The organism is Rhodococcus sp. T2V (genome assembly GCF_029269925.1).
Classification (GTDB): domain Bacteria; phylum Actinomycetota; class Actinomycetes; order Mycobacteriales; family Mycobacteriaceae; genus Rhodococcus_F; species Rhodococcus_F koreensis.
Genome location: NZ_JARJBD010000047.1, coordinates 1 through 57,671, shown reverse-complemented (window position 1 = coordinate 57,671; position 57,671 = coordinate 1). Strand labels below are relative to the sequence as shown.

At 62.7% G+C, this 57,671-nt stretch carries 45 protein-coding genes and 3 pseudogenes (1 of these 48 running past the window's edge); 21 read left to right on the top strand and 27 right to left on the bottom strand.

What is annotated here, in order from left to right:
• From P3H15_RS31735 to P3H15_RS31725, 3 genes and pseudogenes are all read right to left on the bottom strand, one after another.
• Positions 1–479: the beginning of a cytochrome P450 gene (locus P3H15_RS31735; RefSeq protein WP_276140839.1), read on the bottom strand. Its footprint begins 769 nt before the window's first position; the window shows 479 of its 1,248 coding nt (coding positions 1–479); its start codon is at positions 477–479; its stop codon lies beyond the left edge, outside the window.
• A gap of 274 nt (positions 480–753) precedes the next feature.
• Positions 754–1,518, bottom strand: a complete 765-nt coding sequence (locus tag P3H15_RS31730) for an SDR family NAD(P)-dependent oxidoreductase (protein ID WP_276140838.1) — start codon at positions 1,516–1,518, stop codon at positions 754–756.
• Positions 1,519–2,252: 734 nt separating this feature from the next.
• Positions 2,253–2,781: pseudogene (locus P3H15_RS31725) on the bottom strand (transposase); the annotation flags it as partial.
• A gap of 223 nt (positions 2,782–3,004) precedes the next feature.
• Between P3H15_RS31725 and P3H15_RS31720 the strand changes: the two are divergent.
• The gene (locus P3H15_RS31720) at positions 3,005–4,447 is read left to right on the top strand and encodes an MFS transporter (RefSeq protein WP_276140837.1); all 1,443 of its coding nucleotides are present in this window, start codon (positions 3,005–3,007) and stop codon (positions 4,445–4,447) included.
• A 946-nt stretch (positions 4,448–5,393) separates the two neighbouring features.
• On the opposite strand, the gene P3H15_RS31715 is transcribed toward P3H15_RS31720, so the two are convergent.
• The 3 genes from P3H15_RS31715 to P3H15_RS31705 form a co-directional block, all read right to left on the bottom strand.
• The gene (locus P3H15_RS31715) at positions 5,394–6,626 is read right to left on the bottom strand and encodes a flavin reductase (RefSeq protein WP_276140836.1); all 1,233 of its coding nucleotides are present in this window, start codon (positions 6,624–6,626) and stop codon (positions 5,394–5,396) included.
• Between the two features lie 232 nt (positions 6,627–6,858).
• Entirely contained in the window at positions 6,859–8,097 is a 1,239-nt protein-coding gene (locus P3H15_RS31710; protein WP_276140835.1) for an LLM class flavin-dependent oxidoreductase, read from the bottom strand.
• 210 nt (positions 8,098–8,307) lie between these two features.
• Positions 8,308–9,141: an N-acyl homoserine lactonase family protein gene (locus P3H15_RS31705; protein WP_276140834.1), complete on the bottom strand. Its 834-nt coding sequence runs from the start codon at positions 9,139–9,141 to the stop codon at positions 8,308–8,310.
• Positions 9,142–9,797: 656 nt separating this feature from the next.
• Here P3H15_RS31705 and P3H15_RS31700 point away from each other — a divergent pair.
• The 3 genes from P3H15_RS31700 to P3H15_RS31690 are packed head-to-tail and all read left to right on the top strand — an operon-like array spanning position 9,798 to position 13,537.
• Positions 9,798–11,891, top strand: a complete 2,094-nt coding sequence (locus tag P3H15_RS31700; RefSeq protein WP_276140833.1) for an acetate--CoA ligase family protein — start codon at positions 9,798–9,800, stop codon at positions 11,889–11,891.
• Between the two features lie 33 nt (positions 11,892–11,924).
• Positions 11,925–13,133 carry a thiolase family protein gene (locus P3H15_RS31695; RefSeq protein ID WP_276140832.1) on the top strand — a complete coding sequence of 403 codons (1,209 nt, stop codon included), beginning with the start codon at positions 11,925–11,927 and terminating at the stop codon, positions 13,131–13,133.
• Complete coding sequence (locus P3H15_RS31690) at positions 13,130–13,537, top strand: Zn-ribbon domain-containing OB-fold protein (protein ID WP_276140831.1); 408 nt, start codon at positions 13,130–13,132, stop codon at positions 13,535–13,537. The genes P3H15_RS31695 and P3H15_RS31690 overlap by 4 nt, the downstream gene beginning before the upstream one ends.
• A 640-nt stretch (positions 13,538–14,177) precedes the next feature.
• Here the strand turns inward: P3H15_RS31690 and P3H15_RS31685 are convergent.
• On the bottom strand, positions 14,178–15,593 hold the full coding sequence (locus tag P3H15_RS31685) for an FAD-dependent oxidoreductase (RefSeq protein WP_276140830.1): 1,416 nt from the start codon (positions 15,591–15,593) through the stop codon (positions 14,178–14,180).
• 383 nt (positions 15,594–15,976) lie between these two features.
• On the opposite strand from P3H15_RS31685, the gene P3H15_RS31680 reads away from it, so the two are divergent.
• The 3 genes from P3H15_RS31680 (at position 15,977) to P3H15_RS31670 (ending at position 19,437) form a co-directional block, all read left to right on the top strand.
• Complete coding sequence (locus P3H15_RS31680; protein ID WP_276140850.1) at positions 15,977–17,251, top strand: phosphotransferase; 1,275 nt, start codon at positions 15,977–15,979, stop codon at positions 17,249–17,251.
• Positions 17,252–17,426: 175 nt separating this feature from the next.
• Complete coding sequence (locus P3H15_RS31675; RefSeq protein ID WP_276140829.1) at positions 17,427–18,353, top strand: hypothetical protein; 927 nt, start codon at positions 17,427–17,429, stop codon at positions 18,351–18,353.
• Positions 18,354–18,417: 64 nt separating this feature from the next.
• Complete coding sequence (locus P3H15_RS31670) at positions 18,418–19,437, top strand: LLM class flavin-dependent oxidoreductase (RefSeq protein ID WP_276140828.1); 1,020 nt, start codon at positions 18,418–18,420, stop codon at positions 19,435–19,437.
• A 357-nt stretch (positions 19,438–19,794) separates the two neighbouring features.
• On the opposite strand, the gene P3H15_RS31665 is transcribed toward P3H15_RS31670, so the two are convergent.
• Positions 19,795–21,267: an aldehyde dehydrogenase gene (locus tag P3H15_RS31665; RefSeq protein ID WP_276140827.1), complete on the bottom strand. Its 1,473-nt coding sequence runs from the start codon at positions 21,265–21,267 to the stop codon at positions 19,795–19,797.
• A 388-nt stretch (positions 21,268–21,655) separates the two neighbouring features.
• On the opposite strand from P3H15_RS31665, the gene P3H15_RS31660 reads away from it, so the two are divergent.
• On the top strand, positions 21,656–22,285 hold the full coding sequence (locus P3H15_RS31660; RefSeq protein WP_124393647.1) for a TetR/AcrR family transcriptional regulator: 630 nt from the start codon (positions 21,656–21,658) through the stop codon (positions 22,283–22,285).
• Positions 22,286–22,378: 93 nt separating this feature from the next.
• On the opposite strand, the gene P3H15_RS31655 is transcribed toward P3H15_RS31660, so the two are convergent.
• The 6 genes from P3H15_RS31655 to P3H15_RS31630 form a co-directional block, all read right to left on the bottom strand.
• On the bottom strand, positions 22,379–23,950 hold the full coding sequence (locus P3H15_RS31655; protein WP_276140826.1) for a class I adenylate-forming enzyme family protein: 1,572 nt from the start codon (positions 23,948–23,950) through the stop codon (positions 22,379–22,381).
• A gap of 429 nt (positions 23,951–24,379) precedes the next feature.
• Complete coding sequence (locus P3H15_RS31650; protein WP_276140825.1) at positions 24,380–24,823, bottom strand: Zn-ribbon domain-containing OB-fold protein; 444 nt, start codon at positions 24,821–24,823, stop codon at positions 24,380–24,382.
• Positions 24,824–25,999, bottom strand: coding sequence for a hypothetical protein (locus P3H15_RS31645; RefSeq protein ID WP_276140824.1), 1,176 nt, complete (start codon positions 25,997–25,999; stop codon positions 24,824–24,826).
• Positions 25,996–26,205: an acetyl-CoA carboxylase biotin carboxyl carrier protein subunit gene (locus P3H15_RS31640; protein ID WP_276140823.1), complete on the bottom strand. Its 210-nt coding sequence runs from the start codon at positions 26,203–26,205 to the stop codon at positions 25,996–25,998. The genes P3H15_RS31645 and P3H15_RS31640 overlap by 4 nt, the downstream gene beginning before the upstream one ends.
• The gene (locus P3H15_RS31635) at positions 26,202–27,587 is read right to left on the bottom strand and encodes an acetyl/propionyl/methylcrotonyl-CoA carboxylase subunit alpha (protein WP_276140822.1); all 1,386 of its coding nucleotides are present in this window, start codon (positions 27,585–27,587) and stop codon (positions 26,202–26,204) included. Before P3H15_RS31635 ends, P3H15_RS31640 begins: the two co-directional genes overlap by 4 nt.
• Positions 27,584–29,008, bottom strand: a complete 1,425-nt coding sequence (locus P3H15_RS31630; RefSeq protein WP_276140849.1) for an acyl-CoA carboxylase subunit beta — start codon at positions 29,006–29,008, stop codon at positions 27,584–27,586. The genes P3H15_RS31635 and P3H15_RS31630 overlap by 4 nt, the downstream gene beginning before the upstream one ends.
• Between P3H15_RS31630 and P3H15_RS31625 the strand changes: the two genes are divergently transcribed.
• A complete protein-coding gene (locus P3H15_RS31625; RefSeq protein ID WP_276140853.1) occupies positions 28,961–29,089 on the top strand; it encodes a hypothetical protein in 129 nt (42 codons plus the stop codon). The genes P3H15_RS31630 and P3H15_RS31625 overlap by 48 nt on opposite strands.
• Before the next feature lie 89 nt (positions 29,090–29,178).
• Here the strand turns inward: P3H15_RS31625 and P3H15_RS31620 are convergent, their stop codons facing one another.
• From P3H15_RS31620 to P3H15_RS31605, 4 genes are all read right to left on the bottom strand, one after another.
• Positions 29,179–29,613, bottom strand: a complete 435-nt coding sequence (locus tag P3H15_RS31620; protein WP_276140821.1) for a MaoC family dehydratase — start codon at positions 29,611–29,613, stop codon at positions 29,179–29,181.
• Positions 29,606–30,085, bottom strand: coding sequence for a hypothetical protein (locus tag P3H15_RS31615; RefSeq protein ID WP_276140820.1), 480 nt, complete (start codon positions 30,083–30,085; stop codon positions 29,606–29,608). The genes P3H15_RS31620 and P3H15_RS31615 overlap by 8 nt, the downstream gene beginning before the upstream one ends.
• A gap of 741 nt (positions 30,086–30,826) precedes the next feature.
• The gene (locus P3H15_RS31610; protein ID WP_276140819.1) at positions 30,827–31,867 is read right to left on the bottom strand and encodes a phosphotransferase family protein; all 1,041 of its coding nucleotides are present in this window, start codon (positions 31,865–31,867) and stop codon (positions 30,827–30,829) included.
• The gene (locus tag P3H15_RS31605) at positions 31,864–32,802 is read right to left on the bottom strand and encodes a hypothetical protein (protein WP_276140818.1); all 939 of its coding nucleotides are present in this window, start codon (positions 32,800–32,802) and stop codon (positions 31,864–31,866) included. Before P3H15_RS31605 ends, P3H15_RS31610 begins: the two co-directional genes overlap by 4 nt.
• A 266-nt stretch (positions 32,803–33,068) precedes the next feature.
• Between P3H15_RS31605 and P3H15_RS31600 the strand changes: the two genes are divergently transcribed.
• Together P3H15_RS31600 and P3H15_RS31595 are read left to right on the top strand one after the other, a co-directional pair.
• Positions 33,069–33,224 (top strand): DUF1059 domain-containing protein, encoded by a 156-nt coding sequence (locus P3H15_RS31600; RefSeq protein ID WP_124393636.1) that lies wholly within the window; start codon positions 33,069–33,071, stop codon positions 33,222–33,224.
• The gene (locus tag P3H15_RS31595) at positions 33,221–34,369 is read left to right on the top strand and encodes an NAD(P)/FAD-dependent oxidoreductase (protein ID WP_276140817.1); all 1,149 of its coding nucleotides are present in this window, start codon (positions 33,221–33,223) and stop codon (positions 34,367–34,369) included. Before P3H15_RS31600 ends, P3H15_RS31595 begins: the two co-directional genes overlap by 4 nt.
• Before the next feature lie 126 nt (positions 34,370–34,495).
• On the opposite strand, the gene P3H15_RS31590 is transcribed toward P3H15_RS31595, so the two are convergent.
• From P3H15_RS31590 to P3H15_RS31575, 4 genes are all read right to left on the bottom strand, one after another.
• Complete coding sequence (locus P3H15_RS31590) at positions 34,496–35,647, bottom strand: acetyl-CoA C-acetyltransferase (protein ID WP_276140816.1); 1,152 nt, start codon at positions 35,645–35,647, stop codon at positions 34,496–34,498.
• 94 nt (positions 35,648–35,741) lie between these two features.
• A complete protein-coding gene (locus tag P3H15_RS31585) occupies positions 35,742–36,980 on the bottom strand; it encodes a cytochrome P450 (protein ID WP_276140815.1) in 1,239 nt (412 codons plus the stop codon).
• A 78-nt stretch (positions 36,981–37,058) separates the two neighbouring features.
• Positions 37,059–37,262 (bottom strand): ferredoxin, encoded by a 204-nt coding sequence (locus P3H15_RS31580; protein ID WP_124393632.1) that lies wholly within the window; start codon positions 37,260–37,262, stop codon positions 37,059–37,061.
• Between the two features lie 138 nt (positions 37,263–37,400).
• Complete coding sequence (locus tag P3H15_RS31575) at positions 37,401–39,209, bottom strand: NAD(P)/FAD-dependent oxidoreductase (protein ID WP_276140814.1); 1,809 nt, start codon at positions 39,207–39,209, stop codon at positions 37,401–37,403.
• Positions 39,210–39,604: 395 nt separating this feature from the next.
• Between P3H15_RS31575 and P3H15_RS31570 the strand changes: the two genes are divergently transcribed.
• Positions 39,605–40,441, top strand: coding sequence for a mycofactocin-coupled SDR family oxidoreductase (locus P3H15_RS31570; RefSeq protein ID WP_124393630.1), 837 nt, complete (start codon positions 39,605–39,607; stop codon positions 40,439–40,441).
• Positions 40,442–40,496: 55 nt separating this feature from the next.
• Here P3H15_RS31570 and P3H15_RS31565 read toward each other — a convergent pair whose 3' ends face one another.
• The 3 genes from P3H15_RS31565 to P3H15_RS31555 all read right to left on the bottom strand — a co-directional run bounded on the left by P3H15_RS31565 (position 40,497) and on the right by P3H15_RS31555 (position 44,030).
• On the bottom strand, positions 40,497–41,327 hold the full coding sequence (locus P3H15_RS31565; protein WP_276140813.1) for an enoyl-CoA hydratase-related protein: 831 nt from the start codon (positions 41,325–41,327) through the stop codon (positions 40,497–40,499).
• The gene (locus tag P3H15_RS31560; protein WP_276140848.1) at positions 41,327–42,823 is read right to left on the bottom strand and encodes a class I adenylate-forming enzyme family protein; all 1,497 of its coding nucleotides are present in this window, start codon (positions 42,821–42,823) and stop codon (positions 41,327–41,329) included. Before P3H15_RS31560 ends, P3H15_RS31565 begins: the two co-directional genes overlap by 1 nt.
• 319 nt (positions 42,824–43,142) lie before the next feature.
• The gene (locus P3H15_RS31555) at positions 43,143–44,030 is read right to left on the bottom strand and encodes a MaoC/PaaZ C-terminal domain-containing protein (RefSeq protein ID WP_276140812.1); all 888 of its coding nucleotides are present in this window, start codon (positions 44,028–44,030) and stop codon (positions 43,143–43,145) included.
• 64 nt (positions 44,031–44,094) lie between these two features.
• On the opposite strand from P3H15_RS31555, the pseudogene P3H15_RS55810 reads away from it, so the two are divergent.
• Positions 44,095–44,715, top strand: a pseudogene (locus P3H15_RS55810) (GAF domain-containing protein); the annotation flags it as partial.
• Positions 44,716–46,029: a helix-turn-helix domain-containing protein gene (locus P3H15_RS31550; protein ID WP_276140811.1), complete on the top strand. Its 1,314-nt coding sequence runs from the start codon at positions 44,716–44,718 to the stop codon at positions 46,027–46,029. It abuts the pseudogene before it with no gap.
• A 601-nt stretch (positions 46,030–46,630) separates the two neighbouring features.
• Here the strand turns inward: P3H15_RS31550 and P3H15_RS31545 are convergent.
• Positions 46,631–47,539, bottom strand: coding sequence for an SDR family NAD(P)-dependent oxidoreductase (locus P3H15_RS31545; protein ID WP_276140810.1), 909 nt, complete (start codon positions 47,537–47,539; stop codon positions 46,631–46,633).
• Positions 47,540–47,894: 355 nt separating this feature from the next.
• Here P3H15_RS31545 and P3H15_RS31540 point away from each other — a divergent pair, with 355 nt between their 5' ends.
• The 4 genes and pseudogenes from P3H15_RS31540 to P3H15_RS31525 form a co-directional block, all read left to right on the top strand.
• Entirely contained in the window at positions 47,895–48,941 is a 1,047-nt protein-coding gene (locus tag P3H15_RS31540) for a substrate-binding domain-containing protein (protein ID WP_276140809.1), read from the top strand.
• A gap of 116 nt (positions 48,942–49,057) precedes the next feature.
• On the top strand, positions 49,058–49,993 hold the full coding sequence (locus P3H15_RS31535; RefSeq protein ID WP_276140808.1) for an ABC transporter permease: 936 nt from the start codon (positions 49,058–49,060) through the stop codon (positions 49,991–49,993).
• Complete coding sequence (locus P3H15_RS31530; RefSeq protein WP_276140807.1) at positions 49,990–51,528, top strand: sugar ABC transporter ATP-binding protein; 1,539 nt, start codon at positions 49,990–49,992, stop codon at positions 51,526–51,528. Before P3H15_RS31535 ends, P3H15_RS31530 begins: the two co-directional genes overlap by 4 nt.
• Before the next feature lie 344 nt (positions 51,529–51,872).
• Positions 51,873–52,040: pseudogene (locus P3H15_RS31525) on the top strand (IS5/IS1182 family transposase); the annotation flags it as partial.
• Between the two features lie 597 nt (positions 52,041–52,637).
• Here the strand turns inward: P3H15_RS31525 and P3H15_RS31520 are convergent.
• Positions 52,638–53,243, bottom strand: a complete 606-nt coding sequence (locus P3H15_RS31520; protein WP_276140806.1) for a TetR/AcrR family transcriptional regulator — start codon at positions 53,241–53,243, stop codon at positions 52,638–52,640.
• A 351-nt stretch (positions 53,244–53,594) separates the two neighbouring features.
• On the opposite strand from P3H15_RS31520, the gene P3H15_RS31515 reads away from it, so the two are divergent.
• The 3 genes from P3H15_RS31515 to P3H15_RS31505 all read left to right on the top strand — a co-directional run bounded on the left by P3H15_RS31515 (position 53,595) and on the right by P3H15_RS31505 (position 57,513).
• Positions 53,595–55,043 carry an aldehyde dehydrogenase gene (locus P3H15_RS31515; RefSeq protein ID WP_276140805.1) on the top strand — a complete coding sequence of 483 codons (1,449 nt, stop codon included), beginning with the start codon at positions 53,595–53,597 and terminating at the stop codon, positions 55,041–55,043.
• Positions 55,044–55,094: 51 nt separating this feature from the next.
• The gene (locus P3H15_RS31510; RefSeq protein WP_276140804.1) at positions 55,095–55,976 is read left to right on the top strand and encodes a MoaF C-terminal domain-containing protein; all 882 of its coding nucleotides are present in this window, start codon (positions 55,095–55,097) and stop codon (positions 55,974–55,976) included.
• 67 nt (positions 55,977–56,043) lie between these two features.
• The gene (locus tag P3H15_RS31505; protein ID WP_276140803.1) at positions 56,044–57,513 is read left to right on the top strand and encodes an APC family permease; all 1,470 of its coding nucleotides are present in this window, start codon (positions 56,044–56,046) and stop codon (positions 57,511–57,513) included.
• The last annotated feature ends 158 nt before the right edge of the window (positions 57,514–57,671 follow it).

Genomic DNA, 57,671 nt, shown 5'->3' with positions numbered 1-57,671 from the left:
CCCGCCCCGAGTTGGTCGGCAATCACGTAAACCGGTAGCCGATTGCAATAGTCGCGCAGAAGATCTGCGGCACCTTTCGATGCAAATCCGTCAATCAGATCGTCTGCCAAATCCCTGAAGTAGGGCTCCAACGTCCGGACGAAACTAGTTGTGAAAACCTTGTCAACAATAGCGCGATACATCGTGTGACTAGGAGGATCGTTGGTAACCAGCGTGTGCATACGCGGAAAACCCTCTGTGCCGTAAAGTTCCTTGATCTCCGGCGTCTCCGCGCCCACCCCGAGAATAATCGAGGTCTGGTTCGAAAACAGGTCGGTACGCTGATTCACGTGAGCGATGTCGGCGAAGCCGACAACGACATAAAATCCGGTGACGGGGTCAAGAAACACCGGCGCGTCTTGATGCATCTTTTCGATCAGCGGGTAGGGACACCGCTGGACATCGGGGTCAGAAAAACTGTCGATCGATTTTACATCCACTGATCTCTCCTTTGGATTGAAACTCGGCGCAATCGTTTCTCGCGTTCGGCTGCGGTGACCATTTGATGAAGTGCGGTAACAGATGGGCATAACGTCCGCGGCAGTCGTCTCAATCTCTGGTGAGGTGAACGCTGCCGATACCTCAAGGGATTCCACTGATTCGAACAGTTCGCCCCTCGCCCCCACTCCGCAAACTTACCTCCAATTCTTGTTCAGTGAAATTTCCGAATGAGGAGGGCATCTGTGGCTAGGCGACGGTCATCCAGCGTCTCGATCACTGAGCAAGGAATCCGCCATCGACGACCAGGGCGTGGCCTGTGATGAAGCTGGCGGCGCCTGAAGCCAACCAGATTGCGGCCTCAGCGACCTCCCGAGGATCAGCAACACGACCGATCGGAGCGTGACCCTCGATCATCTTTCGGGCGGCCTCGTCGCGATCCATCGTCTGTCGTATCATCGCGGTGGCGGTGACGCCGGGGCAGAGCGCGTTTACCCGCACGCTGTCCTTGGCATACTGCAGTGCAACGGCTTTGGTGAGGCCGATCACGGCGTGTTTGCTCGCCGTATAGGCAGGAAGAAACAGCGCGGGGTTCGCTATGAACCCGTGTATAGAAGATGTATTCACAATCGCTCCGCCACCACTTCGGAGCATATGGGGAATCTGTTCTTTCATGCATTGGTTGACGCCGGCGAGGTTGATCGCCAGGGTCCGCTCGAACGCCGCATCGTCCCAGCTGTCGTCACGAGGATCCGTGATACCCGCGTTGTTGAACGCTACATCGATTCGCCCGAATCTATCTACTGCGCCACTGACGAATCGAGCTACTGAATCTTTGGATGCAACGTCTGTGTGAAAGAACGCCGATGTTCCGTGCTCGGCCGTGATCATTTCGCAGGTTTGCTCACCAGCCTCAGAGTTCACGTCCGCAACCGCGACCATCCCCCCTCTTCGAGCGAACAATAGCGCCGCTTCCCTACCGATCCCGTCTGCCCCGCCTGTAACGAGGGCGACCTTCCCTTCAAACCATTGTTCAAGCACATAAGCTCCTGATTTCGTTGACGCCCATGGCCGGAACCGTCGGCCGGCATCGTGCACTGGAAGTGCGAATCCGAGGATCGGCATCACACCGAGCGGGAAAACACCGGCAATGTGAGTCCACCAACACACGTCAGGGCGATGGCGAAGGCATCACGACGCGTCAGCAGTAGTTGCTGGTCCGGGACGCTGATGGTGTAGGTGCTGCCGATTGCTCCCACGCCCGGGGTGCCGAAGAAGCTGACAGTCCGTCGGCAGCGACCAGCACTTCGACGCCCACACCACCCGTCGCACTGCATGTATCCAGACCCCGGGCAGGCACCAACTCAGACTTAGCACTCACGCACGTTTGGTTTCCGAGTTTCACGTCTCCTCCTGTGATCGACGCCACTCTGCCGAACTTAAGCCCACTCGGTGAAAGTGTCAATATCGATCGCTAGGTGAACGCAGAAACGGCAGGTCAAAGTGGATCAATTTGAGTATCGCTCGCTAGGTTCCGCGTTTTGGGCGTGCGGTCGGAGTTGCGCTCCACGGCGACGGTGCGCCCGCAGCGGGTCCGCTGACGCGCCGGCGGCGCCACCACCTCCTGCTGCCTATGCCCTACAGGCTCGTTGCGCCGATACCATCGAGTTCTTGGGAACACGGTGTCCTACAGGTTGAACGGAACATTCGGCCCCACCCTCTACCACCGCACCGACGCGGTCGACACTCCGCTACACGCGCATTCTTGCTGAGTTAACGAGGTCAATCTCGACGAAACCCGGCACGACATCGTCCCATTGCGCCCAAGTGCGAATCGGGATCTGCGACTTGGGCAACGTGCCGGGTTTGGTGTGCGAGCGGCCCCGCAGGACGTGCTTCTTGCGTTCGGGCACCAGCCGTCGGTTGATCGTGGCTGCAGACATGCCGACCAGCAGCGGTGCGGTGGCGTCGTCGATATCGAGTTCACCGAACGTACGCAGAACGGGCACCAGATCGGTTAGCGCCGGCGCCAGCCGCTTCCCGGCCGGCATGCCCAGCACCGCCAAGCAGAAGATCAACGCCGCAACAACGTTCGGCCCGTATATCGGTGGGCGCACTGTCCGAGGCTGCACCACCTTCGGGATCAAAGCTGCCCGCAACGCCTTGCGGGCATGGTCGCGATGCCAGCCGGTCGTGGCACGCAGCTCGTCGAGGATCCTATCCTGTGCCCGGGTTGCCGGCGCGCTTGTAGCGGGTCGCGATCGCCGTGGTGACGGTTCTGCGTTCAGACATGGTCAGTCCCATCCTTCGGCCCCACCCTCGACCACCACACCGACGTGGTCGACTCGACGCTACGCGGGCATTCTCACGTGAGGCAAAGAATCGGTTTACGCGGGCATTTTTGATGAGTCAACGCGGGTGGTTGACAAACAATTGTGATGCAGTCCAGACTGAGTCCGCCAATCGGCGCCGCCCCCTTCGTTTCCGCACTGCTCATCGCGTCGCAAAGTGTGCACCCAGGCGCCTCTTGCTATCCGGCCATCCGCTATCTCAGACCTTCGCGCCGGACGTGTTAGTAGCAAGCGATCACGGCACGGTTCCGCGTGAACATCCGAAAGGGACTGCCATGTCCGAGACCGAGACCGAGACCGAGACCGAACTCGATCAGCAATTGTCGCCACCCACTACACGACCCAAGCGGGTGTGGTTCTCCAGCTTCATCGGCGCCTCGATCGAGTTCTACGACTTCAGCATCTATGCCACCGCCTCTGCGGTGGTGTTTGCGCCGTTGTTCTTCAGCCCGGCCCAGGCCTCCATCGGTATGGTTCTGTCCTTCGCCACACTCGCCGCCGGCTTTGTCGCGCGGCCGCTCGGTGCGGCCATCTTCGGACATTTCGGGGACCGAATCGGACGGAAGACCACCCTGATTACCACGGTGCTGTTGATGGGTATCGCGACCGTCCTGATCGGAGTGCTACCCACCTACGACCAGGTAGGTGTTCTTGCACCGCTGCTGCTGGTTCTGCTCCGCATCGTGCAGGGCCTCTCAGTGGGCGGTGAATGGGGCGGCGCGGTGGTGATGACGACTGAGCATTCCTCGACCAAGCGGCGATCGTTCATGGGGAGCGCCACGACAATGGGATCGTCCTTCGGCGGGCTCCTGGGATTCGGCGCATTCGCCGTCATGATTCCCTTATCCGGCGACGATTTCGCCACTTGGGGATGGCGCATTCCGTTCCTCGCGACCATCGCGCTCTTTGCGCTCGCGGTGTACATGCGCCTGCGCATCACCGAAAGTCCGGTGATGGTGGAAGCTAGCCAGAACCGCGATCGCCGCGCCGCCCTGCCGATCAAGGTCGTGTTCGGCAAGCACAGCAAGGCTGTCGCCCTTGCCGCCGGAGTATTCACCGGCCCGTTCATGGTTCAGTCATGCGTAGCAACATTCTTCATCTCATACGGTGTCAGCGAGCTCGGAATGAGCCGCCAGTTCCTGTTGAACGCGTCGGTGATCGGTGTCCTGACGGTCTTCATTGGCATCCCGATTGGTGGTGTCATCGCCGACAAGTACGGACGTCGCCGCGTCCTTGCAGTCGGGGTCACGCTTGCCACCGCGAACCTGTTCCTGCTGTTGCCGCTGTTCACCAGCGGTAGCCATACAGCCGTCATCGCGGCATTTGTCCTGGTGTATGCGTTCCACTCGTTGTGCATCTCCCCCATCGGGGCGCTCTACTCGGAGCTGTTCCCGACCGAGGTTCGATACACCGGCGTCTCGATGAGCTACCAGATCGCCTCGCTCGTCGCCGGCGGCCTCGGCCCCCTGGCCGCCTCGCTCTTGGTGGCCAACGGCCTCGGACTGGGCGCTGTGATCGCCATGCTGGTGGTCTTCTGCCTGCTGGCTGGATTGTGCATCCTGCGACTTCCCCGCACCGATGACGTCGATCTCCGCGACCCGGACCCCGTCGTGATCTGAACATGCCACTTGGTCGCGGTGACCCACTGTCACTGCGGCCGAGAACGGAATCGGTCTCATAGGAGGATCGATATCCGTCGGCGATTGATTGAGAATTCGTCCAGGAGAAAACGGTACGCGCGTTGGAATGTCGACCCGCTTGCGGTGTTGGCCAAGCCGGCCACTGCCATCAGGCAACGCCCTCGCGCGCGCCACGTCATGGGGTGGATTCCGCGTCCTGTGGATGACCACAAGTTTTCGCCGAAAACAGGTCGCCGATAGCACTTCAGGGGGGTGCCCCGCCAACCAACAGGGAGCGCAGAAGCCCAGGGAAGTTCCGCGGATATCGTGCGGCTGCGGCATCGATCCGGACGCCCTGGTGGCGGTCGAGCCGTCCTGAGTCGAAACTTCCCGAGAAGGCGGCGAATTCTACGCTCGCCCGGTGAGGGTGTCAGGTTCAAATGGTGCTGCCACGCCTGCGACGCGCCGGGCGTGTCCTGACAGGCTTGAATTGGCTACACTTCAAGGTCGTTGCCATGACAATGCAGACGAGGTCTGGAGCGGAGTCGTAGGTGTATTTGTTCGCTCGGATCCGACACGAATCTCGGATCGAGGGGTTGTCGGTTCGAGGCGTTGGCGGAGCGGCATCACGTGCATCGCCCTGTCCAAGCAGTACCTGCCGGGGACATTCGACAGCACGAAGATCGCCTGTGCGATGATCGACCACGCCTTCACCCCTGGCCTCCACAGCACCGGCAATGCGAGCCTCCAATATGACCCCGTTCGCCCTCCGTCGCACTCACCTCAGAATTTCGAGTGCACAGGGTTGATTGCGGTGCTTTGGGCACGGAAGTGCTTGCCCTGGAAGGGATCGATCCCGGGGTTTGCCCGCTCGGGCCAACTCCGTAGGTGGCGCAACACGAGATTGCGAATTGGCGTGCCAGTATCACCCCAGTCACCGCGACGCTCAGAGGCTTTCCTGCTCCTCGATAGCGGGCACTCGGCCGCCCATCTTTTCGGTGAGGCGATCGGCGGCAATCACTAGCTGTCTGGCGATAGCCTCGATCTCGCGGCCGCTGAGATCGTCGTCGAAACCACGCAGACCCAAAGCCAACACAACCTCGCCCTCTGCGCCGAAGACCGGCGAACTCAGCAGCCTCACGTTATAGATCCCATCCACTTCGAGCTCGGGATCGAACAGCTCGGACGGAAGGGCTGCGATCAGTTCCAGCTCCCGAGCCTCTTCGTCAGTCCCGCCTCCGCGGGCCACCTCCCCCAAAACGCGCTCGAGCTGGTCGTAGGCCGAATGCCCGAGCGACACGGACCAGCGCCGCCGGCGCACCCGGGCGAGCTGCTGCACTGCAGAGGAAGACCGAGCCTCATCCGCCGGCATCCACCCAGTCAAATCAGGGTCATCCTCGGCCTCCCATGCCACTAGTCCGGCACCCACCGGAAACGCCAGGGGCGCACGATATCCAAGCCGCGAGTACGAGTACGATCTCGACGGCGCGTCAGAAAGTGCGGCAACCACGTAGTGGCCCTGCACCGCAACAGAGGCGTGTGCTTCCAAATCCAGCGCCTTCGCCAAGGTTTCCAATGTCGACCGCGCCCGACCGGCAAGCCTCAAGGGCTTGGTAAGGGCATCCTGCGGTGCCGCCATCAGTGACTTCGTCGCAAACCCTCCGTACCCGCCACGAAAGAACACCAACGGCGAGCCACTGCGGGACGCGTCCAGACAGGTCACCGACCCAATGGCAATGAGGTGGTCCCCGGCCTCGAGAACGGCCTCGATCCCGCAGTCGATCCACGCCAGCGCGCCCTGAATCAGAGGAAGACCACTGGGGGCAGAATCCCACGCCAACCCCTCGAACTTGTCCCCTCCGGGAATCGCGAACCGGCGACAGATGTGGTCCTGGTTGGCGGACAGCACGCTCGCCACGAACCGCCCCGTCTCCAAGATGCGGGGGAAGGTGGTCGAGGTTCTTGCTGCCATGAAGGACACCAGTGGCGGGTTCAATGACACGGACGCCAGCGAGCCGACCGCCATACCCAACATGACATCGTCAGACCCACGAGAGGCGATGATGGCCACTCCCGTCGGCAATTGGCCTAGGACGTCGCGGAAGTGACGCTCGTCGATACCCCTAGTAGGGCTCTTTACAATCGAGTCAGGCACTTCGACGCTCCCGTCAATCCTCATTGTTCTCGCAGCCTTCCTAGCGATCGCTAACTCGTCAATTACGGGAGCCGCTCGATGCCGATTCTCCGACGCGAGTGCCCGACCGCGCCCGAGCGCGGCCTCACGACCACGCCGCTGGAACCGGCACACGGATACCGAGGGGCCAATCAGCAAATCCCCGTCGTCCTGCGGAACTCCTGGCCACGACGAATCATCCTCCGCGGCAGGGCAACCAACTGCCCTCGCCAAAGCACTACCGGAAGTCGGGAAGAACCTTATCGGCAAACAGCTCCAGCTGACGCTTCTGTTCGTCGACGCCTACGTTGCCCTGGGCGTAGAAGGTCCACGAGAACCAGTCGAGCTCGCCGTCGTTGCCGTGAATTCCGTGCAGGTCCTCCACCTGCCGACGCACGTCGTCGGGAGTCCCGGCGAGAAGATGGCCCGCGTCCAAGAGACGCTGCGCGGTGGCGTATTTGTCCTTGAGCTGCACGAACTGGCCCGGCGGGTCACTCTCCATCCGAAACGGCTCCATGAAGCCGAACTTTCCGAAGTAGTTCCAGAAGTCCCATCCAGCGGTGTTCGCAGCGTGTTCCATAGCTTCCTCGAAGGAGTTGCCGAGCGCGACGAGTCTAACTGCGCCGACCTTGTCGCCAAGGCCAGCCTCGTGACCAGCCTCCTGGATGTACCGCTGGTAATTGCGGCAGAGCTCGGCAAACTTCTCAGGCTTGCTCTCGAGCATGACGGCGGTGAAACCTCGGCGAGCCGCCTCGATCATCGTCGCAGGGCTACCGGAGACCGGGATGAACATCTCCGGATGGGGCTTGGTAAGCGGCGCCGGAATAACGCCTACCTTCTGCACGACGCCATCTTCGTCGACCTCACCCTCAGCACCCCACGCACGAGTGATCTCATGGCCGGCCCAACCTCCGATTCCCTCGAGCGGGTATGGAATTCTAAAGTGCTTGCCTTCGTAGCGGAAGGCATCCTCGGTAAGGGCTTTCATCACGATGTCGAGGTGCTCGTTGAAGATCTCGCGGTTCGCTACATCCGATTCACGATCGGTCACGCTTGATGCAGCCAACTCGGTCTGCATGAGGGTCTGCATCCATCGCTTCTGGTAGCCCCGCGCAAACCCGATCTTGACCCGTCCCGGGTAGAGGTTGTCGAAGATGGCGATGTCCTCGGCGACGTGGATCGGGTTACGCGCGGGGAGGACCATCGAGTGCGGCATAAATGCGATCTGCTTGGTCATCGCCGCCAGCTTGCTGTAGAGCAGCATCGAGTTCGGAGACATCACCAAGCCCTCGTTGTGCAAATGATGCTCAGGCACCGAGAAGCTGTCGTAGCCGAGTTCGTCAGCAAAAACGACCATCTCCTCCAACTCGCGCAGCATCTGCTGATACTTTTCGGTGTTGCGCGCGATGGGGCGCAACCGAACGCGCTCCTCGTTGGTCGCGGGGACCTTCAGCGCGGTATGAATGTTGACCTTCATGATCGCTCTCCTAGTTCTGTTAGTTGAACTCCCCGACGCCGCGGATCGCGTCGCTGTTCACGACGGCTTGAATGCCGTCATTGATGTCGTCCAGTGAATAGGCCTGGAGCAAACGTGATTCCGCACCGAAACCTCTGGAATAGATGCCAGGTGCGAACCGTGAGGAACTACTCAGTAGTGCTCAGATTTCGCGGGCCTGTCGAGGTTAACTTACGCGTAGTAGGCAGGTAGCGGCGAGTGCTCGAGCCATTGGACTGGATCATGGCTGAAAATGACCGTTGCGCCGGTCTTCCGCGCAATGTTGTGGAGCTTCTCCACCGATGCAGCGGCCTCGCGATTCGACACAGTCATCGGCGGCAGCGACTTCTTCTCCCAAACGTCTTTGTCCGAAACAGCATCGCCGGTGACGAGGAATGTCCGTCCCGACTGCGGAAGCGTGATCTCGAACGACTGATGCCCTGGCGTATGTCCGTAGGTCTTCCACACCCGGACCACCCCGTCGCCATACAGGTCGAAGCCATCCTCGTCATCTCCCAGAAATGTCCATGGAATGTCCGGAGAGTTGAAGTCCTCCTCGATGTAGGACGGGCGGTAGAACCAATCGGGGCTACGTGCATAGTCGTACTCTTCTCGCCTCGCGAGCACAGACGCGTTCGGGAAACTCCCGATGTCCGCCATTGCACCGGTGTGGTCGTGGTGAAGATGCGTCTGCAGGATCCACTTCACCGACTCGGGGGCAATTCCTAGGTCTCGCAACTGCAGGGCGCAAGCATCTTCTGCCTTCATCGTCGGCCACACCACGTCGACGATCTGGCCCCACCGCTTCCGCGGGTCACGTGCCACCTCGGGCGCGTTGCCACCATCGATGACGATGTTGCCCAAAGGGTGCGTCAGGACGTACCACTGAACGGGGATCGAGCACTCCTGCGGGCTCTTCGGGTAAATCATGAGCTCACCGCACCGGATGACGTACAAGCGGATATCCGGAAGGACCCGATCGGCGACAGGAGCTACTTCGGACAGTTCACTCTGGTCAACGCTCATCTTCACTGTCTCCGTGGCTGTGTCGTTGTTGAGGGTGATTGGTTCACGGTCGCGCCTCTCGATCGGAAGAGCAGACGGCGAACCCCGCTCCACTCGAGCGATCGCGACTGCCAGCCGGTTGGCGTGCCGACAGGTGGCCGGTGCCCGGGCACCATCGAGCTCCACACGCACAGTCAGGCTTGCGAAACGCCGCCCCGAGACTGAGCGGTGGCGATGTTCTATGTCCCGTCGACTCAGTAGTGAAAGGTGCGCTGTTCATCAATGGACGGAGGGCCCGCGAGCCCTGGACTCCCCAACCCACCGCCATTCCTGACCCATGACCCCCGAGGATCACCGCGAGAAGTAACGCTAATCACACTACCGAAGGCTGTCAATAGCTAGTGATCGCTAAGTGCAGACGTTGTCGATTCTGGCGAGAATGGCTTCTTGCCTGGAAAATCGACCCTTGACGGCACCCACCAAAAGGCAATAGCTTGATTGCCGAGCGTTCGCTCAGTCTCTGGCCGTTCATGCGGGTCCTGCTTTTCGTCAGCCCGAGACGGTGCCCTGCGATGACCGCAGTAGTGCGACTCGCGCAAACAGGTCCGCGAACGGCTCTTCGTATAGTCGATGAGAAAGGCGTGCCGATGTCAGTCGACCCTGGGAGACTTCGGACCATGCTGAGCCCGCAGTCCATTGCGGTGGTCGGTGCCAGCGCAAAATCGCGCTGGTCCCAAATGCTCATGGCCAACTTGAACCGGTACGGCTTCGACGGGCGCTTGAGTCTGGTCAACCCCCGCGGAGGTGAGTCATTTGGCCATGCGGTGGTCACCAGTTGTCGTGAGGTCGAAGGGCCCATCGACGTTGCGCTCCTGCTGGTGCCACCCCACGCCGTCGAAGCGGCGCTTCGTGACGCCGCCGCCGCGAACGCGAAGAGCGCGGTCGTACTGGCATCCGGATACGCAGAAGCAGGCACTGAGGGCCAGGTCGCACAAGCCGATCTACAGCGTCTGAGCACGGAATTGGATCTGCCGTTCCTCGGTCCCAACGGACTTGGCTTCGCCAGCCTCGTCGATCGCAGAGTGGGGTGGCTCGGGCACCTGCCGCCACGCTGCCGACCGGGTTCGGTTGCCATCGTGTCGCAGAGCGGCAACGTCGCCACCAGTCTGTGCGGTGTGGCAGCGCGCCTGGGCATCGGCATCAGCCATGTGATCGCCACCGGCAACGAAGCGGTAGTCAATCTTGTCGACGTGATGGAATACATCGTCGAGCTCGATACCGTTCGCGCGATAGGAGTGTTCGCGGAGGCAATCGCTGACCCCAAACTTTTCCTACAGGTCGCAAACCGGGCAGCGGAGCTCGCGAAACCCATCGTGATAATCAAGGCCGGCCGCAGCGACCTTGGCCGGCGGCTGGCACAGACCCACACAGGCGCAATGGCGGGGAATGAGTCCATCATCGATGCAGCCTTTCGCTCGAGCGGCGTGATCCGAGTCGACTCCCTGGAGCAGTTGATTACAACCGCCGGGCTCATCGCTCGCACCGGACCGCTTCGGGCCGGTGGGCTCGGTATGGTGTCGGTGAGCGGCGGCACCAACGACCTTCTGGCAGACCGCGCCGAGCAGGTCAACGTCCCGTTGACTCCGCTCGGCGAGGAGGCAGCGTCACGCATCGAGCGAGAAAAGCCCGCAGGAGCCGTCGTCCAGAACCCTTACGACATCACCGGTGGCGCCGCCCGAAACCCACAGGCGTGGGCCAGCGCCATCACCGCCATGCTCAACGATCCCGGCTACGGCCTGGTCGCCATCGGGGGCTTCGAACAACTGTCGCTACCTGATGACATCGAGGGAGAGCGGATCGATGAGGAACGTCTCGGATGGATCACCCAGGCCGTCAACAACGAGGGAGCATCTGATCGCGCGGTCGTGCTTTTGAACGCGGTCCAGGACTTCAGCGGGCATCAGGTTGCAGCACTTGCCGACCTGAAGGTGCCGCACATTCTTGCGGGAATCGACCACGGCGTGGCCGCCGTAGCGCATGCCATGACTTGGTCATCGTGGCTGCGGGACCGCTCCAGCGCCACTGTCGAGTCGGATGAGACAACGCCGGTAGAGCCGAGTCAGGGCATCTGGTCTGAGGCTGAGTCCCTGAATCTGCTTAGCTCCTTGGGAGTCCCCACGTTGCCCTTCGAGATCGCCGCCTCCGGCGAAGAAGCAGTGCAGGCCGCAGAGCGGCTCGGCTACCCGGTCGTCGCAAAGATCGCCTCGGCACAGATCAGTCACAAGACCGACATCGGCGGCGTCCAGTTGGATCTGCGAAGCCGAGAAGAGGTCGCCGCAGCCTTCGACAAGCTCATTCAAGCCGGCGAGCGGCACGCCGAGGCCACGGTCGACGGCGTCCTCATCGCGCCGATGCAGCCCGAAGGACTCGACCTCATCGTCGGAGCGCTTCGCGACCCCCAGTGGGGACTACTCATTCTCATCGGACTGGGGGGCGTACACGCCGAGGCCATGAAGGTTCAGGCCACCAGGCTGCTACCGGCCACCAGACAGGACATCGTGACAATGCTCGAGCAGCTCTCCGTCCCTTCCCTGCTGAATGGACTCCGTGCCACCGAGCCACCGACCATGAACCAGGTCGTCGACGCCATCTCTGCCTTCGCCAGGTTCGCCTCGAGAGCCGGGACCCCCCTCGTATCAGCAGAGATCAATCCACTCAGACTGGCGTCGAACAGGGTGGCGGCACTCGACGGACTCATCGAATGGGCCTGACCACCACCAGCCAGCGACAGCAAAGGGGTTCAGTTGACCGGCCTGAAGGGTGACGCAGCTATCGTCGGCCTCGTCGAGTTGGCACCGGTGAGGCGCCCTTCCGCGCCCTCGCCCATGACACTGGAGCAGATCGCGTTGCTCGCATCAAGAGTCATCGAGGATTCCGGAATCGAGCCCACCGCCGTCGATGGAATCATCACCACGCGCATCGCAGAGAGCACCAAGTTCGTGCCCTCAACAATCGTGGAGTACCTCGGCCTACCTGTGAACTACGCAGAATTCGTAGACCTCGGCGGAGCGAACGCCACCGCAGGAGTCTGGCGGGCCGCAGCAGCCATCGAGCTGGGCCTGTGTTCGGCGGTGCTGGTCGTAATCCCGGGCGCGGCAGAGAACCTCCCAACCCCGACCCGACGGCCTGCTGCGCCCACGTCGTACTTCGGCGCCTCCAGCGCCGAATTCGGCTCGCCCCAGGCAGAGTTCGAGATCCCATACGGGCTAATTGGCCAGAATGTCCCATACGCTCAGATTGCTCGCCGGTACGGCGACGCCTATGGATACGACAGCTACGCACTCGCAAAGATCGCCGCCGACCAGCGAACCAATGCTTGTGCGACGCCTGACGCCGTATTCTTCGGCAAGAAGATCACTGTGGAGGACGTTCTCGCAAGTCCGATCATCGCCGACCCCATCCACATGCTGGAGGTCGTAATGCCCTGCCAAGGCGGTGCAGGGGTACTGGTAGTGAACCGCGAACTGGCAGCACAGTCGAAGCATCGGCCTGCTTGGGTGACGGGCTTCGGCGAACGAGTCACCAACAAGAGTCTCGCCTACGCCAAGGACCTTCTCGTGACGCCAATGGAAGCGGCCGCACAGCGTGCCTTCGCGATGGCCAAGATCGGTCCCGGCGAAGTGGACCTCGTCTCACTGTACGACTGCTACACGATCACCGTGCTGATGACCCTTGAAGACGCCGGCTTCTGCCCTCGTGGGGAAGGCGCACGGTTCGTCCGCGAACACGACCTCACATTCCGCGGCGATTTTCCACTCAACACGGCTGGAGGCCAGCTGTCCTTCGGCCAGGCCGGAGCGGCCGGAGGAATGCACCATGTCTGCGATGCCGTACGCCAAATCATGGGAAGAGCCGGCGACGCGCAACTCAAGCAATGCGCGACCGCATTCGTCAGTGGTAACGGAGGAATCATGAGCGAGCAGATCGCCCTCATTCTCCAGGGAGAACGATGAACACCCTACTGCCGGACCCGACCCCTCTCACCATGCCCTTCTGGGATGGATTACGCGGCCACCGAATTCGGATTCAGTACTCGCCGTCGGCCGATCGATACGTGTTCTATCCTCGTGCCGTCACCCCGGGCACTTTGACCAACGACCTTGAGTGGCGAGAGATCTCGGGTGCAGCGACACTCATCACCTATGCCATCGATCAGCGACCCACGGCGCCACCACGGCAAGACTCGACACCACAGATACTGGCGGTCTTGGAGTGGACAGAAGGACCCCGGTTCACGTCATCCATCGTTGATGCCGACCCCCCGGCGCTGTCCGTCGGTATGCAGATGGAGCCCGTCTTCATGGATGACGCGCATACGGACCTCACCCTCCTGTACTACCGACCCGCCAAGGTATAGGGAGTCCGCCCCCTGTTCGATTGATCCCTTGACCTGACCACGATTCGGTGGCGCATTGGCGTATGACGTTTCAGGCGGAACAGTGTCGATTTCGGAGAGCGGTTCGTGCTCGACGGGCCGCGGTGTCGAGGTCGGAGTGCCCCAAATTCCTAACCCCGCCACTGCCGTCGTCGAGAGGGACGACCCTCTTAGGTGCGGGCAGATCCAGGGCCCTGAGTCAAGCGCCGAGCAGGGGCGGAGCCAGTAGAGAGAATGCTCGCTTGGAGAGCACGCGCCACGAGCGCACATCCACCAGCGAGCGATTGATCAGAGGGCGCCGGCTATCACGTGGCGACACTGACAACATGTGCCCGGAAGGTCTCTCGGTCGTTCTCGCTGCCAGTCCAGTCGCGCGTCCGAGCGAAATCGAACATGCCCTCGAACCGAGGCTGCCACCCTGCGCAGGCGGCCGCCAAAACTGACTCCAAGAAGTCGCGATAGAGCCACGCGTAACCATGCACGAGGCGTCCGGCATCGCCTGCAACCAAGGCGCGGTCCAATGCCTGGAGGTCGCGCCCCCCAGCATCTACGTAGAGCTCACGGAAGTTGTCCGGCTCGTTGAGTACTACCGCGTCGGAGGAATCCAAGGAGACGTACATGTCTACGTCAGGTCCGAAGCGGCGGTCTGGCCGGCGCGGCGCCCGAATACCAGAGCGTTGGCGTAGGCGTTTCCACTCCCCACATAGTGCTTCCCCACGACCCCACCGGTCACTTCGCCGGCGGCATACAAACCAGGGATCGCATTCCAATGTCGGTCGAGAACGCGTGCGTCCGCATCGATCTGGGGCCCTACGGCCGTCAACGGCATGTGCCAGAGGCGAAGCTCGGTGGCATAGAACGGCCGAGTCGCCACGGTCTTGAATACCGGCGCCTGCTTATCGAAGAACCTATCTCGACCGCAGTGACAGTCAGCGTTGTAAGTCTCCAAGGTTGCAGTCAGAGCCGGAGCCGGAATTCCCAGCTTGTCTGCAAGCTCGGGAATGGACTGGGCGACATGGACCTTCCCGGTCTCAACCATCTCGTCGATCACGGGTTCGACGAAGTCCTCCCACGGGTGCCCCTCGGGAAAGTTCACCTTGCGGTGCTGCGCCGTGGTGCCCGGCTGCGCCTCGCGCTTTGTCCTATCGTCCCACAGCGCAAATACGGGCCCCGACTGCGCCGATGTCACAGCTTCGGCAACGTTGTATGGAGACATCTCGTCCATATAGCGACGCCCCTGAGAATTGACCACGACCATCCAGCCGGGCAGGTACGCCCCCTCATTCTCGTGCGTGAAGTTCGCACGCAGGCGCAAGACACCGTTGTCATGCCCGGTAATGTCGGCACCGGCATGCGCAGCCATCACCAGGCCATCCCCGCGGCTGCTGGGAGGACCTACGTACCAAAGCCAGTCGTCCGCAGCATGCGCCCGGGGGAAGTGCTCCTTCAGGAGCATGCGATTGGCGCCGAATCCACCGGTGGCCAGAATCGTGGCGCGCGAACGCATCTCCTCGTCTCCGGCCAGGGCGCCGACAACCCGTCCGGCGTCATCACGCAGCAATTCCGTCACCCGGGTCTTGAGGACGACATCGACGTTGCGGCGGCGCTTCACCTCGGCAAACAGTACGTCGACAATGTTGGCGCCCAGGCCCTCGAAGACGTGCGCCCGGGGCACTCGCTCATCGCCGGCGAAGATGATGCCGGTGCACTTCGCCCCCAGCCCGACCAGCCATGAGATCGTCGGCCCCGAGTCGTAGGCCAACCTGTTCGCAATCGCGGGGAGCACCTCCCAGTTGTTCAATACCTGGTACTCGCGCGCCAACTCCTCGGCGGTGTCCGAAATACCCTCTGCAGCTTGAAATTCGGTCCCAGCGGCCATCACGATACCCGTTGACCAGGCGCTCGCGCCCCCGACGTGGTCTTCGCTGTCGACCAGCACCACGCTCAGGTCCGGATCGTCAGACGCTTGCAAGGCTGCGCTCAACCCGGCAGCCCCCGTCCCGATTACAAGCACGTCGATATCGAAGTCGTCTGCCACGTCGTCGGCCCTTCCAGTATCCGGACGCCCACCAATGGGGGTTCCTATTTATCGATCGCTAGTTTCCCTGGACAGTAACTCGGATATTCGTTCGAGGTCAACGAGATACTGGCCTTTAATTTTCCTAGACTTACTTAGCCATCGCTCGGTAGCCTGTCGTGGTGACTGTCTCATCTCCCGCAAACTCGGCGATCGCAAATTCGAACCAGAACTCCTCGGTCCTCTCCGCACTCGCACGTGATCTACGCGCGGCCATTCAGAGAGAGCACAGCTCTTGGACTGTCGGTGCGATCGCCCAAGTAGGCGGCGGACGGTCTGCATTGACCGCGATAGCCGAGCTTTCGGAAGCATCGGGTCACAAACGCGTCGCCGTTCGGGCCGAAATGCCCGGCGCCGGAGGGCTGAGCATCGGATCACTACGCGACCAGTACCTGATCCTCGAGCAGCTCCGGTCTCACGATGTTCCGGCCCCCGAGCCAATCCTCATTAGCGAGGGCAGACACGAGGACACCTTCGACCTGCTCGTCACGGAGTTCATCGAAGGCGATGTACCCCATCCATGGCGTAGCACCGGACGGGAGGCCATCAAGGCCCTGGGAAGCGACCGTCGATTCCGCGACGACTTCCTGGGAAAGCTGGCGGCGATCCACGCGATCGCACCTACGAAACTCCCGGCGAACCTGGCGCATGACGGCCTCGAGTCCGCCCACACCCATCCTGGACGGTCGCGTGAGCGTAGCCGATCGTGGATCGGCAGCAGCCGCATGTTCAGCGACGATCCGGTACTGACATTCACGATGCTGTGGCTAGAACAGCACCAGGTCGCGCAGACCTACTCGCCCGGACTCATTCATGGTGACTACCGCCTGGGTAACCTAGTGGTGGGAAACAATTCGGTGCGCGGAGTCTTGGACTGGGAACTGGCCGAGGCTGGTGAGATCCTCTCGGACGTCGCCTGGCTTTGCGGTCCACAGGGACACACCGACGGCCGACCAGCCGGGTTGTTCGCATCCGAGGAAGACATCGTTTCCGGATACGAGACATGGACGGGACGCCGAGTACCGGCTGAACTGTTCGCCTACCTAAAAGTGGAAGGAACGTTGCGGACCGCCGCCGTGTGGGCTCAGCTGAGCGCGGACGAACATGCTCGCGGGAGTCACGCAATGGCACGTCGCTGTCAGGACAGCGTCGTCAACTTGATTGGACAGTGCGCTCAGGTACTCGGCCTTCCGCAGGGCGAGGATGGACGGGCCGACAGATCCGGCGCGCTTGCGCGGGGGCTCGCCTCCATGAGCAAAGACATCCTCAAGGACGTCTCGTCGGAGCCCACCGCCAAGAGCCAGGGGCCTGCGACGCGAGGCTCCCAACTGCTCCTCCGTCGAATCGTCGACATGAGCCGAAGCGGCCCCTATGCCGAGTACGAGGAAGCATGCAAGCGGCTGGTAGGCGAATCAGGCTTCGAGGACCATGTGCAGCGAGTCAGCACTGCACAGCAACTCTGTGCCGCCCTGGCTTGGATGTCCACGGAGGATCCGACGGCACTGGAATCGCATGAGGTCCGGCGGGTCGTTGGCTGGTCGGCCGAGCCAGGCATCGCGTTCGCCAACCAGATGATCGCGACAGCGAACACCCCCGAACCAGTCGACCAAACTCAATAGAAGGATTGCGACGCTGATGAGTTCCCCTTCAGCCAATCTGCCCTCGGCACCGCTCTACTCGAGCGACGACTACCCACTTCATCAGACCGCGGACACCCACGTACGCGTCGCCTCAGACAATCCCCGTTGGACCGAGCGCTGGTACTTCAATCTTCAGCGTGAAGACGGCGCCCTGGTGGGCATCGTCGGTGGTGGCTTCTACCCCCATGGAGGCGTCCTCGAGGTCTACGCGTGCATCCTCCACGACGGGAGGCAGCTCAACCTCCGCCAACGCGTCATCGAGTTCGATCGATCCCGGATCGACAGCGCTGCGGCCGTCACCTTTGCCATCGCCGAGCCCATGGCACGGTGGAGCATGCGAGCGCAGGGCAGCAGCTTCGATCTGGATCTCACGTATAGGTCCGCGCAGCCGGCGTACTTGTTCCCACCGTTCGTCGTAGCAGCGGACCTCCCCCATGCTGCTTCCCAGCTGCAAGTGGATACGGTGCAGCATTTCGTCCAGCCTGGGCAGATCGAGGGCCAGCTCAGAATCGGCGGCGAGGACATCCCATTGGCGCTGAGCAGTTTCCGAGATCGGACCTGGGGGGTTCGCTCGTCTCGGCCTCGCCTGCACCAGTGGTACGTGATGCATCTGAACGACGGGAGTCAGCTCAACCTGATCCATCAGGAACGGGCGGACGGTGCCGTCATGGTCACCCACGTTGCCCGCATGTGGAACGACGGATCCGTCGAGACCGGGGTGCTCGACAGCCACGACCTGGAGTTCGATCCGACATCTCGAACATTGAAGCGGGCAACGTTCGAAGGACACCTCGCCGGGGGCGGCGCCATCGCCATCTCCGTCACAAACATCGGAGACGGGGTACGGCTACTCGGCGCAGGATACAGCGAGAAGCAGGGCGAGGCGACTGGCCTGGGCGTGCCACAAGAGGAGGTGTGGGATTTGACGGACAGCAATCTGGTCGCGAGCCTCGGCAGGGGGACCATCGACAGTCCTGCTACTGCGCATTGCTCTTGGGGGTCAGACACTTTGACCGGCTTTGGCATCACGGAGACCGCCATAGCCCGAAACCACTGGCGATACGGCGCGCAGCTTCACTGACTCTGCACTCCTGAACGGAATCGGCGGCGATGAACACATTTCGAGGACGTACGAAGGGAACAGGATGAAGTTCGGAACGGTGTCCCTCTGGCGTGACTCTCTAGATGACTACGTGCAACAGATCGAACTTGCGGACTCACTCGGTGCCGACATCGTAGGAGTGGGTGACTCTCAGGCGGGCTTTCGTGAACTCTACGTCTCACTAGCCGTAGCGGCGTGCCACACGAAGCGGGCGTCGCTGGGACCGATGGTCACCAATCCCCTGACACGTCACCCGGCCGTGACCGCCAGCGCCATCGGGACCCTGGATCGCTTGACGGACGGCCGAGCTGTAGTTGGCTTTGGCACGGGCGGAAGTGCGCTGTGGACCATCGGACGACCACCCGCGCGGGTCGCCCAGATGCGCGAGTACATCACAACAGTTCAACATCTGATGCGAAGTGGAACGGCCACCTTCGAAGGCGACGCCGTTTCCGTCCAGGACATACCCAGGGCGGTGCCCGTCTTCATCAGCGCGGAGGGCCCACGCACACTCGCGCTCGCCGGCGCCATCGCCGACGCCGTTGTCCTTCACACCGGGACCACGCCTGCCGCCATCCGGTGGTGCAAGGAACGACTTCACGCCGGCGCACAAGAAGCCGGCCGCGACCCGGGCGAGATCGAGATCTGGATGATGCTCAAGGCCAGCGTCGCCGACGATCGCGCGACTGCTCTGGAGCATGTGCGGGCCGGTCTGGCAGGAAGTGCCTCGCACGCCCTTCGTCAGGGCGCCGAGGAGAAGGGCGTTCCAGCGGAGCTACTTGAACCACTAAGCGAATTGATCAGCCGCTATGATGCCGCCCAGCATGCTGTCGCCGGGAGCGCCAACGCAAAATTGGTTGACTCTCTGGGCCTCACCGACTTCCTTGCCGGCTACTTCGGCTTGGTGGGGACCCCCAAGGACTGCGTGCGGACGCTTGAGTCGCTCGCATCCCAAGGCGTTCAGGGCGTGATCTGTCCTACCAGCTCACCGCACCCACTCAACCTGATCGAACGGCTGGGACGCGGGGTCTTCCCGAACGTGCCCACTCCGGCAGCGGTTTGAGGACGTCTGGGAACCACTTCGCCCCTGGTCGTGACCTGTTCAGACTTTTGTGCCGGAGACCGCTCCTCTCGAGAAGCGGCGAACTCGTGTGCGCTGCCGCCAGCGACGTCGTCATCACCAGTAGCGATCGCTAGGTAGATTTCAGGCTCGCTGACCACTGATCGACGCGAGTTCGCCGATTCTTCCGCAGGGTCAGCTGCACACAACGGGCAGCCGGCTGCCGGGACGGATCAGGGCATGGGCGCGACGGCGCCCCGCCACCAAGGCCATGGTGACGGGGCAGGATAGTCGAACGTGAATCGGCCTTCAGAAGGTTTAGAGGGTCGCGGCCGCCTCACCGCGGGGTCAACTGATGGTTCAGATATCCCACAGTGACTCGCTCGCTGCGTCGAATCGCACCGTGATACGACGTAGGCGCGTCTGACCTTCGACTGCGCCCTCACCGAACGCGTTCCCAACCCCGCTGTTTTTGAAGCCCCCGAACGGTAGAGCTGGGTCCATGACCCGGGTGGCGTTGCACCAGATCGTACCGGCCTCGACGCTTTCGGCCACGCGCAGCGCCGTCCCCACTTCCTTGGTCCAGATGTTGGCCGACAGGCCAAGGTCGACGCCGTTGGCGAGGTCGACGGCCTCTTCCTCCGAGTCGAAGGGGATGACGGTGAGAACGGGGCCGAACACCTCTTCCCTGGCGACGGCGGAGTCCGCCTGATCATCACGGTAGATCGTGGGGGCCAGATAGTAGCCCGGAGAGCCTTCGTAGCCCTTCGGTCGTCCACCGCCGGTCAACAACTGGGCCTGAGTGTTGCCGAGTTCGAGGTAGCGACTCACCGACTCGTACTGCTGGGCGGAGATCAGCGGGCCCATCTTCGTCGCCTCGTCGGACGGCGCACCCACCCGAATGCGCTGCGTCGCCGCGACCAGACGCTCGGTGAAGCCATCGGCAATCGACTTGTGCAGAAGCAGCCGACTGGTAGCTACGCACACCTGGCCCGCGTTTCCGAAGATTCCGTACAAGGTGGACTGAAGTGCAGCATCGAGGTCTGCATCGGCAAAGACGATGCTGGGGGCCTTTCCCCCGAGCTCCAGGGTGACCTTCTTGAACGACTCTGCGGCCGCTAGATTCACACGTCGGCCCCCTGTCACTCCGCCGGTGAAGGTGACCCCACCAATCCCCGGGTGGGAGGCGAGGAGTCCCCCGACCTCGCCTGCGCCCGTCACCACTGACAGCAGACCCGCCGGAACACCCGCCTCGCTCGCCAAGTCTGCGATCCTCAACGCTGACAAAGACGAGAATTCAGAGGGCTTCAGGACAACCCCGTTGCCAGTCGCCAGCGCAGCGGCTCCCCGACCTACGCAGCTGGCGACGGGCCCGTTCCACGGCATGATGCCTGCCACGACACCGAGCGGCTCACGAATGGTATAGCTCAGGTGACCGGGGGTCACCGGGAGTTGGGCGCCGTTGATCTTGTCCGTCATGCCGGCCCAGTACCGGGCCACCCGAGGGGCCGACATAGCCTCGCCCCGGGCATCTGTGATCGGCTTGCCGGTCTCGGCGGTGATCAACTGCGCCAGTTCCTCTGAATGCTGGGCAACCAGTTCGCCCCACTTCCAGATGATTGCACCCCTCGCGTCGGGAGTCAGCTTGACCCAGCGCCTCTGCGCCTGGGCTGCGGCCTCGACGGCCTGGTCAACCAGTGACTCCGAAGTCACCTGTAGCTGCGCGATCTGGGACTCGGTGGCCGGATTGATGACTGCAATTGTCTGATCCGCGCCAGATGTCACCCGCTCACCGGCAATGAACGGTTGCTGCAATTCCGCGATGTGCTCCACTGAAAGCCTTCCGATGAACGTGCCAGAGTTGTACGCCCGTATTCGCCGAGGCTCGGGCGCCTGGCGCCGCAGTGCACGGCGGCACTATCTGCAACCTCGAACGGTCAGTCGGTCGCGCGGGCAGGAAATGCCGGGCGCCAATGGGACTATTCCCTGCCGGTTCGAGGACTGTCAAGAGCGATCGATAGGTAAGCTGCGAGGGTGACTTGCCTAGCTGTTGTAGTAATTCAGTACTTTCCACCCGCTAAGTTGGCGATTCTGGGAGGGCCGGACGTAGACTCCGAAGCAGAATTGAACTAACCATCGATCGATACAGTCGTAGCGTCGTGCAGGTACTGCTGGTGCCGGTCTTACTGATCGTCTAGATCAAGGATCCAGGAGCTTCACTATGGTTCAGCCGTCCGAGGCTTTGGCCGAGGAAGTCAAGTGGGACGAATACCCCCCTGAGACAGGCCTCTCGCCGGTTCTGCGTCACGCACGCGATGCCTTCGTCACGAACGGCTACCACGGGACCTCGGTGCGCGATCTTGCCAAGCGCTTGGGCCAAACAGTGCCCGCAATCTACTACCACTACGAGAACAAGCAAGCAGTGCTGGTAGCCCTGTTGACCCTCAGCATCGAGGATCTCCTGGATCGGTGCACGCGGGCATTAGCAGAGGCATCTGACGACCCAGCAGACCGGCTCTCCACGCTTGTGGAGTGCATCGTCCTGTATGTGGCGAACAGGCGAGACATGGCTTTCCTCGACTCTGAGATCCGCAGCCTGGAATCAGAGAACCGCAAGGCGTACGTTCGCAAGCGCGACCGCATGCAGGCGCTCGTCACAAATGTGATCACGGACGGGATGGAGCGTAAGGTCTTTCTTCCTGGCGACCCTCACGCACACTCCCGAGCGATCATCATGATGCTCCGAGGCATCGCCACCTGGTATCGCATCGGTGGTCCACTCACACCACAGGACCTGTGCAAACAGTACGTCGCCTATGCGTTACGCCTTGTGGGGCACGAGAAGGTCTGACCCGCTTGGCGGGCGAACTCGGTGGGCTTGCAGCTGGGTGTGCGCCCGGCCCGCGTAGGACCTTTTCCTGGGTGCGCCGTGGGCACCTGGCGTCTACGGCTCGCGAGAGGATTGCAGCGGATGCGCGCCACCGGTTTCGATCATCGAACGAATCTCGCCCTTCGCCAGCTTGCCGCCCGGGTTGAGGGGAAGATGATCGACCGTTAGGTATGTCTTGGGTCGCTTGAAGCCGGCTAGCGTCTCCTTCGCATGGGTGCGCAGTTCGCCCTCGCTCACTTCAACATTCGAGGCGAACTCGACCACGGCCACGACCGCCTCGCCCCAGTACTCGTCAGGCACGCCGATAACAGCCACGCGCGAGACACTCCGGTGCTCGGCGAGCGCGGCCTCCACGTCGGCCGCAAACACGTTCAAACCCCCGGTCTTGATCATGTCCTTCACACGACCGCCGAAGTGGACTGCCCCATTCGCGTCCTGATACCCGAGATCTCCTGTGGCGAACCACCCCCCACGAACGTCGCCGGCGTCTATTGCGCCGGGGGCACGCAAGTAGCCCTGCATCACCGATGGCCCACTCACCTCAATTTCGCCCAGCCCGGCGGCTTCGGCAGGCGCACGATACTCGTCGAGACCGCTCGCGTACCCGACGTTGGTCGGGTCGCCGAGGAACGCATCGCCCGAAGCACGCGCCATCGATCCCTCGGTGCAGCCATAGGAGTAGTGGATTTGCGCAGATGGGAACATGGCCGAGATTCTCTGCCGCTGCGCTGGCGTGATTTCGTATGCGGTTTCCAGCACCGCCACGGACGGGTAGCTGGCGCCGGGGACTGCCGCATCAACAGCCATCAGCATCGTCGGCGCGAGGAACGCAACGCGTATGTCTCCTTCAGCCAGGAGGTGCGCCGTCCGATTCGGGTCGAAGCGGGGTTCGAGGACACAGGTCCCGCCGACCATGAGGTCGGTCAGCAGGAAGTTGCCGAACCCGACGCCGCTGAGCGGGAGCACGAACAGCTCCCGATCGCCCTCATGGCGGGGCTGGGACACCTGGCGATTGATGGCGTGCCAGGTGAGGTTCCGGTACGACTTGGCTACCGCCTTCGGGGTGCCCATCGAGCCGGAGGTAAAGAGCAAAATCGCCGTCTCGGAGTCAGCCATGGTCGGCTCGGGCGGCTCATCCGTACAGAACCCGGCTATCGACAGCGTTTCGGGCTCCAAGGCCTGGCCGGCGTTCGCGCTGTCGGGCAGGATGCGGACTACCTCCACTGAACCATCGCGCTCAGCCAAGGAGAGCGCGTCGCGAACTCGAGCCAGGTACTGGGGTGCGGCGGCCACCAGGCGAGGAGAGGTTGCGTGAAGTACGTGGGCGAGGTCTTCGCCCAGCAGTCCGGTGTTCGTCGGCACGGCGATCGCACCGAGTTTGGCCAGAGCAAACATCACGCGCACGTAGTCAGGTCCGTTGGGCGCGCACAGGATCACTCTGTCGCCTGAGGTGACCCCTCGCGCGGCGAGGGCATTCGCCATCGCGTTGACCTGTTCATTGAGCAGGACGTACGAGGTCGCCTCACCTTCGAACTCCAGCGCCGGATGGTCGTGATACCGCATTGCGCTCAAGCGGAGAACACGGCCGTAGTTGAGGAACGCGTCCGGCTGGGCAATCTCTTCCATGTCATCGCTCACTTCCGGTGGCGCGGCCTACCCGGGACCGGTCGGCTCGACTTCGAGCCTGTCCGAAGGGCATACACCGCCACCTAGGCCATTTCGGGTTCAGATCAGCAGCATCACATCCGGAGAACAAGGGGGTCTCTCGACGGCGAACCGCCCTCATACGACAACCTCAGGACGATTTGGGTCAAGAGGTGCTCGACTTTGCAGGCGGGCGGGGTCGAGATCGTCAATCGCGTAGCCAGAATCCCCGTGTAGAACCGTGGATACGCCCAAGCTGAAGAGAATATCTGCGCCAGCGGCACGTCTTGGTCATGCTGCGCGCACAGAATGGGCGCGCACATCGTTGGAAAGCCGACGTAGGCGCGGACCTTGCCCTCAGCGATGGCACGGGACGCGCTTCAGCAGCGGAACGTATCTGGAAGTCGCAACTCAAGCCGAACTGAGATGCACCTGCAGCGTCCGCGGGTCGGACAGGTCGAAATCGACACGCGCACCAACAGCAAGTCTGTCTTGCTGCGACCCCTCCATCAGCGCGGGTATCCGAATGCTCGGCACGGAGTCGGGCACGACGTAAACCGAGGAATAAGGTGTCCGGTCGCGTAGCCACTTGGGAATGCCCATGCTGGGTGTCACAGTTCGGGCGTGGACCGTGACGAACGTGCCCACTACGCCAGAGGTCCCGCACTCAATCCATGACAGCTTGTTGGATTGGCACTTTGAGCAGCCGAGCAGCGGGGGAAAGAAGTGTGCCTCACATTGATCGCACCCCTGAGCGAGGACGGTTCTGTGCTCGGCTACAACCTGCCGGTAGTTGTCGGCGAGCGCCTGCGCACCCAGTTCGACCGGGGCCCGACTGACCACGAGATTCGACATTTAGTTACTCCTTCGCCTGAGGATCGCGCCTGAAGTGGGGCCGATCTGGGGTGCCGTCACCAGCGCGTGCTCGGCGTTGTCGACCTGGTTGGTCGCCTCGCCTCGAAGCTGGCGCACCGCCTCCAGCACATGGCGGAAGCCGGCGCTATAGCCGCACGTGAGGTCGCCGCCATGAGGATTGACCGGTCGGCGTCCGTCAGATAGGAATGCCTTGTCGGCCACGAGATCAGCGACCTCACCGCGCTCGCACAGTCCGAAGGTTTCGACCAGATCCAGGTACGTGAAGCTCGTGCAGTCGTAGACAGCCGCGACGTCGATTTGATCCGGCCCGATTCCAGCTTCGGCGTACAACTGGTTGGCCACGAAGCTAGAGGGACTCTCGGGCCACGAGTTCGAAGTCGGTCGCAGATCGAACCAGGTTCTGGGATCCGGGCCGTGGGATTGGGCGCTCGCGGCGATCTCGACCTCGCGGTCCGGGTTGCTGCTGACGCCTGCCGCGGTGACCACTACGGCGCAGGACAGATCCGACGATGCGTATTCGTCGAAGCTGGTAAAGGGGCCAACCGTGCGGACGTCGGGGTCGAAGTACTCGTCCCGGCCGACCGGATTCTTGAAGATGGACTCTGGGTTGAGCGCGGCGTTGGCCCGCATCAGGTTTAGGGATTGGAACAGGGTCTCTCGCGACATGGGATAGCGCGCGGCATACTCCTCGTAGATCGACGCGAACATATGGAGGTATCCAGTCCAACCGGAGGCACGCATGTAGTTGACCCCGTCGAGATAATAGGGTCGCAGCGGATCCCCCATCGACATCTGCTTGAGCCACTCCTGACCGGTCAAGGTCCGAAAGCAGATCACCGCACGTGCCCGGCCGGACTCGACAAAGGCCCGGGCGACGTCGACAAGTGCGACCGAAGAACCGCCGCCCGATGGCACCTCGATAGCGCAGGCAAGCTCTGCTGTACCGAGTGTCGCGGCCAACGTCATCGCCGACATCGAACCGTCATAGGTGTACTTGACGACTCCATCGATGTCTCTGGGGTCAATTCCCGCATCGTTACAGGCCGCCAGCGCCGCCCCGTACGTCATGTAGTCGGGAGAACGACCGGAGCCGTCAGCAGTCAACGGGACTTCGCCGATGCCCGCGATCACAGCCTGCTTCAGCGCGCTACTCATATAAGCTCCGCGATGACGGCGCCCTCGGCGATCTCGGATCCCTCGGTGACCTTGAATCGTACCGCGCCTGCGGCGGTCACCTCCACAGGAATCTCCATCTTCATCGACTCCAGGATCGCGATGGTGTCCCCTACAGCGACCTCCGTACCGTCCGGAACAGTGAACTTCCACACGGTCGCAGACATTTCTGCTGTCACGATATTCATGTGAGGCTTCCTTCCTTGGCCTTGTCTTTCTTCGAGCTCATGACGCTAATCAGCGACGTGTCGTATTTCCCCGCGACAAACTGCGGGTCCACCAGCAGGCGCGCGAGAAACGGAAGGTTCGTCTGCACACCCTCGATCTTGAATTCTGCGACTGCTCGGATTGCGAGTGCGATGGCCGCCGACCGGTCGGGGCCATGAGCAACGATCTTCGCCAGTAGCGGGTCATACTTGCGCGACACGGTATTCCCCGCGACATAACCGGCGTCGATGCGCACGCCCTCGATCGCCGGTTCGTGCCAGACGGTGATCTGTCCCGGGGACGGGAAGAATCGAATCGGGTCCTCGGCATAGACACGCAGCTCGATCGCATGGCCGGTCAGCTCGGCGTTGCCGGAGCCGAATACAGTCGGCCGGTCCAGGGCCAGGCGGAGCTGTTCGGCAACCAGGTCGACGCCGGTCACACATTCGGTGACCGGATGCTCGACCTGCAGGCGGGTGTTCATTTCCAAGAAGAAGAACTCACCAGTGGTCGCGTCGACCACGAACTCGACCGTGCCCGCACCGCGGTAAGCGATCGCCGCACCGGCACGGACGGCAGCGTCGCTCAGCCGCCGGCGTAAGTCGTCGTCGACAAATGGAGACGGAGCCTCCTCGACGACCTTCTGGTGGCGGCGTTGTACAGAGCAGTCCCGCTCCCCGAGGGCGATGATCGTGCCGTCAGCCAGCCCAAAGATCTGTATCTCGATGTGGCGAGCGTGCTCGACGTACCGCTCCAGCAGCATCGTGGGGTCGCCGAACAGCCGTCCGGCGCGCGTCTGGGCCTGCTCGAATTGCGCGCGCAATTCCTCCTCGTCGCGGGCAATCACCATTCCCATGCCACCGCCACCGGCCGACGACTTCACCATGACCGGGTACCCGGTCTCGGAGGCGGCGGAAACTGCGCCCTCGACGTCCGGTACGGGCGCAACGGAACCAGGAACCACGGGCACGCCGCTCTTCGCCATCAGTTGCTTTGACCGAACCTTGTCACCCATAGCCGTGATGGCCGCGGCGTCGGGACCGACCCAGGCAATCCCGGCCTGAACAACAGCATCCGCGAAACCCGGCTTTTCAGACAAGAAGCCGTAGCCTGGGTGCACCGCCGCCACTCCTGCCGTCCGAGCGACGTCTACCAGCTGATCGACGTCCATGTATGGCACGCCTTTTTCATCCGATAGTGCGACAGAGATATCGGCCCGACCGACGAATGGGAGGTCCTGATCGACGGCGTCGTATACAGCCAGGGCCCGTAGGCCCAACGCCTGGACACCTCGCACCAGCCTCAGCGCGATCTCGCCGCGGTTGGCGACCATGACCAGAGGTACATCAGGCGGGGCGCTCATCGACGTCGCTCCTTCGGCACCGATGAGTCGCCGACGAAGATGCCGTCGATGATTGCCTTGCGGGTCTCGGCCGGGTCGATCACGGCGTGCAGTGCTGCCCGGCCCGCCGGGCGCCAGACTGAGCTTCCCTCTGTCATCTCGGCGGCCACCTCGGCCGCGAGCGCGCGGTACGCGGTCTCACCACCGGTAACGCGTGCCTCTTCGAGGCGCTTCTTGTTCACGATCATCGCGCCATTGGCAGGTGCCATGAAGTTGACCTGCGCATCGGGCCACGCCACGACGTAGTCGGCGCCCGACGGATAACCCCCGAAGAGGACCCATCCGAAGCCGTACGCCTTCCTCAGCACGACTGTCACACGTGGAACGGTTGCGTTGGTCACCGCGTCCAAGAGCTCGATCGCATGACGCAGGATGCCTTCGCGCTCGGAGTCTGGTCCGATCATCACACCCGGTAGGTCCTCGATGAACACGATTGGTAGGTCGTAGGTCTCGGCCAACTGCACCGCTCGCCGTGCCTTGTCCATGGCTCGTGCGTCGGCCACACCGGCACGGAACTTCGGCTGGTTGGCCACGACGACGACCGGGCGTCCCTCGACGCGAGCAAGTCCGGTCACCACCGCCCGTGCGTGCTCGCCCGCCACCTCGAAGAAGCTGTCCCGATCGACCACTCCCTCGATCACTGTGCGCATGTCGTAAGCGCGACGGAAGTCCTCCGGAACGAGGCCCGCCAGGTCGGCCGGGTCCAGCGAGGGTTCCTCCCATTGGGTGGCCCGGGGCGCCGGCAACGTATCGTTTGCCGGAAGGTAGCTGAGGAACGTGCGCAATGCTTCGATGGCCGCAGGATCGTCGGGGACGACGACGTGCGCGATGCCGGATTCCTTCGCTGAAACCTGGGGCCCGCCCAGTTCCTCATCGGTGAGCTGTAAGCCCATGGCCCCGGCGACAACGGGGGGACCACTGAGTCCGATGGATGCGTTGGCAGTCATAGACACGAAGTCCGACGCACCTGCGTAGAAGGCCGGGTCACCGTAGGCCGTGCCCATGATCGCGGTAACGCGTGGAATTCGGACCCGCCGGTGTCGCAGGCCGAAGATCGTTTCACCCTCATACATGCCGTTGACCTCGGCAAAGGTCTCGTCGAGCATGTCGGGGATACGTCCGCCACTCATGTCGCCCAGGACGACCAACGGAACGCCCTTGGTCTCGGCGAGGTAGTTCATGTGGCCCTGCTTGCGCAGACCGATCCGTCCGTTGCTGCCACCCAGCACAGTGGCGTCCATCGCAACGACTACGGCCTTCCGCCCATCGATCATCCCTGCCCCTGTCACCACAGCATCCGCTGGTGCAGCCTCCCCGACCTCAGGGCGGTCGGAGTGGGCGAACATCCCTATTTCGACGAAAGTTCCTGGGTCGAAGAGCAGGTCGATGCGCTCGCGCGCGGTCAGATGCCCGCGGGCGTGGTGGCGGGCGACTTTGGCGGCGCCCCCCTGTTCGAGGGCTAGATCGCGCCGACGATGGAGCTCGGCCCTCGCCTGTTCGCGAGGACCTGCGTCTACAACCTCGGGTTCGATTTCACGTGCCGATACAGTCATCAATTCACCTTCTTGGAACCGGAGCCGAGAACTTCGGTCCCGATTAGGACAACGGTGTCGTCCTGTTTGTTCATTTGAACGCTGAAGTGCACTTCTTCGGCTGCAACCGCGGTGACGGTGCGGCGACAGGTCAAGGTGTCTCCGACGAAGACTGGTGCCAGGAAACGGACATCCGACCAGCGTCGAGCCATGTCGGCCCCGTCTGGCGCGTACCACGCCGCGTGGTCCGGGAACATTAGTCCAATCGTCCAATTCAGCGCGATATACCCGTGGGCGATCGGGCGCTCGAACGGAGAGCCGGCCATGTGCGCCTTGTCGAAGTGCAGACGCGTGTAGTCGTGCACCAGCCCGGCCCATGTGCCGAGATCGGACTCGGAGACTGTGCGCCCGGTCGACTCTCGGAAGTCACCGACACTGAGGCGTTGATCAAACATCTGCTGTCCTCCGCCGCACGAGAATCCGTTGCTCAGAGCTCGTCAGAAGCTGGCCAGTCACCGTCGACGTCTCGTGCCTGTACGCCACGAGGCCGGTCGACTTGCGCGCGACGAGATCGGTGACCGTCGCACTGCTACGGATCATCGTTCCTCCGATTGCTGTGCTGTGAAACGTAATTGAGTCGAATCCATAGAAGGCTACAAAATGTTCCGGGATGTAACCGGCGTCGCCGTGCAGAAGCAGGGCCACGCCGAGGCTGAAAAGGTACATCTGCGGCACGGGCAGCGGCTCATCGGCCTTTCGATCGAAGATCGGCCGCACGTCGTTCGAGAAACGCGTGTAGGCCCGGACATCGTCGTCGCAGACCACACGACTGGGGCTGCGGAACCTCATGTCGAGCGTGAAGTCATCAAAATAGGCCGGTTCGGGTCGGGCTACCCGCCTGCTATCGGCCGGTTCTACTGCCGCCATCGCAACCCTCATCCTTCTGTCGAAATCCATATAATCGAGTTTTCTCTTACTTATCTATCGATAGGTAGGACACTAGCTCGCAGGAAACGTGGGGGCAATAGTTTGGAGAAAACACCGAATACCTCGTGCTCTGACAGCTTTCGCCCTGTACCTGCTCCGTGGTAGTCCCTAACTTGACACCGCGTAACATATCGATCGCTAGATCACGATCGCAACGAGTGGGTCCCGAAAACAATCCGCGAACCATGAGAGACGATCGAGACGACCACAGGGACAGAACCCAGCGGTGACGCTCCGTCTGCTGGCCTCAGCGCTGTGACGTCAAATAGCGCGTCGGTCGCATGAGTGCAATTTCGGTTGCGCTCATCTCACTCAACTCCCGCCGGCACAGCGCAAGCCATGTTTGTGATGCCGGGAGCTCGAGAAGGTCCGCATGCCCGCGAAGGCGGCGAAAGGCGCTGCTCAGCAACGCCGACGGATCGGTTGCCACACGCGTTCCGATGCCGAGTGGCGCGGCCAGTTCGTCGGGCAGGGCAGAGAGCATGCGTTGGTCAGCCGTCACCGGGTACGTTGCGGACTCCGCACGCTCCGCTACGCGCGGCCCCAAGTTATCGAGAAGACCTACTGTGAGCAGGAGAGTCGAGCGTGCTTCCCTGTCGGCGACCGATGGAAGGACCTGGGTCTCGAGGACGCGGACAAGCACACCGATCAAACGGTCGGGCTCGTTTCCGCGCAGGCCACTCACAGGGCCTCGAACTGCTCGATGAGCCGCAGGAGCTCAGCGTCTGTCCGGTGTGAGCCGAACTGCCAGGACAGGTCCCGCACATCGATGAGGGCCGGGTCCTCACTCTGCAGCGCAAGGTCGAGTAGTCGCAGTTCGGTGCACCCTCTGACCCAGCCCGCCGCGATCTGCCACAACAGCACGTCGCGTTCGTCCATTCGGCGGCCTGATGCCGCGTTATACAGTTCGACGAACTGGTCACGGCTGACGAGTCCCATGATCGGATCATCTCCGGATCGCGCAGACATGCACATCCACCCGACATCGAAAAGCGGGTTCCCGAATCGGGCCGTCTCCCAATCCAAGATGCCTGCGACGCGATCTTCCTGCCAGACCAGGTTGGCCAGCCGAAAATCGCCGTGCACCAGCGTGACCTCCTCGCGGGTATCTCCGAGATGACTGTGCAACCACAGCCTCACAAAATCGAGCACCCTCGAACTCACGACGGCAAGCTGATCGAGCGTCTTGTCGAATTGGAGGAGAAAGGTAGCAGGGTCCCCGTGCGCCGTGCCTTGTGCGCCTGGTGCAGAGACCTGGTCCAGTGATAGCGCGTGAAGTCGACTGAGCACCTCTGCCATCTCCCGGGCCATGACGATCCTCCGAGATTCGTCGAAGTCGCTGGTCTGCCGCGGGTTGTGAACCTCCCCCTCAATCCAATCGAGCACGAGGAACGGCGTGCCGAAGACACTCGCGTCGCCGGCAGCGATCACCTCCGGTACCGGCATCCCACTGGCCGCGAGCTGCCTCATGAGCAATGCCTCGTTGGCGCCGTCGTAGTGAAGAAAAGGTCCCTGGTCGGGATCCAACCGCACCAGCAGCTTCCGATCCTCGCCGGTCATGGAGAAGATGAACCCGTCGTGGGAGTTCCCGGGGGCTCGACCGACGTACTCGACTGGCCGCGATAGCTGCGACTCGAGGTAGTGAGCAAGACGCGCCTGTACCGGAACTTCAGAAATACTGACCTCACTGGAGGTCTGGAGGATGCCGCCAGTCGTGCTCATCGGTAGCTCCGTCCTCGGAAAGCACGCCAGATACTCGGCGACCAGATTTCCTGGTCCTCGCCAACAACAATTCGACCGTCGACATCCCAGTCGACCAGGCTCATCCAGGACAGCATGCTCGTGTTCGCGGCCAGCGCGATGCTGTTGCGCACCCGGCCACGGACCTCGCGGGTTCCTCCGCCTTCTTCTTCAAATGCGACGGTCAATTCCATCGGGTGACCCGTCACCGGATCGCGCTTCGTCACCTTGCGCACACCGGATGAGAACGGACGCTGTCCCGTCGCGGACGTCTCGTGTCCGCCCACAAGTGGAAGGTCATCGCGGAGCATGTCGAGATCGCGAGGAGCGGCGTAGAGAGCAAGGAAGCCGTCGTCCGATCCGCCCAGCGCGTAGGAGTATGCAGACCGGAAGAGCGTGAAATCGCTGCGCCGATACCAGGAGCGATCCCGCATCGCGAAGCAATCGACGTCGCGCCGCGTACCGTCGACCGTCACCCAACCGGTCATGTGCATCGGCTGATCCAGGTGCTTGCCACCGAAATAGGTGGGGGCCTGCAACGCCTTCGCGCTGAGATCAAAGGCGAAGCGGTCGCCATAGCCTCGCTCATCCTCAGAGGTGAGGCGATACTCCCGAAACGGGTCGACGACCGTGTGGGATAGCCCCGGGATCTCGAGGTCGAGCAACGAAGTCGGCATCCCCAGGCGCACGTCCTTCCAGTACGCGGTGTCCCACGGGGACGAGACCCCGGGACCCCAGACATAAGTGAAGGCGTCCATCACCCCGAGGTTCGGTCGGAATCGCAGATAGACGTGGCCGGCGAGCACATGGTCCGTGGTCCAGAACGAGTACCACGCCGTCTCTGTCAACCAGGGACTGGAGTCAGTGGGCGGTAGGTGTAGTTCGTCCACACTCTCGACCGCGACTTCGGTTGCCAATGGGAACTCCTTGGTGGGTATGCACTCTGACGTTTCCCGCACACCTTAGATAGCGCTGGCTACCTTGTCGCCTGTGCCCGCCCGGCTCGGTTCGATCCTTTGGAGTTCCGCACATTGGCCGGGCAAGCTCGGTCTGCATATTCAGCGCCCCACCGAGCGCCGACGATCCATACTGGATCGCACCTGCCTCTCAGCGTTGTGGTGTCCTACAAGACGACGGCCTCGGTTGGTCGCGAACGTCGTACGGGGTACCTACGGTCCGGACCATGGAACTCTTGTTGGACTGCCCTTGTGGAGTAAGACTGATCGGCGCAGGGGAAGACGCGCTCGTGCTCGAGGCGCAGCAGCACCTTGCCACCGCCCACGCCGAACTCGAATACACGCGCGCCGAGATCTTGTTCATGGCTCGGCCGACGCGATGAGCGAAACGCCGCGAGTGGTCATCGTCGGCGCCGGGCACACCGGAGCGCAAGCCGCAATCGCTTTGCGCGCCGAAGGCTTCGAAGGCCACATCGTTCTCACAGGTGACGAGGAAGCACCGCCGTACAACCGGCCGCCCCTATCGAAGTCGTTTCTCAAATCGACCAGTGATGCAGTGTCTGTCGCAGTCCGCCCAGAAGGATTCTGGGCGGAGCAGGACATCACGCTGCAACTCGGCCGACGTTCCGTAGCGATCGATAGAACCGCTCGCAAGATCGCCCTCGACGACGGGTCGGAGCTGGATTTCGATCGGCTCGTGCTGGCTATGGGTTCACGGCCGCGGACCATCCCGACCGCACCGGGTATCGCGACCTTGCGTACCATCAAGGACGCGCTCCGGGTGCGGAACGTTCTTCGGCCCGGCGCCCGCGTGATTCTGGTGGGGGCAGGCTACATCGGACTCGAGGTAGCAGCTGCGGCCTGTGAGGCCGGCGCTGAAGTCAGCGTGATCGAGGCAGCACCGGACATATTGCGCCGCACCCTATCCGGTGCGACTGCCCGCTACTTACAGACCGCCCACGAGCGAGCCGGCGCTCGATTCCTACTTGGTTCGGCACCTCGCACCATCAGGCCCACAGGTGTTGAGATGGGCTTGAGCGAGAACGTCGAAGGCGATGTGGTCATACTCGGTATCGGCGTACAACCGAACGTGGAGCTCGCCGAAGATGCGGGCCTCGCTGTGCTCGACGGCGTCGTCGTTGACGAGCACCTGCGGACCTCCGATCCGAATATCTTCGCAATCGGTGACTGCGCAAGATTCCCCTGCGCCGTGACCGGTCGGCCAGTGCGCCTCGAGTCAGTCCAGAACGGCACCGATCAAGCTCGCCACGTCGCACGCACCCTCGCGGGCGAGGACACCGCGCCATACCGTTCCGTCCCGTACTTCTGGACCGAGCAGCACGGACACAAGGTGATGATCGCGGGTGTGTCGGCACCCGACGACGACGTCCAAGTGCGCGGAAATCTCGAGGACGATTCGTTCTCGGTTTTCCGGCACGACGCCGAGGGTCGGCTCACCGCCGTCGAGTCGGTCAACGCGCCTCACGATCACGTTGCTGCACGTCGCACGCTCGGCGGCCGGACATGACATCAGGGGGACCACGCCGGCGGTCCGTCCCTTTCGGACATCGACCGTGACGGAGGTAAATGAGAAAAGCTGCGGCGGCACCGGGATTGTGTGCCGACCGCAGCTTTTCGCCTGTCTGCGGCGAATTCAGAGGCGTTCGATGATTGTGACGTTTGCCTGCCCGCCGCCCTCGCACATGGTCTGTAGCCCGTAGCGGCCGCCGGTGCGCTCGAGCTCGTGCAACAGCGAAGTCATCAGCCTCGCGCCGGTGGCCCCAATCGGGTGACCGAGCGATATCGCACCACCGTTCGGATTCACCTTGGAGTGGTCAGCACCCAATTCCTTGAGCCAGGCCAGAACGACCGGCGCGAACGCCTCATTGATCTCCACGACGTCGATATCGCCGATCGACAACCCGACCTTCGCGAGCGCCTTTTGGGTCGCCGGAATAGGGGCCGACAGCATCATGACCGGGTCTGCACCGAGGACCGACATGTGATGGATGCGCGCACGTGGCTTGAGCCCGAGTCTGTCAACCGCGCTCTGGGAGGCGACGAGTAAGGCTGCGGCGCCGTCCGAGATCTGGCTGGACGTGGCAGCGGTGACCGTACCACCCTCTAGCAGGACGGGTAGCTTTGCCATCTTTTCCGACGATGTGTCCGGCCGCGGGCCTTCATCGACGCTGTGTCCTCGGAATTCCGCAATCTCACTGACAAACCGTCCTGCGTTGATGGCCTCGACTGCGCGGCGGTGGCTCTCGAGCGCGAACGCCTCGTTGTTTTCGCGAGTGATGCCCCAGTGGGCAGCGATGAGCTCGGCTCCCCGATACTGCGACATCTCCTCGTCACCGTAACGATGCTTCCAACCTTCGCAGCCGGTCCACGGGTCGGTCGGTCCATATTCGGCACCGGCCGCGAATCCACTCATGATCGGGTACTGGCTCATGTTCTGGACCCCTCCCGCGATTAGCAGGTCGGCGGTTCCACTCATCACCGCCTGCGCAGCGAAGTGCACAGCCTGCTGACCCGAGCCGCATTGACGGTCGATCGTGACGCCCGGCACGGATTCGGGCAGCCCAGCGGCCAAGACCGACGTTCGCGCCAAATCGCCTGACTGAGAGCCGATCTGGTCGATACAGCCCAGGATGACGTCGTCGATCTCGGCAGGGTCGAAATCGTGACGGTCGACAAGGGTGCGAAGAACGTGGGCTGCCAAATCGGCCGGATGGGCACCCGCGAGGGAGCCGTTCCGGCGACCGACCGCCGTTCGTGTGGCGTCGACGATGTAGGCGTCGTTCATGGTGTTCCTTTCCCTGGCATGAGGGTCTTAGTAAAGGTTCGTGAGTGTTGCACCGAACCCAAGTTGCGCGGACTCGGTCGAGCACAATCTGCAGTCACGAAGCCGCCGGCGTGAAAGAAACCCGGAATGCCCGCGGCACCAGGAAGAACATTGCTCCACTGAAATCTGCTTCGACGACCTCGACTGACTCCCAGCGCTCCAATGTCGCCCGGAGCACCTCTTCTTGCTCGAGAAGACTGAACATGCGGCCGAGGCAGCCGTGGATGCCGGCACCGAAGTTCAGCGGCTGTTTGGCGTGTGGACGGGTTACGTCAAGGGTCCGCGGGTCCGGGAAGACCGCCGGGTCGTTGTTGGCGGCGAAGATGAGTGGGAAGACGGTGACATCGGGGGTCAGTTCGGCCCCTCGGTAGGTAAGTGTCTCCTTCGCGGATCGCGTGATGGACCACGCGCCCGGGTTGTAGCGCATCAGCTCCATGACGGCGTGAGGAATGCGTTCGGGCTCGCGCCGAAGTAGTTGCCATTGCTCCGGATTCTGGGCGAGCGCCTCTAGGTTGCAGCACATCTGGGCAGCGGTGGTATCGGTGCTCCCCACAAGCGCATTGAAGGAGACCGCGAGGATATCGCTCTCGTCGATTTCCCCTCGCGCCTCGGCAGCAACAAGGAAGGAGAGCAGATCTTCACCGGGATTCTGACGTCGCTGCTCGGTGAGCTCGAGCAGATAAGCCTTGGTCTTCGACGCCGCTTCCTCCAACCGCTCCCTGTGCCCTGGGAGCGGTGGTGCAGAGAGGAGCATGCACTCTTCGGACAGGTGCTGGATGAGGGGAGCGTCGGTGAGGGGAGCTCCGATGATCAGACAGTAGAGAGTGGCCGGTAGCTTGTTGGCAATCTTCCACAGGAAGTCGAAGTCACCGGCCTCGCCGACCGCGTCATCCAGCCACTCCCCCACCCAAGCGCGGACATCTGCGCGCATGCGGTCGGCGCTACTGGATGCGAACCAGGGAGCGCAGGCACGTCGAGCGCGCAGGTGATGTGCTCCGTCGCGGCTGAATAAGAAGTTGAGGAATGACTCGCGGGTCGCCTCGCCGTCGATCCCGATCGAGTCCATCCGAGCCTTCATACCGAGGCTGAAATCATTATTGCGAACAATCGCTGCCGCTGCGTCATATCCCACGACCTCGATACCGCGCTGGCTCCGAACGATACCGGGTCCGCCCTGGTAGTTCGCGACTGCGGCGACCGCGCGCTCGATGCCGGAATGAAACTCCGGCGACTCCCAGTCGACGGTCGGGATGTTGGTCGATCCCCAATCCGCGGTGACCGTTTCAGTGGTCATGACTTCTCCTCAATACTGCATGTCGGGGTGTTGGGCTGCTGTTCGGGGCTGTCGAGAGTCGGGGCGTAGCCCTGGGATTCAAGCGTCCCTCTGGAGGCTGATGGCTTCGGCGGGGCACATGGTGACCGCGTCGTTCACTTCGCGCATGTCGCCGTCCGCGACGTCTCCTCCATGTGGGAGCTCGACCTTGCCGTCGTCACCGAGTTCGAAGTAGGACGGCGCCAGGGTGCACAGACCGGCACCCAGGCACTTGTCTCGGTCGACGATGATTTTTGTGTTCACGAGGATGTCCTCCAGATCTACTCAGCGGCTGATCCCGCTTGAGCAGTCAGTGTTCAATCAAGAGCGACTGAGCGCGAGACCCAGTTTTTCGGTGTTGTGGAGATCACCAATTTCGTGAAGCGGCTCCGACATCGCCGATCAGCCTTCCGAGGCGTCTCCCTGTAGTCCGCGCGGGGTCAACAAGCCCTTCTCTACTCCGAGTATCTGCAGCGCAACGTGTTTCGACAGTCCTCGGACCACGCCGGTGGAGCCGACGATGAACCACAGATGCGCCGCGCCGGACTGCCGGAACGTACCCTGCAGTTCCCCATCCTCGCCGACCCCCCAGATGGGGCTGGCCTGGTCGGTGATCTCATCGCCACAGATGGGGCGCGCCATTTCGCGAGTGTTCTCCCACCCGGTGCAGAAGACCACGATGTCGGCGTCCTCCGTTGTACCGTCGGCGTAGACGACACCGTTCTCGGTGAATCTGACGATCTCGCCGCGTTGGAGCTTCACCTCACCGTCGATGATCAACTGCGAACAGCCTTTGTCGATGTAGTAGCCGCCAGTCCCGTTCAGGGCAGCACCGAGCATGCCCTGGTGGCCTACGCCGAAATCAGTCGAGAAGCCAGCCTTTTCGAGCCCTTCGAGCAGCTCCGCATCCATCTCCGCGATCATCTGAGTCGCCCCAGGCACGAGTTCCTCCAGCTGGAATTCCCAGGGGAACGATGTGCTCAGAAGGTCGGCGTCATCCAGTTGAGGCCCGTTTTCTGTCCAGAACTGACCATGGAAGACCGGGATTCCGTTTTTCCCGGACATGACGTAGGACGCACCCCGCTGGACTAGCGTGACCGACTCCGCGCCGCCCTCGTAGAAGCTCTGGACGACGTCGTGGCCGCTGGCTCCGGCGCCGACGACGACTGCCCGCTTGCCGGGGTAGTCCCGTCCGCCGGAGAAGCTGCTGGAGTGAACGATCTCCCCCGAAAAGGCGTCGGAGTTTTCGACTGTGGGCAACTTCGGCTTGCCGGCCATGCCGGTCGCAAAAACGACGTGAGCCGGGCGTAGTCGTCGTTCGCGACCCTCGCGGACAACAGTGACGTCCCAGCGCCGCTCCGCTTCGTTGAACCGCGCATTGGTGACCTCGGACTTCACCCAGGCATTGAGCTGCAGCAGGTTGATATAGGACTCGATCCAATCCCCCATGAGCTCGGCCGGCGTGTAGAGAGGCCAGTTGTCCGGGTACTCGAGGTAGGGAAAACGCGCGAACCAGCACGTGTCGTGAAGCGAAAGGCCGGCGTACCGCTGGCGCCAGTTGTCGCCAAGGCGATCTTCCTTGTCGACCATGAGGTGCGGCACGCCGAGATGCTGTAGACGTGCTGCCAGCATGACGCCGGCGTGACCGGCTCCGATGATGAGCACGGTCGGTTCGGAGTCGCGGAACTCCCGCTCGCGCTCGCGCTTCTCGTACCACGTTTCGCGGCCGCGCACAGCGGTGTTGTAGATATCGACGGCAGTGTCCTTGATCGAGGTGCGCTTCTCCTCATGCCCAATCAGGTCCTGCATGCTCGTCAGCACCGTCCAGGCCCGCCATCGGCCACCTTCGTCGATGAGGCGGAGGACCCCTCGGCCGACTGCGATGTCGGTGGTGAAGGTGAATAGCGCCTCAACGGTGTGTCTACCGAGTAAGTCGACGAACTCCGCTCGGCCGGCCTCCAACTTCAGGTCCCTGGGTGTGCACTCGGGAACCAGCTTCTCCAGCATCACGGTCACGTCGTCACGGCCCCGGAAGGTTTTGATGTCCCAGGTCAGGGTGAGTAGATCTCGCCACCAGCAGCCGTCAGCGGTCAACGACTCGCCGACCGCGGCGAAGTCCTGACCTGCGATCGAGGTCTCGAGTTCGGAGAGCCATGCAGTGGCAATCCGCTCGGCGTTGTCGGTCTTTTCAAGCGTTGGGAGTCCAGTCATCAGATCTTCCTTACTTCTCGCACCGGGGTCGCGCCTGCGACCTGGTTGAGTAACTAATCGACGTGCCGGATCGGTCGACGAGCACACTGTCGCTGCCTGTTCATCGCGGCCCACGTCACGGGCCCCACCATGTCGAAGTGGCCGGAATCGGAAATTAACACCAGTTGCACGCCTGCCCCACGCCCTCTGGATCGCAGTTGTAGGGACCGACAATTGAGCAAATCCAACACCACGCGGTCGCTGTTAGCGTTCCCCGCACCCGGCATGAAGTCGGGGGCCAGGGCTCATCGGTGCCCGCCGACACGGACGCCGCGCAGCGCATGTGCGGATTCGGGCGAAGTGTTGCGGAACGGCGCGTGAGCCGAGGTCATCTACACAGGAGTGGAGGACACATCATGACGCGTCGCGTCGAAAATCAGGTCGCTCTCATCACCGGAGCCGGGCGTGGGCAGGGGCGTAGTCACGCGATCCGACTGGCCGAGGAAGGCGCTGACATCATCGCCGTCGACGCCTGCAAACCCATCGATGGCGTTCCCTACGACATGTCCACCGCCGAAGATCTCAAAGAGACCGCGCGGGCCGTCGAAGCGCTCGGCCGCCGGATCATCATCGCCGAGGCGGACGTGCGCGACCTCGACACCCTGTCCTCGGTTGTCACCGAGGCAGTCGGTGAGCTCGGCCGCCTGGACATCGTGTCGGGCAACGCCGGCATTGCGGGTCCGTTCGCGGCCGCCGACGAGTTGGATCCCCAGGCTTGGCAGACCACGGTCGACATCAACCTGACCGGGGTCTACAACGCCGCCCGTGCCGCAATACCGCACATCAAGGCCGGAGGTCGAGGCGGTTCGATCGTCCTCACGAGCTCGATGGCAGGACTCAAGCCTTACCTCAACGCGGCGAACTACGTGGCTGCCAAGCATGGCGTTACGGGTCTGATGAAGGCCCTAGCCCTCGAGCTCGCTCCGTTCTCGATTCGGGTGAACAGTATTCATCCGACGCAGGTCGACACCCCGATGATTCAGAATCCGGCGATGTACGGGCTGTTCTGCCCGGACATCGAAAACCCCACTAAAGCCGATTTCGAGGCGGCCTCGCGTACGACCAATGCCATGCCCGTTCCGTGGGTCGAGGCGATCGACATTTCGAATGCCCTGCTGTTCCTCGCCTCGGAGGAGGCCAGATTCATCACAGGCGCCGCACTCCCGGTCGACGCGGGTTGCAACTTGCTTTGAGCCGCGTGCAATACAACGACTAGGCCCGGAGCAACACCGCTCCGGGCCTAGTTCTTCATGCCTTCGTCGCAGCGGGCGGGTCAGGCCGCGGCAGCGAGCCGAACTCTGGTGGCCGCTTCTCGACGAAACTCGACACGCCCTCCATCACGTCGTCACTATCTGTGAGGAAGCGCTCCGCCAACTGGTCCGCCGACCCTGCCGACAGCTCGAATGAGACTGTCTCCTGACCGGCCCAGAGCTGCTCCTTGATGGTCTGCATTGCCTTGGGCGAGCAGGACCGCGCCAGGTCGTGGGCGTACCGCAGTGCCTCGGCCAGGACCTCGTCACCTTCGATCACCTGGGCTATCAGACCCAGTCGCATGGCCTCCGCCGCGCCGATCACCCTCGCCGACAACAGAAGGTCGGCTGCGGCCGACATGCCTATCACCCGCGGGAGCAGCCAGGCGACCCCGGACTCGGCAGGCAGACCCCGCCGGGCGTACGTCGTGGTGAAACGCGCGTCCATCGCGGCAAAACGCACGTCGCAGGCCAAGGCATGGGCGAAACCGATACCGGCACACGCGCCCTGGATAGCCGCAACAACGGGCTTTCTGACCCTTGTCGTCTCCCATGGCGCTGATCGACGGACGTTTTTCCGAGCGAATGTGCGTTCGGCCGCAAAGCTTTTCAGATCCTCCATGTCTCCGCCCACGCAGAATGTCGACCCAGCCGCGGCCACCACTATCACTCGAACAGCCGGATCGCTATCGGCGTCGGCGAGCGCCGCGGCGTACGCGACACTCAGCTCGTCCGACCAGGCATTGCGCTTTTCCGGCCGGTTGAACGTGATGAGACGCACTCGGTCGACCTGCTCGGTCAGCAGGACCGTCGTATCGTCACCCGTCATCAGACAGTCACTCCGTCAGGCCGTGACGACTCCCTGAGAACTCTGCGCTCGATCTTTCCAGTTGGGTTGCGAGGCAATGCATCTACGAAAACCACCTGCCGGGGACGCCGATAGCCGGTCAGCTTGCTGTGGCTCCAGGCGAGCAGCTCGTCCGCGACGAGCTGACTGCCGTCAGCGGCCACCACGAAAGCGACGACAAGTTCGCCCCACCGCTCATCGGGCACACCAACCACGGCCACGTCCGACACCTGGTCGTGTTGCGCGAGCACCGCTTCGACCTCAGCCGGGTAGATGTTCTCGCCGCCGGTGACAATCATGTCCTTCACTCGGCCGGTCAGGTAGAGGTAATCGTCGGCGTCGAGAAAGCCCAGGTCGCCGGTGCGGATGTACCCGTCGGACGCGTTCAAACCCCGCGTTTCCTCGGGACGCCGCCAGTACCCCTGGGTGCACTGCTCGCTGCGGACACAGATCTCGCCCGCCCGTCCTGTTGGGAGAAGTTCGCCGGTGCCGACTTCCCGGATCTGAATCTCGACGCCGGGGAACGGTCTCCCGACCGATTTCAGGCGATCCTTGGTGTGCTCGTCCGGGCCGAGCGCGGTGATCGTGATGCACTCGGTCGAGGCGTACTCCTGGAGCAGCGAAACGCCCAGGACCCGCTGAGCGCGCTCCACGGTCGACGCAGTGACTGGAGCCGCTCCGTAGACGACGAGCTGCATGCTCGAGACATCACGGGCGCGTTTTTCCTGCTCTTCGATCACCATGTTGATCATGGTCGGGACCAGGTTTATGTGCGTGATCCGGAACTTCTCGATGGTGTCGAGCACCGACGCCGGAGTGAATCGATCGACGATGACGACGTGCCCGCCGGCCACGACCGCGAGCAGCGGAAAGACGCACCCGCCTATGTGGTAGTTCGGCAGCGACAGCAGGTGCGTCGAGCTCGCCTCGTAATGAAGCTCTGCGCTCGCATGGACGAAAGCGCTCACGTTGTCATTGGTGAGCATCACACCCTTCGGTATCCCGGTCGTTCCCGAGGTGTACGGCTGAACTACGACGTCCGTGCCTTGGCCCTCATCCAATCCCGACCACGCCCCGCCCGCCTCGCGCCATGCGATATATGCGGGACCAGTCTCGAGTGCGCCGTCGAGTCGCGGGGCGAATTTTGGATCCACCACTGCCTTTGCCGCACCCATATCCTGCAGCAGTGTTGCGATCTCATCGCGGTTGAGATTCCAGTTCAGTGGTGCGAAGGTCGCGCCGATTCGCACCGTCGCGAAATACAGTTCAAAAAGCTCGATGCAATTGTGACCCAAGAAGACGACTCGGTCACCGCGCTGAACTCCATCCGCGATGAGCGAGCCAGCTACCTTGTCGACATTCGCGTCCAGCTGCGACCACGATACGCTGCGCCCGGTGCCCGCCTCGGCGATCGCCGTCATGTCGGCTCGATTGCGCGCGTGGTCCCGGATAACCCCGGAAAGGGAAAGGGTAGTCATGCGTCTCCTCAGCTCTATCTGCACCGGTATCATTTCGAGCCAACGGATCCGGCCAAATGCGTGGTCCAGCGGCACCCGCGCTTGCAGGGTCCCGTAGGTCGTCCAGTCGAAGTAGAGCGGGCCGTTGGTTCTTGAGCACGATGACGTCCACCGACTATGAGATCAACCCGCCGACAAAGCCCTTTGTCGATATCTCCACACACGAGGTTGAACCCGCGCGGGAGGTCATAGGCCGATGCTGGCACGCAAGGCGAATGACCAGATGGGCGGCTGCGCAGTGGAGGAAGGATCTAGTGTCGGCGGTCGACCACGGCCGACGTCACCGCCCGGAGCCGGAAGTCTCGATGAGACCGTTGGCCAGCGCGGGACGCGTCGGCCCGCCCGCCGCGTCGATGATGCCGGCCTGCACAACGGCGCACCGTCCCTCTTCCCACATCTCCACGACCAGGGTCTCGGTCGGAAGAACCACGCCGGCAAAACGCGCATAGAACGAGCGAACAACTTCGGTATCGCCACCAAAGAGGGCGTCGACCGCTTCTCGTAGGACGATGCCGTAGGTGCACAGACCGTGCAGGATGGGCTTGTCGAACCCCGCCTTCGCCGCAAATGCCGGGTCGACGTGCAATGGATTTCGGTCCCCGCACAACCGGTACAGCATGGCTTGTTGGGGCAACACTCGGAACGACCGCGTGACGTCGGCCGGACGATCGGGGATCGCACCGCCGAGTCGTGGCCGAGACTGCCCTGCCGCGGCGTCTTCGCCTCGTACGTAAATGGTGTCGCGCACCGTCCAGAGCAGTCGTCCATCGTCAGCGAATGCCTGACCCTCTCGAACGATGAGCGATGCGTCGCGTGCGTCAAACACGTCACACACTCGCGACCGCAGGACCGCCTCACCTGATCGCGAGATCGGGCCCTCGACCTCCACCTGCTGGTCATAATGGAGAACCGAACCGAGGTCAATGTCGCATCCGGGAATCTCCAGGCTCGGCACCGCGGCCTCATGGAACGTCGGCGCCACGATCGCGAAGGACGGCAGCACCTGAAACCCGGCGTTCTCGTACAAGTAGCGCAACGCCGCACCGCCACCCTCGTCGAGTGCACCGGCACCCACGCCGAGGTGGTAGAGGATCACATCGGACTCATCCCATCGGAAGCGGCGCTCCGGCAACTCGGCTCCCCGCGCTGCGGCAACATCGATCGGCACTGACGACTCCCTCTCCCAGAGCACTTATCTAACGATAGGTATTGACACTAGCATCACACACACTATGATATTGTGGCCGCGGTCACAGCACCTGTGCGCAGCTACAACGCAATGGCTGGCTCCACTGCGGGAAGGGAGACGGTTCCACGTGGCACCAACTAATTTGCGCGAGGCGCCAACAACTTTCCGATCGAGCACCGGCTCTGCAGTACGGACTGCGCCCCGATCGACGGACTTCGATCGGCTGTCAGGGATCAACCATGCGGACGACAAACTTGATGACGTCACCACCGCGGTAGCCCATACGTTCGCGGAGTTGGTCGGAGTGAATCGATGCGCAGTCTTCATGCGGGACAACGCCGACGAGTCCTTCAGGGTGCGGACGTGGCTCGCCGAGACCGACTACACCGGGCACCTCCGCGGCATGGTCAACGGAGAAGACCCGTTCACGTCGGAGATCTTGAACCGTCGAGAACCAGTCGTGATCGCCGACAGTCTGTCCGATCCACGCGTCGCACAACATTACGAGATCTCCCGACGTTGCGGGGTCCACTCAATGCTCGGCCTTCCGCTGACCTACGGCGACGAGGTCATCGGCCTCGCCTTCCTCGACGACGTAGGGAAGTCGACGCAATTCTCCGGTGAGCAACTCAACAGGGCCGTCCAGTTCGCGACAGTGTGTGGCGTGGCGCTCGAGCAATCCCGTGCACTAGAAGACAGTCTGGGTGAGATGCTGAACTGGCGGCGCGACGCGATGCAGCATCGCCAACTCCTCACGGCTGCCGAGCATCTGGATGAGCTAATCCGGAACCGCTCGGTCACTACTAGGGATTTTGCGCTCGCAGGCACTGCCGTCCTGGGCCGCCCAGTCGAGATCGTCGATGCCACGTGGCACGTCGTGGCGCATGCCCAACCACGTTGCTCTGAAAGCCGAAGAATCGGCCAGCTGAGTGATGAACGGGTCCGGTCACACGCAAAGGTGCAGCCCCTGCTCAACCGCGCCATCCGGGATGGTCAGCCGTGTGTGATCCCTCCACTGCCGGCCCTCGGCGTCGACCTCCGGTGTCTGGTGGCCCCGATCACGAGGGATCAAAACACCCTGGGCCATATCATTGTGCATGAAAGTGGCCGACCCTTTAGTGCATTCGACCACCGGACGGTCAGCTCCATCGCCCGCCGCGCGGGCACGGCACCGTGCGGGTCGAGCGGTAGCGGCACTCGGGCTCAACTCGATCGCAATGCGTGCCTTGCCGCGGCCCTCCAGGACGTGCCGACGGCCGACGGAACGACGCTCTCTGACGCCGGCCTCCCCCCGGGCCCCTACGTGCTCTGCGTGTTCGGGGGTATTGGGATCAGGTCCGTGCCACAGCCCGCCCGCGAGCTCGTCGAGGCAATGACTTTCGAGGTGACCGGAAACGGGACGGCTTGCTTCACCGAGCACGACAACCGACTTGTCGCACTACTCCCGGTGCAGTCAGACGTGACGTCCGTGATCGACGGCATCCGGCCCCTGGTCGAGCGCGCCGCTGCGGAGTCCTATTCGCTTCAACGTCTCACACTTGCCGTTTCGCGGCCGTTCGACAGCCTCTCGTCCTGCCTCCGAGCGCACGACGAGGCGCAGCAGGTGCTTCGAGCCGTGCGCTGCTTCGAGAACCCGGAGATTCCGCGGGTGATCTCGGCGGACGATCTCGGCGCGAGCCTGGCCTTCCTGTCGTCGGCCGACGTTGCGGAGGCTCGCCGATTCGCGCTGGCGTACGCAGGACCGGTACTCCAGCAGGCCAACCACCACGAACTCCTGACCACGCTGCGCGCCTTCCTGGGGTTCCGCAACGTTGTCCGCTGCGCACGCACACTCGGCGTGCACGAAAACACGGTGCGGTACCGACTGTCGAAGATCGAGTCACTGACCGGTCAGGACCTGCTCAACGACACCGACACACAGGTTCGGGCCTCACTAGCCGTGCAGGTCCTCCGCATGACAGGCGACTGCCCTTGGTGAACGCATCTCCCCTGATCAAGCCATCAGTGCGAGAAGAACTCTATGCAGTGGCCCACAACAAGTCGCCCGTAAACATCACCAAGGATCGTCCCGACGACCACCGAGATCAACGATCCACGGATTCGGGCTGACGACCAGGCCGGACTGAACCCGTATCAGGCGCGCACCTACCGGTCCTGATACGGGCACACGACCCTGTCGATGCTCGCCTTCTCCTAGCCTGTCGAAGCGAAAACTGAAGCGACAAAAGGGTAATCGGTGTCACCGATCAGGGCATGATCGGATGCACAATACCCGAGATCCGGCGCCTGATTGTGCACCTCATACTCCGACAATCCCACCCCGACGAGCACGTCTGGTCCTGGTCACACTGGCGACGCCGACCGCACCAAGCCCGCAGGTGCCATTGCCAAACCCGCGGACGCCCATCATAAGTTTCTTACACTAATAATGGCCCTTCCGGCCAGCACAATTCGACCCGCTCGGCTGGATAGCCGCGCACAGCGGCCTGCCGGCGCAGAGCCGGTGCATTCTGGATGGGTCGACTCGCGCGCGGACAGCGTCTACCGACGTGGCGTTCGACCAGAGCTGGCTCACAACCTCAGTCGAGCGATAGCCGCTCGAGGAGCCGCGGCATGAGGTCGTCGGATCCAGAAGCCTCGAAATAGGCACTGATATCCGATAACTCGTCGAACCGGCCGTGGATCTCTTCTACGCTTGGCACTTCGTCGAAGACGACGCCGTTTCCTTGCACGATGGCGACACGCGAGTAATATCCACCGCCGATCTCAAAGATCTGCCCCGACACTCCGCAGGCCTCAGTGGCCAGGTAGGCAACCATCGCGGAGGCATACTCGGGGCGGAACCGGTCGAGCATCTCTTGACTCATGATGCCTTCTGTCATGCGCGAGGCGGCCATCGGCGCCACAACGTTGGCGGAGATGTTTCGTCCCCGGCCTTCGATCGCGAGAGTGCGAGTAAGCCCTACGATGCCCATCTTGGCCGCCGAATAGGCACTCTGTCCGAAATTGCCATACAAACCGGCGCCAGCCGCCGTGTTGATGATCCGGCCGTAGCCGGCCTCGCGCAGGTGCGGCCATGCCGCTCGAGTGACACTTGCCGTTCCCGTGAGGTGGACGCGCAGAACATCTGCGAAGCTCTCGGGTGAAAGTTTGCCGAACGACGCATCCCGCAGGATCCCAGCATTGTTCACCACGACGTCGAGGCGACCGAATCGGCCAATTGCCTCCGCCACTATGGACTGCGCGCCCTCGTCGCTGTCCACCGACGCGTGCTGAGCAACCGCGGTGCCACCCTTGCTGTTGATCTCCTCAGCCACGCGCTCAGCGGCGCTGGCGTCGACCTCACCACGACCTTCTGTGTCGATCCCGATGTCGTTGACGACGACCATTGCGCCGGCTTCCGCAAGAGCCACCGCATGGCTCCGCCCGAGGCCTCCGCCCGCACCAGTTACCAGGGCAACACGCCCGTCCAACCTCGTCAATGCCATGCCGCACTCCTTCGTCTCACCACTGCGCTGGCAATCAGCCCAACTCGGCCAATCTTGAAGTTACCTATCGATCGCTACTCTAACAACGGGCAGCTCGACCACCGCCGCACACCGCCCCCGGCCATCACGTGAATCGCGTCCGAATCCAACGAAAGTCACGCAGTTCACGCTCTGAGCTCGCACATCCTGGCACGGCATCCAGCCGCCCGTTCAACCATCGTTGTTCATTCCCCCAAAGCTGGAATTGCCATTGCTTGCAGAACTACCTATCGACCGCTACGGTTCGGCGACGGTGATCTCCCTCACATATCCGCTCGAACGTTTGCCGGGTCACAACCCGCACGAAGGACGTCTCATGAAACGACTCACGACATTGGTCGGCTTCCTACTGATCGCAGCGCTTGCGTTGAGTGGCTGCGGCAGTACCAGCGCAACCGCCGAAAAGGCCGAAGGATTCACCGGGACAACCGAATTACCCTCGGGCACAGTCGGTATTCTGAACAACTTGGGATCGTCCGAAACCCTGACACACTGGCAGAACACAGCCACAGACGCTCTCGGGAAGGTCGGCTGGACGGCAGTGGTAGCGGACGGCAAAGGCGATCCTGCTGTCTACGCCCAGAGTCTATCGTCGTTCGTCCAGCAAAAGGTCGATGGCATCATCATCTTGGGCGGGTTTCAGACCGGACCCATCGCAGAACCACTGCGGGCGGCCCACGATGCAGGGATTCCGGTTCTCGCGCTGGGCATCAATTCACCCGACCCAGACAAACTCATCACGGCACAATATGCGCCCGATGACGCGGAGTTCGGCGTCGTCCTAGGAAACTACCTCAAAGAAAAGCTGCCAGCGGGATCCGAGTGGGTGGCCCTGACGCTCACCGCGCAGGAAGGTGCCAACGCGCCCAACGTCGCCGCAGTCGAGGTCCTTGAACCCGCCGGCTTCCCGCGCGTAGGAACTGTTGACCTCAACATCTCCGGAGACATCCCCAGCCAGGTTTCGAAGGGTGCCACCGACCTCCTTCGTGCGCACCCTGACGCAGCCGCACTGATGACTTGCTGCGATTTCACCGCGACCCTGTCTGCGCCGGCCTTGGCCGAAGCGGGATATCCCGACGTCATTAACGCGGTTCGCTACGACAATCTCAGCATCCTCGACTTGATCCGAGCCGGTAAGCCAGTCGTGACGGCCGGAGCCAACACTGATACGTCGATCTTGATCGGGATCGACCAGTTGTTGGCTTACAAGGCATCTGGCACTGCGTTCGATGTCAATGCGCAGGAGGGCGTCGCAAAGTTCGTTGTCATCGACAAGGACAACGTGCCGGCCGAGGGCTTCTACTTCGACCCTCAAGAACAGATCGAGACGTTCCTCACCAAGTGGAAAGCCGAATACAAATGAGCGAACTACTAGCGAACCACATCGGAACTGACCCCACGGATACCGAGAACGGGGACGACTCCGGGTCCAAATCCGAGAGTCTCGTGCAGCCACGGCGAAGTGGTACGCGAACCGCCATGGCACTCGTCGCAAACTCGGCGGTCGGCGTTGGATTCATAGTTATGGTCACTGTTTTCGGGATCATGAGACCGGAGACATTTTTGACGTCGAGCACGTTGCAGGATCTGCTCAATCAGGCGGCGATTCCGGTCATCCTAGCGTGCGGAATCACCTTCACCATGGGCGTCGGCGAGTTCGATCTATCGTTCACCGCCGTTCTGGGCGTGGCAGCAGCCGTGGTCATTGTATTGATGGCGAACCGCGGCTATCCAATCCTCGTGAGCTGCCTGGCTGCGCTGGCTTTGGCACTTGCCGTCGGGTTGGTCATCGGTTTGCTCGTCACATTCGGCAAAGCGTCATCCTTCATCGTCACCCTTGCCCTCGGATCGGTGCTCACCGGTCTCGAGATCATGCTCACCGACAACCAGAGCATTTACCGCAACATCCCGCCTACCTTCAGTGACTTCGCCAGTAACTCGGCAATAGGCCTCAAAGCACCGGTTTGGGTGACCATCGCAACCGTGGCTCTCGCCTTCGTCCTGCTACACGCCACCAAATTCGGTAGGCATGTTTACGCGATCGGCGGAAACTCCAAGGCAGCTTTCCTCGCTGGGGTACGGGTCCGCAGGGTTCGGGTCTACTGCTTCATTCTTCTGGCGGGTCTCGCAGGAATCGCTGCCATCATCGCCACCTCCAAAACAGCGTCCTACTATCCGAACATTTCGGGCGGCCTTCTCCTCAGCACGTATGCTGCCGTGTTTCTCGGCGCTGCAATGAGTACCAGTAATCGCTTCACTGTGGTCGGCTCAGCGCTGGGTGTCGTGTGGCTGTTGACGCTCCAGACCGGACTGACCCAGCTCAATCAGCCCGCATGGGTCTCCACCCTGATTCAGGGGTTGGTTCTGGTCACCGCGGTGTTGATCGCAGCCCGGAACCGAGGGCGGTCCCAATGACGTCCTCGACCCACGAAGCTGAAGTGAGACCGCCGGGGTCCGATGGGCCGTGGCTCGAGGTGCGCGGCATTGCGAAACACTACGGCGGCGTGAAGGCACTGAGAAGCGCGAGCATGGACCTCCTTGCCGGGGAGGTGCACGGCATCATCGGGCCGAACGGAGCAGGTAAGTCAACACTGGTCAAACTCCTCGGGGGCGTCGAATCAGCGGATACCGGCACGATTCTCGTCGACGGCAGCGAGGTAGAAATGAGTAGCCCCTCTGTCGCGCAACATCATCGGATCATTCTGATGCCGCAAGAGCTCTCACTGGTGCCCGAGAGCTCCATCGTCGACAACATCGTGCTGGGTTCCGAACCGACCGTGTTCGGAGCGCTGTCGGCGAAGCAAGCACGACGTCGATCGGCTTCTGCACTCGACGCCATTGGCCTGGACCTGCCATTGAGCGCTCAGGTCAGTGAGCTCAGCACCGTCCATAAACGTCTGCTGATGCTGGCCCGCGCGCTTGACCGAGCCCCCCGGTTGCTCATTCTCGACGAGCCGACAGCTGGCCTCGCCGCCCATGAAGCCAGCCTCGTGATGGACACCGTCTCGAGAGTGGTGGCCAAGGGTGTCACAGTCATCTACATCTCGCACCACCTGACCGAAGTGGCCAAGTTGTGCAATCGCGTAACCACCGTCCGCGAAGGACACATGGTCGACACCATCTGTGGCGATGACATTACCAAAGCTGCCCTGGTCGAAAGGATTGTGGGATCTGACAACGCGACTCACCCGTCCGGATCGGTCGCATTCGATCCAACTACGGTCACCAGTCCACCCGATCGATCATCGGGACTGCAGGTTGAGGGACTAGCGGGCGAAAGAATTGCCGACATATCCTTCTTGGCTCCGCGTGGAAGTGTCACAGGAATAACCGGACTCTTGGGATCTGGGGTGGCCGAACTGGTGTCCACGATCGCCGGTGCAAGCCGTCCGTTGCGTGGCACGATTCGACTGGATGGGATCGAGGAGAACTTCTCCTCCCCCGCTGACGCCCTCCGACGAGGTGTCGGCTATCTCGCAGGTGACCGAACCACGGCTGTCGTCCCAGAGATGTCGGTTCGCGAGAACGTGTCGATCCCTGCGTTGAGCCGTTGGACGAATGCACTTGGAATCGTCAAAAGGCGACGAGAGTTGAATGCGACGAAATCAATACTCCATTCGCTCGCCGTGGACGTTGACGTGGAGCTGCCGATCACTGCGCTATCGGGCGGCAATCAGCAGCGAGCACTCGTCGGACGTTTGGTCGCGTCCGAGGTCGAGTTCATCATCCTCGATGAACCCACCGTGGGCGTCGATGTGGCTGCACGACAGGCACTCTGGGATGTGATACGCGAACTGGCCCAGACTCGGACCGTAATCGTCGCCAGTAGCGAGCCCGATGAGTTGGTTGCGTTGTGCGACCAGGTCATCTGCCTGAAGCATGGATCAGTCGCCCAAGTCCTTACGGCACAGGAAATCAACCAGAATGCGATCACCCATGCTGTGACATGAGCCGGGTGTAGCCGAGTTCACCGGGACGATGTTCTTTCTGGTTCCACGCAAGTTCCGAGTGAAGTTCACACCGACAGCACCCTGAAGCGTTTGCGGGCATCGCCCCGCCTCACAGCCGCCATGGGCTTGCCACGGAGTCGCCCGCAGTTAATCGGGCGACTCTGTGCGTTTTGGCTCGGTTTGTGGTCTCTCCTCCGTCGGGGAATCGTTTGTCCTCATCCAAGTAGCCGCACAGCGTCCGCGTCGTACCCGACGGTGACGTTGTCAAGACGACCGTGTTCCGGCTGACGACCGCCCATCTCGGCCGGTTGGCAAGGCGAGGTCCACGCCCAGGTCGGCCGACCCACGGTCTGTCCGAGTCGAACGGTTTTCCGCTGGTTGTCGACGAGCCCGCGGCGAACACCCACGACAGCACGCTGCTGCAACCGATGGTCAAAGCGATACCGGCGGTGAAGTCCCGTCGCGGTCAGCGCCGCCACAAACCCGGAAAACTTTCTGCAGACAAGGGCTACTGGGCTCGGGCGGCGCCCTCGGCCCTGTGGCCTCACTCGCTTGATGTGCTAACCCGCCGCAGCTCTTCTCAATCACCCGGCCAGAACCCCGTTGCCCCGAGAATCCGCACCGGTCGCATCGTCGCCCACCACGCCGTTGAATCAACTGGTCGATCGGGCCGCGCAGCCGTGAGGCCGAGCTCCCGGCGTGGCATCGAGCGAAATAGTCTCGGTAGTCATTTCGCGCGATGTCCAGAAAATGCGACCAATATTGGTACAACGAGCGCCCCTCAACCCGCAATGGCGGGGTGACGACGCTCGGCGAAATTCAGCGAGCGCCATCAGGGCGACAGCCCGCTGCTGGACGACCATCGTGTGCACTGTGGCGAGGTCAAACGATCAGCATGCCAACAGAAGCCGCGGCGACCTGGAGAAGGTTCTACTGTCGCATTCGGCGTCGGGCGCACAAGGCAGGAGCCGCGCAAGGGTGAAACGACGAGATGCACAATCAAAACCATTGCGCGTAGCGTAGACGCGGTGAGCCGACGAGTCCGCAGCCAGCCGGGCGCAATCGACCACATATGCCAAGCCTGACACTCGTTTCCTGGCCGATCCCTTTCATTCCTGGTGGACAAAGCAGGGATCAGATCTGCACTGCCGAAGCAGCTTTCGCAAATTCGCGAGGGATCTCTCCGTCAGTTCAGGACTGCCGATCGTGATCTGGTGGAATACCAGACCTTCGGCAGCAGCGTAGATCAAGTGACTCAAGGACGGGTCAGGATCGATGTCGGCGTATCCGAGCTCGGCCTGCAGGGAGTCGACGTACGCGTGGTAGATCGACTCGACGTAAGGGCGTAGCTCGCGCCTGCGGCGAGATTCGAGAATCAATTCGAATTGGAAGGCTTGATCGTCCGGGTTGTTCTGGACCATCTTCACCAGCCCGTCGAAGACCGCGTCGAGGTCACCGCTTCCGGGGCGGGTACTGATGGAAGTGACGCTGTTTTCCAGGGAGTACTGGAGTGCTGCCTCGAGTAGTGCGTCGCGGGTTCCGAAATGGTGTGCCACGAGGCCGTGGGCTACCCCAGCTTCGCGCGCCACTGCCCGGTACGTCAGGTTTCGCAGTCCTTGGTCGGCGACCACGTGGACGGCGGCCGCCAGAAGAGCCGCACGTCCTTCGCCATACCGGGGTGACGGACGAACCGTCGCCGTGCTGGAAGTGGTCATCGGTGTGGGACTCCCTCTGTTCAGCCTTCTCCGCCGCGCCCGGGGTCTCGGGTCGAGACGCTCGACGATGGTCGCCCCTTCCGAGCGACACGCTCGGCACTCGGGGGATCGCCTCTGAAGATTGTCGCTGACCACTTGACCAGTTTCCTCATTTGATGCATTCTATGTGCTGTCAGTCACAACTATCCACACGGATAGTTGTCACCGATCGACACGAGCGGCGACGCGACGGTCGATCCAAGTCACAGGACAGGGACATCCGCCTGGGTCCTCGATATCGATTCGATCTGCGCAAACGGTGGGATCGGTGTTGCAGGCCAGGGAACGGAGACCCGTGCGAGGAGATCTTCGATGGAGTTTCGTGAACGGTTGTTGATCGGTGGTCGCTGGGTCGACGCCGTATCAGGCGCCGAGTTCAAGACGCACGATCCGGCGACCGGAGAGGTTCTCGGCGTGGTGGCCGATGCCGGCGTCGCCGATGTCGATGCCGCGGTTGCCGCGGCCCGCCAGGCCCTGATCGATCCTTCGTGGAAGGACCTGACCCCCGCAGCGCGGGCGCGGCTGCTGTGGAAAGTGGCGGACCTGATCGAGCTACACGCCGACGAACTCGCCGAATTGGAAACCAGGGATCAAGGACAGCCGATCGGAGTCGCCAAGACGGTGAGTCTGTCGATGGCCGCCGAGGTGTTCCGGTACTACGCCGGGTGGTGCACCAAGATCGAGGGCCAGACCTCGGCGGTGTCGATCCCCGGCACGATGCACTACACCCGCCGCGAACCGGTCGGGGTGTGCGCGCTGATCACCCCGTGGAACTTCCCGCTGATGATCGCCGCCTGGAAACTCGCCCCGGCCCTGGCCTGCGGCAACACCGTCATCCTCAAACCTGCCGAACAGACCCCGCTGACAACGGTCGCGCTGGCGCGGCTGTGCGTCGAGGCCGGGATCCCTCCCGGGGTGGTCAACTGCCTGACCGGCGGCCCGGAGGCCGGCGCCGCGCTCAGCGGACACGCCGACATCGACAAAGTCTCGTTCACCGGCTCCACCGAGGTCGGCCGCAAGATCGTCGTGGCCGCGTCGTCGAACTTCAAGCGCGTGACCCTCGAACTCGGCGGCAAGGCCCCGAGCGTGATCGCCCGGGACGCCGACATCGACGCCGCCGTAGCCGGCAACCTGCAGGGCGCCCTGCTCAACAGTGGTCAGGTCTGCGCCGCGTACACCCGATTCTTCGTCGATTCCAAGCGGGTCGACGAGTTCGCCGACAAGATCGCCGCCGCCGCGGCGGCGCTGCCGATCGGGCCGGGCCTGTCCCCCGAGACCGTGATCGGGCCGCTCGCATCCGCCAAGCACGTCGCGCACGTCGAACGTCTCGTGCAGGCCGGAAAGGCCGAGGGCGCGCAGTTGGTCACCGGTGGATCGCGGCCGGGAGGAGAGCTGGCCGCGGGCAACTTCTTCACCCCCACCGTCTTCTCCGGGGTCACCGATCAGATGTCCATCGCGAAGGAGGAGATCTTCGGGCCGGTGCTGTCGATCCTGTCCTACGACGACGCCGACGAACTCGCCGCCCGCGCCAACGACACCGAATACGGTCTGGCCGCGTGCATCTGGACCAAGGATCTGACCACCGCACACAACCTCGCCGCCTCCATCCGGGCGGGCAGTGTGTTCGTCAACATGCTGCCGTTCCTCGACCCGGCCGCCCCGTGGGGCGGCTTCGGGGCCAGCGGCTGGGGTCGTGAGATGAGCTCGAACGCCATCGACGAATTCACCGAAACCAAGGGCGTCTGGGTCAACCTCGCCTGACCCGCATCACCCCAAGACCACCTTTCCCGGACTGCAAGGAACCTGAACACCATGACCACACCCGCCGCCCCCGCATTCAGTTGGAACAAGGACGACTGGGCGTCGCTGGCCGAGATGGCCGACGGCTTCGACGAATACCGCCCCGCCTACAGCCGCGACCTCGACGGCAAGACGATCACCTTGGGCGGCCGCTATCTCGACACCGCCGAACCATTCACCCTCACCCAAACCTTTCAAGGCGAGGCGCTGCACTGGACGCTCGCGGACGCGGACGGTACACGGTCCGGGAGCGAGACGTTCGAGCTCTTCGAGATGCAGCCCGGGCTGTTCTACCTCCACTACCGGCGCCACGCCGAGGCTCATCCGGTGGTGGTCAGTGCCGCCCTCGACCTGACCAGCGGCCAGGTCACCGGCGCGGTCGGCTCCCTCGGACTCGAACCCGCCCCCCACCGGGCCCGGCAGCGATGGTTCCAGGGCCAGATCGAGGGCACCGCAGCGGACCCGGCCGGAGCTCATCCGGTCACCGACGAGCTGATCGGGCGCCGGATCCGGTACGCCTACAGCCGCGACGACGTCTACGACCACGTCTACCTCAACGAAAACCTGTTCACCTGGCTGTGCCTCGGCGGAGCCGAAATCGGCGTCGGCGACACCGACAGCTGCACCTACTGGAAGCTACGCGAGAACACCTACCTCTTCTCCTGGCTCGAGAAGAACGTCGGCGTCGAGGGCATGGTCCTGATCGACCTCAACGCCTACCGCACCGTCGGCATCCAGTTCGGGATCGACCAACCCACCGGCGACCTGGTCAACATCACGATGGGTTCCTACGCACAGGAATTCGAACGCATTCCCTCCGTCGAGGAGGCCCGGCCGGCACCGACCAGGGCGGCGACGACAGCCGACCTGGTCGATGGACAGGTGTCCGCGTAGTCGGCAGAAAACACGGCGACGCATCCATGCGCCGCCTCGCTCGATCACCACGAAGTGGAGAATTCTCATGTCGACCACCCCAGCCCAACCGGCACAGCCGCACCTCCCCCCGCACTCTGCGGGTGATCACCCCGAAGGCTCGACGCGGGCCGGCCTGCGGCCGGGCCGGCTGGGCGTGGGTGCCATCGTCTTCTTCGTCGTCGCCGCCGTCGCCCCGATGGCCGCCATCGTCGGGGCCTCGCCGATCGTGTTTTCCGCCAATGGAGTTGCGGCACCAGCTACCTATTTGCTCGCCGCGCTATTGTTCGTCGTCTTCTCGGTCGGTTATGTGGCGATGAGCCGCCACATCACCAACGCGGGAGGTTTCGTCGCCTACATCGCCCAAGGATTCGGCGCCCGTGTCGCCACCGCAGCAGCCGGGCTGGCGATCCTGACCTACACGGCCCTGCAGGCGGCGCTGTGGTCCCAGTTCTCGGTGTTCGCCCACGACCTCGCCGCCGGCAAACTCGGCCTCGACCTCCCCAGCCCCCTGTGGATGTTCGCCGGACTTGCCCTGGTCACCGCACTCACCGTGCGCGGGGTCGACGTCAGCCTCAAAGTCCTGGGCTTCCTGGTGTTCCTCGAGATCGCCGCCTTCATAATTTTGGACCTGGCCATCATCGTCTCCGGTGGGATATCGGGGAACTCGCTGGCCGCGTTCAACCCGTCCGCGCTGGCGGGTCCCGGCCTGGGGATCGCGTTCCTGTTCTGCATCACCTGCTTCACCGGATTCGAGGCCACCGTCGTCTTCTCCGAGGAGGCGAAGGACCCACACCGCACCATCCCCCGGGCGGTGTACTACTCGATCGCCTTCATCGGCCTCTTCTACGCCCTGACCACGTGGGCACTCGGCAACTCCGTCGGCGCCGCCGCCGTGCAGGAAGCAGCGACCGCTGATCCCGCCGGGTTCGTAGTCACCATCGCCGAGCAGGAGGTGGGAACCTGGCTGGCCACGACCATGGAAATCCTCGTAGTCACCAGCTTCATCGCCATGCTCATCGGATTCCAGAACATGTTCGCCCGCTACCTGTACGCCCTCGGACGCGCACATGTTCTCCCGCACCGACTCGGGACCGCGCGCCCGAACACCGGAACCCCGGCGACCGCGGCCCTGGTAGTCGGAACCGGACTCGCCATCATCCTGGCCGGGTTCACCCTGGCGGGGGCCGATCCGATCACCGTCACCTTCAGCTGGCTGCTCTCGCTCGGCACCGTCGCGCTGATCGCGATCCTCATCCTGACCTCGGCGTCGATCATCGCGTTCTTCGCCAGGACCCGCGTCGAAACCAGCATGTGGAAGACCCGGATCGCCCCCGCGCTCGCCCTGCTGGGGTTCGGTGTGGTCGCCTACCTCGCGGTCGCCAATTACGATGTCCTCCTCGGTGGCCAAGGCGGCGTAGCCCGGTGGCTGCTCCTGCTGATCCCACTCTGCGCGGCACTCGGCTTCACCTGGGCATCGATCCGCCCGACCATTAATTACCAGGCCGAATTGGTCTGATACCGGCCCCGGGCCCCTGATCACCATTCGCCTCACTTTGCCGGCACTCGGTCACCCTCGCCCGCCCTCTCGCCCAGGTCATTTCAGGAGTACTGACATGCAGTACGACACCGACGTGATCGTCGTCGGCGGTGGATTCGCCGGAATCACCGCCGCCC

Excerpts from the sequence above, each read along its gene's own strand:
- P3H15_RS31715 (WP_276140836.1), bottom strand. The coding sequence starts at position 6,626 with ATGAGGATTGACGGGAGCGTCGAAGTGCCTGACTCGATTGTAAAGAGC.
- P3H15_RS31710 (WP_276140835.1), bottom strand. The coding sequence starts at position 8,097 with ATGAAGGTCAACATTCATACCGCGCTGAAGGTCCCCGCGACCAACGAG.
- P3H15_RS31705 (WP_276140834.1), bottom strand. The coding sequence starts at position 9,141 with ATGAGCGTTGACCAGAGTGAACTGTCCGAAGTAGCTCCTGTCGCCGAT.
- P3H15_RS31700 (WP_276140833.1), top strand. The coding sequence starts at position 9,798 with ATGCTGAGCCCGCAGTCCATTGCGGTGGTCGGTGCCAGCGCAAAATCG.
- P3H15_RS31690 (WP_276140831.1), top strand. The coding sequence starts at position 13,130 with ATGAACACCCTACTGCCGGACCCGACCCCTCTCACCATGCCCTTCTGG.
- P3H15_RS31680 (WP_276140850.1), top strand. The coding sequence starts at position 15,977 with ATGCCCGGCGCCGGAGGGCTGAGCATCGGATCACTACGCGACCAGTAC.
- P3H15_RS31670 (WP_276140828.1), top strand. The coding sequence starts at position 18,418 with ATGAAGTTCGGAACGGTGTCCCTCTGGCGTGACTCTCTAGATGACTAC.
- P3H15_RS31660 (WP_124393647.1), top strand. The coding sequence starts at position 21,656 with ATGGTTCAGCCGTCCGAGGCTTTGGCCGAGGAAGTCAAGTGGGACGAA.
- P3H15_RS31655 (WP_276140826.1), bottom strand. The coding sequence starts at position 23,950 with ATGGAAGAGATTGCCCAGCCGGACGCGTTCCTCAACTACGGCCGTGTT.
- P3H15_RS31650 (WP_276140825.1), bottom strand. The coding sequence starts at position 24,823 with ATGTCGAATCTCGTGGTCAGTCGGGCCCCGGTCGAACTGGGTGCGCAG.
- P3H15_RS31645 (WP_276140824.1), bottom strand. The coding sequence starts at position 25,999 with ATGAGTAGCGCGCTGAAGCAGGCTGTGATCGCGGGCATCGGCGAAGTC.
- P3H15_RS31640 (WP_276140823.1), bottom strand. The coding sequence starts at position 26,205 with ATGAATATCGTGACAGCAGAAATGTCTGCGACCGTGTGGAAGTTCACT.
- P3H15_RS31635 (WP_276140822.1), bottom strand. The coding sequence starts at position 27,587 with ATGAGCGCCCCGCCTGATGTACCTCTGGTCATGGTCGCCAACCGCGGC.
- P3H15_RS31620 (WP_276140821.1), bottom strand. The coding sequence starts at position 29,613 with ATGTTTGATCAACGCCTCAGTGTCGGTGACTTCCGAGAGTCGACCGGG.
- P3H15_RS31615 (WP_276140820.1), bottom strand. The coding sequence starts at position 30,085 with ATGGCGGCAGTAGAACCGGCCGATAGCAGGCGGGTAGCCCGACCCGAA.
- P3H15_RS31610 (WP_276140819.1), bottom strand. The coding sequence starts at position 31,867 with ATGAGCACGACTGGCGGCATCCTCCAGACCTCCAGTGAGGTCAGTATT.
- P3H15_RS31600 (WP_124393636.1), top strand. The coding sequence starts at position 33,069 with ATGGAACTCTTGTTGGACTGCCCTTGTGGAGTAAGACTGATCGGCGCA.
- P3H15_RS31595 (WP_276140817.1), top strand. The coding sequence starts at position 33,221 with ATGAGCGAAACGCCGCGAGTGGTCATCGTCGGCGCCGGGCACACCGGA.
- P3H15_RS31590 (WP_276140816.1), bottom strand. The coding sequence starts at position 35,647 with ATGAACGACGCCTACATCGTCGACGCCACACGAACGGCGGTCGGTCGC.
- P3H15_RS31585 (WP_276140815.1), bottom strand. The coding sequence starts at position 36,980 with ATGACCACTGAAACGGTCACCGCGGATTGGGGATCGACCAACATCCCG.
- P3H15_RS31575 (WP_276140814.1), bottom strand. The coding sequence starts at position 39,209 with ATGACTGGACTCCCAACGCTTGAAAAGACCGACAACGCCGAGCGGATT.
- P3H15_RS31570 (WP_124393630.1), top strand. The coding sequence starts at position 39,605 with ATGACGCGTCGCGTCGAAAATCAGGTCGCTCTCATCACCGGAGCCGGG.
- P3H15_RS31565 (WP_276140813.1), bottom strand. The coding sequence starts at position 41,327 with ATGACGGGTGACGATACGACGGTCCTGCTGACCGAGCAGGTCGACCGA.
- P3H15_RS31560 (WP_276140848.1), bottom strand. The coding sequence starts at position 42,823 with ATGACTACCCTTTCCCTTTCCGGGGTTATCCGGGACCACGCGCGCAAT.
- P3H15_RS31545 (WP_276140810.1), bottom strand. The coding sequence starts at position 47,539 with ATGGCATTGACGAGGTTGGACGGGCGTGTTGCCCTGGTAACTGGTGCG.
- P3H15_RS31540 (WP_276140809.1), top strand. The coding sequence starts at position 47,895 with ATGAAACGACTCACGACATTGGTCGGCTTCCTACTGATCGCAGCGCTT.
- P3H15_RS31535 (WP_276140808.1), top strand. The coding sequence starts at position 49,058 with ATGGCACTCGTCGCAAACTCGGCGGTCGGCGTTGGATTCATAGTTATG.
- P3H15_RS31530 (WP_276140807.1), top strand. The coding sequence starts at position 49,990 with ATGACGTCCTCGACCCACGAAGCTGAAGTGAGACCGCCGGGGTCCGAT.
- P3H15_RS31520 (WP_276140806.1), bottom strand. The coding sequence starts at position 53,243 with ATGACCACTTCCAGCACGGCGACGGTTCGTCCGTCACCCCGGTATGGC.
- P3H15_RS31515 (WP_276140805.1), top strand. The coding sequence starts at position 53,595 with ATGGAGTTTCGTGAACGGTTGTTGATCGGTGGTCGCTGGGTCGACGCC.
- P3H15_RS31510 (WP_276140804.1), top strand. The coding sequence starts at position 55,095 with ATGACCACACCCGCCGCCCCCGCATTCAGTTGGAACAAGGACGACTGG.
- P3H15_RS31505 (WP_276140803.1), top strand. The coding sequence starts at position 56,044 with ATGTCGACCACCCCAGCCCAACCGGCACAGCCGCACCTCCCCCCGCAC.